We start from the raw sequence: 57,525 nt of genomic DNA, 5'->3' as shown, positions 1-57,525 counted from the left end.
CTTCGCCCATGGCGAGTTGAAGGCGGAAGGCTCCTCGGTTGCCGAAGGCATCGGGCAGGGACGCATCACCGCCAACCTCGAAGGTGCGCCCATCGATACGCAGTTTCGCATTTCCGACGAGGAGGGCCTCGAATGGGTGCGGCGCCTGCTCTCGGAAGAGGGGCTGTGCCTTGGGCTGTCCTCGGGCATCAACGTGGCGGGCGCGGTGGCGCTGGGCAAGCAGCTCGGCCCCGGCTCGCGCATCGCGACGATCCTGTGCGACACAGGTTTCCGCTACCTCTCCTCGCTCTACAATCCGGCGTGGCTTGAGAAGAAGGGGCTTCCGGTCTTCCCCTGGCTGCAAAGCTGAGGTAAACCGGAGCACATGGCAGGAAGGCTTCCGCCTCAGATGATCGAGCCCATCAAGACTCCGCAGCACTATGCGTCTCCGGGCGCCCGCGAACTGCGTGCGCAGGCTGTGCACCGCCTGCAAGTAGGGCTGTTCGGCCTGTGCGCGATGCTTCTGCTGGTCGGCCTTGCCAATATCATCATGGACCGCGCAAGGCTGGCCGACAGCGAAGATCCTATTCGCGAAGTCGTGGCTGCCGATTCCAAGCCGAAGAAGCAGGCTACCGATCCGCTGGCCGATATCGGTGTGGTCCCGGCATCCGAGCCGAGCCCGACGCCGAAGCCGACGGTCGCCACAACGCCGAATCCCCGTGACCTGGCCGATCCGCTGGCGCCCCGCCAGTAAGTCGCTCCTTGCCTGTCTGGCTCCGGTGCTGCTCGCTGCATGCGGGCAGGGCGGCGCCTCGCAGGCAGACAAGGGCGATGCATATACCCTGGGGCTGTACACCAGCCTGCCGATTGCCTGGAACGAGAGCGCTGACATCGGCAGCCTCCTGGCGTCCGACGGTCCGGTTCACTGGGCCTTGCCGGTCCTGAAGTCGCATGGGGAATTCGTTCCCCTCGATACGCTGGCGGCTTCTGACGGAACGTTGCCGTTGCCGCAGGACGCGACGCTGGTAATCGCACAGCCGCGCCCGCTATCGCCGCAGGAGAACGTCGCGCTAGATGACTGGGTGCGCGAGGGCGGGCATGTGCTGCTGCTGGCCGATCCGATGCTGACTGCGGACTCGGCGTTTGCGCCCGGCGATCCGCGCCGGCCGCAGGATATTGCCATGCTCTCGCCCATTCTGGCCCGATGGGGGCTTGAACTGGAGTTCGACGAGGCTCAGGAGGCGGGAGAGCACGCAGTCTCCGTTGATGGCGTTGCCTTGCCGGTGAACCTTTCGGGGCGTTTCCGCCTTTTGGGGAAATCCGGAGAGGGCGCTGCATCGGGGAAAGGTGGGGATGCAGTCGCGACCTGTTTCCTCGAGGCGGAAGGACTGCTGGCCGACTGCCAGTCGGGTCAGGGACGCGTCATTGCCGTGGCCGATGCGGCCTTTCTCGAAAACCCTTTGGATTCGAAGGGGGTAGCAGCAGGGAAGGCGGCGCTGGAAGACCTGCTCCATCGAACGAGAATGGGGATGTGAAGGGATCGGTCGGTCCAAAATGGGGATATTTTGGGATTGGCTGGAAATTCTAATTAGTCACTGAAATTAAAAGGGAAAATTCAGACCTCGTGATATGCGAATTCTGTAATGAACTGAAAGAGCGAACTGCAGGGTAATCGGTTTGGTGGATAAATTCCCATCTTTCCCCACATTTCCCTTTTATCCCTAAATTTCCCGTTATAAGAATACAGCCAATCGAAATGGCTGAGTCTCGCCGCGTCCCTTGTGTGGATGCGGAACCCTTCCGTGCGGGTCTGCGGCGGGGCGCGGGGTCGGTCGTTCTCGGGACGATGACCTAAGGGGTGAAACGGGGCGCATGGCTGGGCAGCCAGTATCTTATCACGGGCAGGGCTTCTCGCTTCTTCGCGACAAGAACCGCTTCGTGCTGCCGAGCTCGCTTCGCGCCAAGGTGCGTGAATCCAGCGGCAAGGACGTGCTGTGCCTCGCGAAGTTCCCCGACTGGAAGTGCCTTGTCGGCTTCGGTCTTTCGCGGATCGATGAGTTCGAGGCCGAACTGGACCGCGAGCAGGCGCGCGCCGATGCCGCCGGGCGCCCTTTCAACCGCGTGAAGCAGGCGATGGCTCTCTACACCTTCCAGGAAGTGCCTTTCGATGGCAGCGGCCGCTTCGTCATGCCCGACGGAATGGCGCGCCTCGCCAACATCGGCGACCAGGTCTACTTCCAGGGCGTCGGCAACGTCATCACGATCTGGAACCCCGAAGAACTCTACAAGGAATCCGAGGATCCCGTGCTCGAAGGCGCGATCGAGATCTGCCGCTCGATGGCCGAAGCCGAACTCGCCAAGGCCAAGAAGAAGTGAGCGGTGCTGGCATGCACGAGGGTTCGCCCCATATTCCCGTCCTGCTCGACGAGGTGGTCTCTGCGTTGGAGATCGAGCCCGGCGATGTCATGGTCGACGCGACGCTCGGTGCGGGCGGCTACACCCGCCGCCTGCTCGATGCCGGCGCGACGGTTCATGCTTTCGATCGCGATCCCGATGCGATTGCGGCGATTCGTGCCAATCCTTCGAAATGGCCTGAACTGGAGTGCGACCCGCCCCGTCTGGTTCTGCACCCCCGCCGTTTTTCGGAGATGGTCGAAAGCCTTGCCGAGATCGATGTCGACAAGGTCGACGGCGTGGTGATGGACATCGGCGTCTCGTCGATGCAGCTCGACCAGGCCGAGCGCGGCTTCGCCTTTGCGTCCGACGGTCCTCTCGACATGCGCATGAGCCAGGAAGGGCCGTCAGCTGCCGACTTCCTCAACGAGGCGGATGAAGCCGAGATCGCGGACGTGCTCTACCTTTATGGCGAAGAGCGCCAGTCGCGCCGCGTTGCCCGCGCGATCGTCGCTGCCCGGCCGCTGGAGACGACCGGGGAACTGGCGCGGGTGGTGCGCAAGGCGCTGGGCTACCGGCCCGGTGCGCCCAAGGATCCGGCGACGCGCAGCTTTCAGGCGATCCGCATCCACGTAAACGGCGAACTCGACGAGCTCGATGCGGGCCTGATGGGCGCGGAGACGGTGCTGCGTTCAGGTGGCCGTCTGGCGGTGGTCTCGTTTCACAGCCTCGAAGACCGCAAGGTCAAGCGCTTCCTGCGCGATGCCAGCGGTGCGGGGCAGACGACCTCACGGCACCTCCCGCAAGTCGCAGCCGACCATCCCGCGACCTTCACCTGCGTTTCCAAGGCGATCCGTCCCGGCGAAGCCGAACTCGCCGTGAACCCCCGTTCCCGCTCCGCAACCCTGCGCAGTGCGGTGCGTACCGATGCCCCGGCCCGAGATACCCACAGGAGTGCCGCATGAACCTGACAAGCGACCGTATTCGTTCGATTGGATGGGTCTCTGTGCTGCTGTTGTGCGGCGCGCTGACGATCGCGCTCATGCTGCGGGTCAACGCGGTGAAGAGCCAGGTCTACGACGCCGAAAAGCGCATCGTCTGGGTGCAGCAGGACATCGACTTCCTGCAGACCGAGTTCCAGACCCGCTCCAACCAGCAGGCGCTCAAGCAGCTCAACGATCTCGAGTTCGGGTACAAGGCCCCTGTTGCAGGTCAGTACATCGAAGGTGAGCGTCAGCTTGCCGCGCTCGGCAAGGCCGCTGGGCCCGGCGCTCCGCAGCCGATCCTGTTTGCCAATGCCGAAAAGGCAGATGCGCAAAGCTCCGGTTCTTCGCTTCTGGCGATGGTGTCTCCGATATCGGGCGCCACGGCGGCAGCCATGCCTGAAGCCGGTGCAAGGGAAAGCGAACAGAGCAAAGCCGAGCGCGAAGACCTGGCACGCGATGCCGACGCGCTCGGCAAGCGTCTGGCCCGGATCGAAGTGGCGGAGGCTGCGCAGTAGTGAACGCTCCGGCATTTGCGATAGGGTCGATCCCCATGACCGTCGCGACGGGGCGGTGCAAGCTGGTGAATATCCGGCAGCGCACGCTGCTGGTCGCCAAGTTGCGTACGCTTTGGGTGCTCGGCGTGTTCGTCCTCGTCGCGATCGGGGCATTCACGCGTATCGGCTATCTGGGCGCGACCGGGGCGACGACGCATCGCGGCGAGCTGGGTGCTTCGCTAGTGCCGGACCGCGGAGAGATCGTCGATCGCAACGGCGTCGCGCTGGCGCGTGACTTCCGCGTCTATTCGCTGTGGTTCAACCCCGAGGCGATGACCGAGGGGGCGCCGCTGATCCATTCGCCCGAGGAAATCGCCGACGGCCTGCTGCGCATCTTCCCCGATCTCGATCGGCGCGAAGTCTTGGAGCAGCTCGCGTCGGGCAAGCCGGGCTATCTTCGCCGCTCGATCCTGCCGGAAGAGGCGAACCGGGTGCACGCGCTGGGCGAGCCGGCGCTGGAATACCCCCGCGAGACGACGCGTTTCTACCCGCAGGGCTCCTTGGCCGCGCATGTGCTCGGCTACGTCGACAGCGACGGCAAGGGCCACATCGGCATGGAGCAGGTCTTCAACAAGCAGTTGACCGGCATGGACGGTCGCACCCATCCTTCGGTGCTCTCCATCGACTTCCGTGTTCAGAGTGCGCTGGAAGACGAACTGAGCAAGGCCATGACACTGAGCCAGGCCAAGGGCGCGGGCGGTGTCGTTCTCGACGTGGATACCGGCGAAGTGCTGGCTCTTGCGTCGCTGCCTTCGTTCGATCCCAACCATGTCCAGCCCGAAGACATGATGGTCAGCGATGCCGAGGCACGGCAGGGCGAAGTCCCGCGGGGCTTCAACCGCGTGACCAACCAGGTTTACGAACTGGGCTCCACCTTCAAGCCGATCACTGTGGCGGCTGCGCTCGATGCCGGCACGATCACCGATCTGGGGCGCCGCTGGCCGGCTACGCCGCTCCATGTCGGCCGGTTTACCATTCACGATGACCACAGCTACGGTTCGACGCTGAACGCACCGCAGGCGCTCATCCATTCCTCGAACATCGTAATGTCCGAGATTGCCGATGAGCTGGGGGGGGTACGCCTCAAGAAGACGATGGAATCGCTCGGGATGAACGAGCGTCCCTCGGTCGAGCTGCCCGCGCGCGGCTTTCCGATCTGGCCCACCGGCAAGTGGCCGCGGCTGCGCACCATGACGGTGTCGTACGGGCATGGCATTGCCGTGACCCCCATGCACCTTGCCTCGGCCTATGCCGCGCTGGTCAATGGCGGCATCTGGCGCCCGGCGACGCTGGAAAAGCTCGATCCGTCCGAAGTGCCTGCCGGTCGCCGCGTGTTCACGGCAGCGACGAGTGCGCGCATCCGCCAGTTACTGCGCATGATCGTGAAGTTCGGTACTGGACGGAAAGCGGCTGCTCCCGGCTTCCGCATCGGCGGCAAGACGGGGTCGGCCGAAAAACCGGGCGTGGGCGGCTACCGCCGGCATGCCCTGATCACGACCTTCGCCGCCGCCTTCCCGATGGATCGCCCGCGCTATGTGGTTGTCGCTATGATGGACGAGCCGCAGGGTACCCCGGCGACGTCCTACCAGCGCACGGCGGCATGGAATGCGGCGCCGGCCATCGGTCGCCTTGTTCCCCGCATCGGGCCGCTGCTCGGAATCATGCCTGACGAGACGCGCGATATCGATATTTCCGACCTCAAGCCGCTGATCCCGCAGGAAGTGAGCGAAGAATGAAGCTGTCCACTCTCTGTGCGGCCGCCGGGATCTCTTTCGACGGTCCGGACGCGAATGTGACCGGCTTTGCGATCGACCATCGCAAGGTCGCGCCGGGGACCGTGTTCGGTGCCTTTCGTGGCGCGCGCTTCAACGGTGAGGACTTCATTGCCGCCGCCATCGAAGCCGGTGCGGTCGCCGTGGTGGCAGTGCCCGAGGCGACGGTGAATGGTGCGTTGCACTTCGCCGACGCCGAACCGCGACGCCTGTTTGCCCAGCTGGCGGCTCCGTTCTTCACGCCGGTTCCCGAGACGCTCGTGGCGGTGACGGGGACCAACGGCAAGACTTCGACTGTCGAGCTGACCCGCCAGCTTTGGCGCATGGCTGGCCACCGCGCCGCCTCGATAGGGACGCTGGGCATCACCACCAGCGATGAAAGCGTCTCGACCGGCCTGACCACGCCCGACATCGCGACTTTCCTCGCCAACCTCACCGGCCTGGCACGCGAAGGCGTCACCCATGTCGCTTACGAGGCGTCGAGCCACGGGCTGTCGCAGTATCGCATCGAAGGCCCGCGGGTAGCCGCCGGAGCGTTCACCAACCTCAGCCGCGATCACCTCGACTATCACGCGACGATGGAAGACTACTTCGCCGCCAAGATGCGCCTTTTCGACGAGGTCGTTTCCGATGGCGGCGCGGCGGTGATCTGGGCCGACGATACATGGTCGGGCAAGGCGATTGCCCATGCCCGGTCGCGGGGCCTGAAGCTCTTTACGGTGGGTGAAAAGGGTGAGGGTATCAAGTTGCTCGGCCGCACGCCGGGTGGTCTGGGACAGAAGCTGGAGATCGAGCACGCCGGCAAGACGCGCACCATCGACCTGCCGCTCATCGGCGCTTATCAGGCCGCCAACGCGCTCGTGGCGGCGGGTCTCCTCCTGGCGACCGGCGGCGATGCCGATGCCACCTTCGATGCCATGAAGCGGCTGGTCACGGTGCGCGGGCGTCTTGAGCGTGCCGCAATTTCTTCGGTCGGCGCGCCGATTTATGTGGATTACGCGCATACCCCCGATGCGCTCGAAGCCGCGATTGCGGCACTACGTCCGCATGTGGCCGGGCGGCTGATCGTCGTGTTCGGCGCCGGCGGGGATCGCGACAGGGGCAAGCGCCCGGAAATGGGCCGTATGGCAAGCGAAGGGGCGGATATCGCCATCATCACCGATGACAATCCGCGTGGTGAGGATCCGGCAGCAATCCGCACGATGGTGCTCGATGGCATGACCGCAATGGCCGCCGAAGGCTGGGCGCGCGAGGTTGGCGACCGCCGCGAAGCCATCGGAGCTGCCATTGCCGAGGCCGGGGAAGGGGACATCGTCCTCATCGCCGGCAAGGGGCACGAACAGGGGCAGATTATCGGCAGTGGCGACAATGTCCGCGTGTTGCCGTTCGACGATGTTACCGTAGCCAGGGAAATGGCTGGCACGCTGGGAGGTAAGTGACGATGAACGCTCTGGCTCGCATTCTCGACTGGCCGGTTGAAGTCGAAGAGGAAGGCTCGCACGTCCTGTGGGATGCCATTGCAATTGCCCGTGCGGTAAAGGGCACGGCCAAAGCCGACTTCACCGTCACTGGCGTCGAGATCGACAGCCGCGACGTGCAGCCGGGCGACTTGTTCTTTGCCCTGAAGGGTGAAAGCACCGATGGTCACCGCTTCGTCGAGATGGCCTTCGCCAAGGGCGCGGCGGCGGTCGTCGTCGACCGGCCCGTCGATGGCCCGCACGTTCTCGTCAACGACACCATGGACGCGCTCGTCCGTCTCGGGGCTGCCGCCCGTGCCCGCACGCGCGGGCCGGTAATCGGTGTTACCGGTTCGGTGGGCAAGACCGGCGTCAAGGAAATGATCTTCACCGCACTCGACCGGGCTAGCCGCGGCGATGCGCACCGTTCGGTCAAGAGCTACAACAACCATGTCGGCGTGCCGCTGAGCCTCGCTCGTACACCGAGCCGTACGCGCTTTGCCGTCTTCGAGATGGGCATGAACCACGCGGGCGAAATAGCCGATCTTACCCGGCAGGTGCGCCCGCACGTCGCGGTGATCACGACGATTGCGCCCGCCCACATCGAGATGCTCGGCTCCGAAGAGGCGATCGCGGATGCCAAGGCTGAGATTTTCCAGGGGCTCGAGCCCGGCGGTTCAGCCGTCATCCCGGCCGATAGCGCGCATTTCGAGCGGCTGCGCGAAGCTGCACTCGCCTGCGGGGCGACTGTCGTCTCGTTCGGCAAGGCCGCCGATGCCGATGTGCGCCTGCTCGACACGGTTCCGGCCATCGGTGGCGGGTCGCTGATCACGGTCGACATGGGCGACCGCCGCGTTTGCTACACGATCGCCACGCCCGGTGAGCACCACGTAATCAATTCGCTGGCCGTCATGGCCGCGGTCCGCGCCGTGAAGGGCGATCTGGGCGCAGCCGGTGTCGCGCTTGCCGAAATGGGCGGCCTGCCCGGACGCGGCGCGCGGCTTGAAATCGACGTGCCCGGCGGCGAACCGGACGAGGATGACCTGCGCAAGGCGCTGCTGATCGACGAGAGCTACAACGCCAATCCCGCCTCGATGCGCGCGACGCTGGCGCAACTGGGCCGCACCCCGGCGCGGCGCCGGATCGCGGTGCTCGGCGCGATGAAGGAACTCGGCAGCCACGGCCCCGGATACCACGCGGCGCTCTCCGCTCCGCTCCGCGAAGCCCACGTCGACTATGTGATTCTGGTCGGCGAGGAGATGACCGCTCTGGCCGAGGAATTGGGGAAATCCGCCGCTTCGGAGCTTGGCAAAACGCCGCCCTTCGCCCATTGCACGAATGTGGGGGAAGCTGTCGATGCCTTGCGCGCATTCGGCCTTGAGCGGGACGATGCCATCCTGGTCAAAGGCTCGAATTCGGTAGGGCTTGCTTCTCTCGTGACGGCGCTAAGCAAGCAGGAAGGGTAGGGGAACACCCCGGCAAAATGCTGTATCTCATTGCAGAGTGGATGAATTACGAGGGTCTGGCCAACCTCTTTCGCTACCAGTCGTTCCGCTCCGGCGCGGCGCTGATGACGGCCTTGATCATCGGGCTCCTGATCGGTCCGAAGTTCATCAACATGTTGCGCGTACGCCAGGGCAAAGGACAGCCGATCCGGGAGGACGGCCCGCAATCGCACCTCGCCAAGCGCGGCACGCCGACGATGGGCGGGCTGATGATCCTGACGGCGCTGGTTCTGTCCATGCTGCTGTTCATGGACATGTCCAATCCGTTCGTCTGGGCTTGTGTCGCGGTGACGGTCGGCTTCGGCGCCATCGGCTTCATGGACGACTACGACAAGGTCTCGAAGAGCAGCCACAAGGGGCTGTCGGGCAAGGTGCGCCTGCTGCTCGAGTTCTTCGTGGCGGGCGTTGCCGCGTGGATCATCGTCAGCCAGCTCAATACGAACCTCTATGTGCCGTTCCTGTCGGGCCGCTATATACCGCTGGGGCCGGTCTACTACGTCTTTGCTGCCTTCGTGATCGTGGGCGCAGGCAATGCCGTGAACCTGACCGACGGGCTCGATGGTCTGGCGACGATGCCGGTGATCATTGCGGCCGGTACCTTCGCGATCATCTGCTACCTTGCAGGCCGCGTCGACTACGCCACCTACCTCGGCATCCCGCACGTGCCGCGTGCGGGTGAACTGGCGATCTTCTGTGCGGGGATCATGGGGGCGGGGCTTGCCTTCCTGTGGTTCAACGCGCCGCCTGCTGCGGTCTTCATGGGCGATACCGGCTCGCTTGCGCTCGGCGGCGCGCTGGGCGCGATTGCCGTCGCCGCGCACCACGAGATCGTGCTGGCCATTGTCGGCGGGCTCTTCGTGCTCGAGGCGGTGTCGGTGATTATCCAGGTCTTCTGGTTCAAGCGGACCGGACGCCGCGTGTTTCGCATGGCGCCGATCCATCACCACTTCGAACAGAAGGGCTGGAAGGAATCGACCGTCGTCATTCGTTTCTGGATCATCTCGATCGTTCTCGCGGTGATCGGCCTCTCCACCCTGAAGCTGCGATAGGAGTTCGCGGCGCGTGATCGTCTCTCCTGTCTTTGCCGGAAAGCGCTACGCGGTCCTTGGTCTGGCCCGATCGGGTCAGGCTGCGGTCGCGACGCTGGTTTCCAGCGGGGCGCACGTGATGGCGTGGGACAGCCGGGACGAACCGCGTCAGGGCCTGTGCGAGTGGGTCGATTGCGGCAAGGTGGACCTCGCGGACCCGGTGACTGCCGATCTCTCCGGCTACGACGGCATCGTCGTGTCGCCGGGCATCCCGATCAACCGCCATCCCATTGCGGAAGTGGGCAAGCAGGCGGGCGTGCCGGTGATCGGCGACATCGAACTGTTCGCGCTGGCCCGAGACAGCCTGCCAGCCCATCGCGTAGTGGGCATAACCGGAACCAACGGCAAGTCGACCACGACTTCGTTGGTGCACCATATCCTCACCGAGGCCGGTGTGCCGGCGCGGGTGGGCGGCAACATCGGTGTTCCGGTCCTGAGTGCGGATCCGCTCCCTGAAGGCGGCGTTTATGTGCTCGAACTGTCGAGCTACCAGATCGACCTGACCTACTCGCTCGACTGCGAGGTCACCGCGCTGCTGAACATCACGCCGGACCATCTCGACCGCTACGGCAGTTTCGAGGACTACGCCGCATCGAAGGGGCGGCTGTTCGAGATGCAGGGCAAGGATCATTGCGCCGTGTTCGGCATGAGCGACCGCGAAACGCGCTCGCTGGCCAGGATCGAGGCGGCGCGCCGCGAAACGGGTACGGTGCGTCTGGTTGATGGCAGCAATCTCGCGGAGATGCAGCGCGACTGGCCCTCGTTGCAGGGACCGCACAACCTCCAGAATGCCGCTGTGGCCGTCGCCATTGTCGAGGCGCTTGGGATTACGAAGGCGCAGTGGAAGAAGGCCCTGCGCAATTTCCGCGGTCTGCCGCATCGCATGGAGCGCGTGGCCGAGGCCGACGGGGTGGTCTACATCAACGACAGCAAAGCTACCAACCCGGCATCAGCCGCGCCGGCCATTGCCGCGTTTCCGCCCGATCCGAAGCCGCGCATCCACTGGATCGTCGGCGGTCTGCCCAAGGGCGACGACCTCGACGAGTGCGCGCCTTATTTCGGCAACATTGCGGCGGCCTATACCATCGGCGATGCCGGGCCGCGCTTTGCCGAGATCCTTTCGCCCCATACGCGCGTCTTCCGGTCGGAGATGATGGCCGAAGCGATCCGTCAGGCGATGACCGAGGCCAAGCCCGGTGATATCGTCATGCTCTCTCCCGCTTGCGCGAGCTTCGATCAGTTCCGCGATTTCGAGGCGCGAGGGCAGGCCTTCCGTCAGATCGTCGAGGCGCTGCTCGCGCCGGATGACGAACAGGAGGTGGAGGTCTGATGGCCAGCGTGGCCCATACCCACGGCTCCGTGGCAAGCCGCTACAACCGCAACCGGCGCGGCCGTCTGGCCGTGTGGTGGCAGGAAATCGATCGCGGGACGCTGATCCTCGTGCTGATCCTCATGGCGATCGGCGCGGTGGCGGTTGCGGCCAGTTCGCCTGCCAGCGCGAAGCGGCTTTCCACCGCAAACGAGAAGCTGCCGGGGCTCTACTTCTTCTACCTGCACATGCGTTGGCAGTTGCTGGGGCTCGGGGCCCTTTTCTGGGCATCGAGCCTTACCAAGGACAACGCGCGGCGTTTCGGCATCCTGCTCGGCGGGACCATGCTGGCCGCGCTGGTGCTGGTCCCGGTCATCGGTTCCGAAGTGAACGGTGCGCGGCGCTGGCTGCGCTTCGGTTTCTCGCTGCAGCCTTCGGAGTTTCTCAAGGCCGGCTATCCGATCCTGCTGGCGTGGATCCTCTCGTGGCGTGCGCGGGATCAGCAGATTCCGGTCGTCGCGATCTGCTTCGGCCTCATGGGCATGCTCGCCGTATTGCTGATGCTGCAACCCGACTTCGGCTCGACCATGCTGTTTTCGGGTACGTTCCTTGTGCTGATCCTGCTTTCGGGGATCGATGTGAAGCGGCTCGGTGCGTTCTTCGGGGTCGGCCTTGTCGGCATCGTCCTCATGTATTTCACCTATGACAACGGCCGGAACCGCATCGACAACTTCCTGTTCGGCGGCACCGCGTTCGACCAGGTGGACCTCGCCCAGCGCACTCTGCTCAACGGCGGTTGGACCGGGCTCGGCTTCTGGATGGGCTCGCGCAAGATGGCGCTGCCCGAAGCGCATACGGACTATATCTTTTCGGTGATCGGCGAGGAGTTCGGGCTGCTCGCCTGCATGGTCATCGTCATGCTCTATCTGGCGGTCCTGGTCCGTGTGATCCTGCGGCTGGTGGAAGAGGAAGACCTGTTCACAGTGCTGGCCGCTTCCGGCTTTGCCGCGCAGTTCGGTGGGCAGGCCTTCATCAACATTCTCGTCAACCTGCAGCTCTTCCCGTCGAAGGGCATGACTTTGCCGCTGATCAGCTATGGCGGTTCGTCCACTGTGGCGATGTGTCTGTGCATGGGGCTGCTGCTGGCGATCACGCGACGCAATCCGTTCATCCAGCGCGAGAAGTTTTCGCTACGCGCTATGGGAGACACGCAATGAGCCCGGTTTCGCGCCACTACGTTCTCGCGGCAGGCGGAACTGGCGGGCACCTTATTCCCGCCTTCGCGCTGGCCGCCGAACTCCACCAGCGCGGCCATCACGTCGCGCTGATCACCGACGAGCGCGGAGCGGCGATCCCGGGGAAGCCGGACTACCTCACCTCGCATATCCTGCCGCCGGGCCGAATCGCGGGCAAGAACCCGCTGGGCTGGCTCAAGGGGCTGCGCGGTATCCTGCAGGGCCGCTCGATGGCGCTGCGCCTGTTCGACAGCTTCAAGCCGACCGCAGTCGTCGGCTTTGGCGGCTATCCCGCCATGCCGACGATGCTCGCAGCGACGTCCGCCAAGCTGCCGATCGTCCTGCACGAACAGAACTCGGTGCTCGGCCGGGTCAATCGCTACTTCGCGGGCAAGGTCGACGCGATCGCTACCGCGTTCGAAGAAGTGGACCGGCTCGATCCCAAGCATGACGGCAAGGTCACGCTCGTCGGCAATCCGGTGCGCGACGAGGTGCTGGCTCTGCGCGATCAGCCTTTTCCGGAATTCGCCGAGGACAGCCTGTTCCGCATTCTCGTGACTGGCGGCAGCCAGGGTGCGCGCGTGCTTTCGCAGGTCATTCCCGAAGGGCTGGCCATGCTGCCGCCGACCTTGCGTTCGCGCCTGCAGGTGATCCAGCAGTGCCGTCCGGAAGACATTGACGCTGTGCGTCAACGCTATGCCGTGCACGGTATTCCCGCCGAGCTTGCGACTTATTTCGAGGACATGGCCGAGCGGCTCGCTTCGGCGCACCTGTTCATCGGCCGCGCAGGCGCCTCGACGATTGCCGAACTGACCGTGGTCGGCCGGCCTGCCATCCTGATCCCGCTGCCCTATGCGATGGACGATCACCAGTCTGCGAACACCCGCGAGATCGTCGCTTCGGGCGGTGCTCGCGTGATCCGTCAGCCGGCGGTGACGACCGAAGATCCCGAGCGCTATCGCGGCGATGGCAAGAATGCGCTGCTCAAGGAGCAGGAAGAGATCTTTCACAAGATGGCCAAAGATGTCTGCCTGCAGATACAGGCCATTGCCAAGAACCCGCAGACGCTGGGCAACGCTGCCCATGCCGCGTGGAACTGCGGCTATCCCAAGGCCGCGAGCGATCTCGCCGATCTGGTGGAAAGCTTTGGCGCGGCACCGATCATGGATGTGATCCGCATGGAAAAGACTGCCCCGGCTATGGGCGGCGAGGCGCTGGCGAAGGAACCGGCGCAGTGATCCTTGGACGAGCTCAGGATAAGCGCGCCTTCGTGCGCTGCGATATTCCTCCGCTCATGCTGAGCCTGTCGAAGCATGGAGTTCAGCGGTGAAGGGCGTCGGCACTGATATCGGCACGATCCACTTTGTCGGCATCGGCGGCATCGGCATGTCCGGCATTGCCGAGGTCATGCATAACCTGGGCTACTCGGTGCAGGGCTCGGACATCGCCGAGGGCTATGTCGTCGAAGGTCTGCGCGATCGCGGCATCAAGGTGATGATCGGCCATTCGGGCGAAAACGTGAACGGCGCGGCGGTCGTGGTTACCTCCACGGCGGTCAAGCGCGACAATCCTGAAGTCGTTTATGCGCTTGAAAACCGCATTCCCGTGGTGCGCCGCGCGGAAATGCTGGCCGAGCTCATGCGGCTCAAGAACACCGTCGCCGTGGCCGGCACGCACGGAAAGACGACGACCACCTCGATGATTGCCGCGCTGCTCGATGCCGGCGGGGTCGATCCCACGGTCATCAATGGCGGCATCATCAATGCCTATGGCTCCAATGCGCGCCTTGGCGAGAGCGACTGGATGGTCGTCGAGGCCGACGAGAGCGATGGGTCCTTCCTGCGGCTCGATGGCACGCTTGCCGTCGTCACCAACATCGATCCCGAACATCTCGATCACTACGGCTCGTTCGGCCGGGTGAAGGAAGCCTTTGTCGAGTTCATCGAGAACGTGCCGTTCTACGGCGCGGCGATGCTCTGCGTCGATCACCCGGAAGTGCAGGCGATCATTCCCAAGGTCCGCGACCGCCGTGTCGTGACCTATGGCTTCTCCGCGCAGGCGGACATTCGCGGCGAGAACGTCACGCCGATCCCCGGCGGCAACCGCTTCGATGTGGCACTGCGCCAGCGCGACGGCTCGTTCCGCCGGATCGAGGGCATCGAACTGCCGATGCCCGGCCGTCACAACGTGCAGAACGCGCTGGCCGCGGTCGGCGTCGCGGTGGAAATGGGCTGCCCCGAGGAGATCATTCAGACCGGCTTCGCCAAGTTCGGCGGCGTGAAGCGCCGCTTCACCAAGGTCGGAGAAGTCGCGCTGGATGGTGGCTCGGTGACGATCATCGACGATTATGGCCATCACCCGGTGGAAATCCGCGCCGTGCTCGCTGCCGCGCGCGAAGGCGTGAAGGGGCGCGTGGTCGCCGTCGTCCAGCCGCACCGCTATACCCGCCTGCGCGATCACATGGAGGACTTCCAGGGTGCCTTCAACGATGCCGACGTCGTCTTTGCAACGCCGGTTTATGCCGCTGGCGAACAACCCATCGAAGGCGTTGATAGCTACGCCATGGTCGAGGGCCTGAAGTCGCGCGGCCACCGCTCGGCGCAGGTCATTTCCGGCCCGGATGAACTGGCCGATCGTCTGGCCGAGACACTGCAGCCCGACGACATGGTCGTGTGCCTCGGCGCCGGCGACATCACCAAGTGGGCCGCAGGCCTCGCCGCTGCCATCAAGGCGCGGAGGGCCGTGTGAGCGCGCAGGCCGTTCTCCCCGCAGTTTCCGGCAAGCTGACGCCGAATGCGCCACTGGCGCCGCTCGTCTGGTTCAAGTCGGGCGGGACCGCGGAATGGCTGTTCGAGCCCAAGGATGTGGCGGACCTGCGGCAGTTCCTTCGCGAGCTCGATCCGTCCGTTCCGGTCATGGCGCTGGGGCTCGGTTCCAACATGATCGTGCGCGATGGCGGCGTGCCGGGCGTGGTCGTACGTCTGGGCAAGCCTTTTGCCAAAGTGGACAAGGTCGCCGATCTCACGCTCGCATGCGGCGGCGGGGCCTCGGGTATTCTCGTGTCCTCGACCGCGCGGGACAACGGCATTGCCGGCGTCGAATTCCTGCGCTCGATCCCCGGCACGGTCGGCGGGTTCGTGCGGATGAATGGCGGTGCCTATGGCGGTGAGGTCAAGGACATCCTGATCGACTGCGACGTGGTGCTGCGCGACGGATCGCTGGTGACGCTGCAGAACGCCGACCTCGGCTATACCTATCGCCATTCGGAATTGCCCGAAGGTGCCATTGTCGTGGCCGCGCGCTTCAAGGGGCGCCCCGGCGAGCCGGCAGCCATTCAGGCCGAGATGGACCGCATTTCCGCCAGCCGCGAGGCCTCGCAGCCGCTTCGCAGCAAGACCGGCGGTTCGACCTTCAAGAACCCGGAAGGCCACAAGGCCTGGGAACTGGTCGACAAGGCCGGATGCCGTGGTCTCCAGATGGGCGGCGCGCAGGTTTCGGAAAAGCACACCAACTTCCTCATCAACACCGGCGAGGCCACCAGCGCGGACATCGAAGCGCTCGGCGAGGAAGTGCGCCGCCGGGTGAAGGATAGCGCGGGCATTGCGCTTGAGTGGGAAATTCAGCGGGTGGGGCGGCCATGAGCCCTGCATCACCCCGTTCGTGTCGAGCGAAGTCGAGACACGCAAGAGCCCACGTGTCTCGACTTCGCTCGACACGAACGGAGAGTATTGATTGATGTCGTTGCCCAAGCTCCACGTTGCGGTCCTGATGGGCGGCTGGTCGAACGAACGGCCGGTCTCGCTGATGAGCGGGGAGGGCGTTGCCAAGGCTCTGGAGAGCAAGGGCCACAAGGTCACGCGCATCGATATGGACCGCGATGTCGCGATCAGGCTGGCCGAGACGAAGCCGGATGTCGTGTTCAATGCCCTTCACGGCGCGCCGGGCGAGGATGGCACGGTGCAGGGCATGATGGACCTGATGGGCCTCACGTACACGCACTCGGGCCTCGCTACCTCGGTGATCGCCATCGACAAGGAACTGACCAAGCAGGCGCTGGTGCCGCATGGCATTCCGATGCCGGGCGGGCGCATTGTCGCGAGCGAGGAAATCTACGAGCGTGATCCGCTGCCGCGCCCCTATGTGCTCAAGCCTGTGAACGAGGGATCCTCGGTCGGCGTCGCCATAGTCACCGACGAGGGCAATTACGGCAACCCTATCGCGCGCGATGCCAAGGGCCCTTGGCAGGAGTTCGATCACCTTCTGGCCGAACCGTACATTCGCGGGCGCGAGTTGACGACGGCGGTCATCGGCGATCGCGCGCTGCTGGTCACCGAACTCAAGCCCAAGTCCGGCTTTTACGACTTCGATTCCAAGTACACCGACGGAATGACCGAACACGTCTGCCCGGCGGAGGTCCCCGATGAGATCACGCAGGCCTGCAAGGATCTGGCCCTGCGTGCGCACCAGTTGCTCGGCTGCAAGGGGACCAGCCGTTCGGATTTCCGCTGGGATGACACGCAAGGCGTGGAAGGGCTTTTCCTGCTCGAAACCAATACCCAGCCGGGCATGACGCCGCTCAGCCTCGTGCCCGAGCAGGCCAAGGCCTGCGGCATGGACTATCCCGATCTGGTCGAGGCGATCATCGCCGAGGCACTGGCTGACGCCGAGAAGCGGAAGGGGGCCAAATGAGCACGACGATCCGGCGCAAGGCGAAGACGGCGCGCAAGTCGGCCGCTGCGCAGGGCAACAAGGCCAAGGTGCGGACGGCCAGGGCGCGTACCGGTTCGGCTGTCGACATGGCTATGGGCTGGCTGCCGTTCTCCGAAGAGCAGCTGCACCGTATCTTCCTCTTCGCCATTCTGGGCGGCGCGGCTGTCCTTGCATGGGTTGTGGCCTCGATGGCGGGACTGCCGACCATGGCCGAGATGCAGTTTGCCCAGGTCGCGTCCGATGCCGGCTTCGAAGTGAAGCGCGTCGAAGTGCGCGGTGTGAAGAACATCAACGAGCTCAAGGTCTACGAAAAGGCGCTGGCCGAGCGTGACCGGTCGATGACCATGGTGGACCTGGACGGGCTGCGCAGCGAATTGCTCGAGCTCTCGTGGGTCAAGGATGCGCGGGTCTCGCGGCAACTGCCCGATACGCTGGTGATCGACATCGTCGAGCGCAAGCCCAGCGCTGTGCTGCGCAAGGCCGACCACTTCGTGCTGATCGACAAGTCCGGGCATGAGCTCGAAACCGTCAGCCGCAAGAATGCGCAGGGCAAGCTGATCGTGTCCGGCCCCGGTGCAGGACAGCAGGTCGTCGCGCTCTCGCAACTGCTGGAGGCTGCTCCCGCGCTCAAGCCGCGCGTGGCGGAAGCGGAGTGGATCGGGAACCGCCGCTGGAACCTCACGTTCCAGACGGGACAGGTGCTGGCGCTGCCGGAAGGCGGGCGTGAAGCGGCCAGTTCACTGGTGACTTTCGCCCGGCTGGATGGCACCAATCGGCTGCTTGGCGGCAAGGTTACCGCTTTCGACATGCGGGCGAAGGACCGGATCTATCTTCGCGTGCCCGATGAAGAGGGCAAGGAACTGGCCCTGAAAGCCGGAGCGGTTCCGCATACGGCTCAGGCGGGAGACTAGGAATGGCGGCCCCAAGAATCGCGCGTGTCTTCGGCGCGGTGAATATCGGATCGTTCCGCATTTCCGCGATTGTCGCGGGGATCAACGAGCTGGGCGACATGGTCGTGCTGGGCTCGGGCCACCGCGCGAGCCAGGGCATCAAGCGCGGCTATGTGACCGACATCGCCGCCGCCACTTATGCCGTGCGCGATGCCATCGATCGGGCCGAGAAGATGGCCGACACCGCCGTTCAGAAAGTCTGGATCGGCTGCTCGGGGGCGGGGCTGGCGAGCCGCATCGACCAGTTCGATGCCGAGATCGGTGGCCGTAGGATCGAACAGGAAGACATCGACCAGTTGCTGCTGTCCGCCCGCGACGTGATCCAGCCCGATGGCCGCATGGTCCTGCACGCCCAGCCGGCCCAGTACCGCCTCGATGGCGCCCATGGGGTCAGCAATCCGCGCGGCCTGCATGCCGAGCGGCTGGGTGTTGATATTCACGTCGTACTGGCGGACGGGGCGCCCATTCGCAATCTCACCGAAGCGGTCCAGAGCGCGCATCTCGAAGTCGAGGCCGTCGTCGGCTCGCCCATTGCGGCCGGGCAGGCCTGCCTCTCGCCCGAGGAGCGCGATCTGGGTGTGGCGCTGGTTGAATTCGGTGCGGAAGTCACCAACGTTGCGATCTACGAGCAAGGCCTGCTCAAGGACATGATCGCGATTCCCATGGGCTCGGCGGACTTGACCGATGCGGTCGCCTCGGCCTTCGGCATCCGCTGCTATCAGGCCGAGCGCCTGAAGTGCGTCAACGGCTCGGCGATCGCCAGCCCGCACGATCATCGCGAGATGATCCCGGTAAACGCGCCGGGCGAGGAGGAAACCGGCCCTCTCGCAAGGCATGCGGACGAGAAGAACCGCATTCCGCGCGCCGAACTTATTGGCGTCATCACCGGCCATCTCGGCGTGGTGATGGAAGAGGTGAACAAGGCGCTCAAGACGATGCGCTTTACCGGCCAGCGCGGGAAGCAGATCGTCTTTACCGGCGGTGGTGCGGAACTCGTGGGGCTTGCCGACTATGCGCAGGCGGCGCTTGGCAAGCCGGTGCGCATAGGCCGCGTGCCGCACTTGTCAGGGCTGGCCGAAGCCCACGTGAAGCCGGGCTTTTCGACCCTTGCCGGGCTGGTACTTTATGCGGCGGCGGATCCTGTCGACATTCGCGCGATGGGCCGCAACACGCAAAGAACGATCAAGTTGGGCGGCTTTGGAATGGTCGGCCGTGTCTATCACGCGTTGAAGGAATACTTTTGAACTCAGGAATTGCCCGAATTGATGACCCGGCGAACCGTGCCTGTACTGCGGTCGGAAGGCCGCTGGTCCCCGCGAGTTGGCGGTTTTCGTTGTGGACAAAGGTTTACCATGCTTTGCCTCGACGAGTCGAAGCGTGCAATCAGACTGATCAAAGAAATGTCTTCGCGCGCTCGAGCGCCAGGAGAGCAAAATGAGCATTAATATCGGACCGCCGGCGATCGACGAACTGCGTCCCCGGATTGTCGTGATCGGCGTGGGTGGCGCCGGCGGCAATGCCATCGCCAACATGATCGAAGCGCAGATCGAGGGTGTCGACTTCGTCGTCACCAACACCGATGCGCAGGCGCTGAACAATTCCATCGCGGAAACGCGCGTGCAGCTCGGTCCGGATATCACGCAGGGCCTCGGCGCAGGTTCGCGTCCCGAAGTCGGCCGGGCTGCTGCCGAAGAGACGCTCGAAGAGATCGACCGCCTGCTTGATGGCGTGCACATGGTCTTCATCGCGGCAGGCATGGGCGGCGGCACCGGCACCGGTGCGGCGCCGATCATCGCCGAAGCCGCGCGCGCCAAGGGTGTGCTGACGGTCGGCGTGGTAACCAAGCCGTTCCTTTTCGAAGGCACGCGGCGCATGCGCGCTGCCGAAGCGGGTATCGAAGAGCTGCAGAAGCATGTCGATACGCTCATCGTCATTCCGAACCAGAACCTGTTCCTCGTCGCTAAGGCGGAGACGACCTTCAAGGAAGCCTTCCAGCTCGCCGACGAAGTGCTGCAGCAGGGCGTGCGCTCGATCACCGACCTCATGGTCATGCCGGGCCTGATTAACCTCGACTTTGCCGACGTTCGTTCGGTCATGGGCGAGATGGGCAAGGCGATGATGGGCACGGGTGAGGGCGAAGGTCCCAACCGTGCGCTCGAAGCCGCCGAACGCGCCATTGCCAACCCGCTGCTCGACGGCGTGTCTATGCAGGGCGCCAAGGGCGTGATCATCTCGATCATCGGCGGCGACGATATGAAGCTGCTCGAAGTGGACGAGGCCGCGAATCACATCCGCGAACTGGTCGACAAGGACGCCAACATCATCTGGGGTTCGGCTTTCAATCCCAACCTGCAGGGTCAGATCCGGGTTTCGGTGGTCGCCACCGGTATAGAGCAGACTGCCGAAATGGCCGAAGAGGCTTCGCGTCCGCTTAATCTGGGCGCTTCGCGCGGCCCGGTCCGTCCGGCTGTGCCGACGTCCGAGCCTGCCCCGGCGCCCAGCGTTTCCGAAACCGCACCGGCTCCCGCGCCTGTCGTGCCGGAAACGCCCCAGGCAGAGCCGATGCCGGCCGCTTCTTCTGTTCCGGAACCCTATGAACCTGCCGCCGAGCTTGAGCTTGGCGCCGGCGATGAGCTGGATGATGGAGAAAACACCGGTTCGACCTCATCGAGCAGCTACGCCAGCCTGACCGGCGTTGGCGGGGTTCGCAAGGAACCGCTCGATCTGGGACTGGAAGAAGAAGCGCCGGCCGCCGCCGCGCCGCGTCCACAGGGCAAGCAGGACGAACTGCTGCTCGGCGAAGGTCAGGCAGCATCTCCGCAGCCGCGTCAGGATAGCCAGGCGGCGCGTCCCAAGCCCGCAGCCGGGGGCGGAAGCACCCTGTTCGAACGCATGACGAGTCTCTCCCGTCCCAAGCCGGCCGCTAGCGAGGCTCCGGCTGACGACGATGAGGACGAAGACAGCAGTTCGATCAGCATCCCGCGCTTTCTCGGCAGGCAGAACAACCAGTAATCGGGCAGAGCCGGAGCGCGTTGTCGTGCCAGGGAGGCGTTCTGCCTCCCTTTCCCGGCCTGTTCGCATGAGGTTCATCGAACCCGTTGCACGGCATCAGTGCCGCGCGTCGGGGCGGTGACGATATGAACAAGCGGGCGCAAGTCCCGTATCAGGCAAGGGTTTCTCTGATCTTGCGGGTGGAAAAGAGGTTCTTGAAGGCGGTGACGCTGGCGGCGGTCAGCGGCTCGGTGGTTTTGTCCGGAACCGTTTTTGCGCAGAGCGCTCCCGTCGTTTCGCAGCCGGTCGTTCAGGCGCTACCTTCGCAGGATACCCAGAATCTCAATGAAGCGCTGGCCCGGCTCGGGCGCGATCCACGCGACGTGGATGCTCTCATTGCAGCAGGCGATGCGGCACGCGGTCTTGGAGACATGGAAGCGGCCGTCGGTTTCTACCGCCGCGCAGAAGCGATTTCCCCTGACGATGGCCGTGTGAAGGCCGGGCTTGGCCGGACGTTCGTTTTGAAAGGCGATCCGGTCAGCGCAATCCCGCTTTTTGAAGCCGCCGAAAAGGCGGGCGCGGATACCGATGAGATCGCAGCCGATCGGGGCCTGGCCTATGATCTGGTCGGCGATAACGTCACGGCTCAGCGTTATTACTCTGCCGCGCTGGCATCGAAAGACACCGACGAACTGCGTTTGCGGCTGGCCATCAGTCAGGCCATTGGCGGGGATCAGGAGGCCGCTGAGGCGACCTTGATGCCCTTGCTGCGCAAGCAGGACAAACCGGCCTGGCGCACACGCGCCTTTGCGCTGGCCATCGATGGCCAGACCAAGGAGGCCGTCAATATCACCGAGACCATCCTGCCGCCGCAACTGGCCGAGAACGTCGCGCCTTATCTGCGCTACATGCCGCGGCTCACCAAGGCACAGCAGGCTGCAGCCGCTGATCTGGGTCGTTTCCCCCGTGCATCTGAAATCGGTCGTGATGATCCACGCATTGCTGCGTACTCGCCCCGGCGCGTTGCTACTGCGGATAGTGCACTAGTCCCGAGGGGGGAGCCGCTCGACGGCAACCGCAGTCGCAAGACCGCCCGGTCGGCTGACAAAGCAGCGAAAAAGACGACCAGCCGCGCTGACAGCGCGCGCAAGACGCGCGTTGCCGCCGCGGATCCCGACCGCGTAGCGCCGCCCGAGCCCAAGCCCACGATTGAAAGCACCGGGGAACTGCCTCCCCTGCGCAACAGTCAGGAAGCCACTCCTACTCCCACTCCCACGTCGGCGCCAACCCCACCCCCAACTCCTGCCGTGCGCCAGCCCGTGCAGGCAGCAGCGCCAGCCGTATCCAAGCCGGCTGCTGCTGTGGCGGCGGCCCCGACGTCCGCTCCCGCCGCGAAGGCAGCGGCGCCCGGTTTCGATCTGGCGAGTCTGCCCTCGGCACGGTCGCCGCAACCAGCGCAACCTTCCGCGCCTCCGCCGCCGGTACAGCCATCGCTTACCGAGGTCTTCGCCGATCTTGGCAAGCCCGTCGAGAAGGCGGCGCCTGCGTCCGGGGCTGTCGACATTCGAAGCATCGAGCCGGCGAAGCCCGAACCGAAGGTCGAGGAAAAGCCCAAGCCGAAGAAGCCTGCACCGCCGGCGCATCCCAGCCGTATCTGGGTGCAGATCGGTATCGGTCGTAACACGGATGCCATCGCGTTCGACTGGCGTCGCTACACCAGGCAGGCTCCCGAGCTGTTCAAGGGGCGCAAGGCGCACATCACCGAAATGGGCCGCACCCATCGCATCCTTGCTGGCCCGTTCGATAGCCGGAAGGCCGCGAACGAGTTCGTGCAGGATCTCCGAAAAGAGGGCATCGAGGGCGCACTGCCCTGGACCAGTCCCGCCGGTCAGGTCGTGGACGTACTCTCCGTCGACTGACGGACTAACCGCCCCGAATTCGCGGCGAAAATCAGCATTGTTTTGATACAGTCTTAAGAACCGGTTAGCCTTATCCACACGCTGTAAACAGGCTTGTGCAGTTTTGCGCAGGTGATCGAGTCCGCTGCATTGTGCTCCCCCGTCCGGACAAAGCATCCATGCAATTGCAATAGCGGAGGGTTTGTGTCGGAATTTATGAGGACCGTGCAGGACGATATCGATCGCGACGATGAGGCAGCTCCGGTGGAGATGCTCGCGTCCCTGTTCGAGGCGCGCGGCTGGCCCTTCGAATTCACGAGCGAAGACGAGATCTCCGCGGAAGTGAAGGGGGCCTGGGCCACCTATCAGGTTCAGGCGGTGTGGCGTGCGGAGGATCGCGTGCTGCAGCTTCTCTGCCTGCCGGACATCCGCATCAACGATGTCAAGCGCGCGGCCGTCTACGAGGCGCTGGCGCTCATCAATGAGCAGATCTGGCTGGGGCACTTCGACGTCTGGTCGAACGGCGGTGTCGTTCTTTACCGTTACGGCCTGATGCTGGGCGAAGAGGGACTGCTGGGGCCGGGGCAGGCCCAGATGGTTGTCGAGGCCGCGCTTGAGGAGTGCGACCGCTTCTATCCCGTGTTCCAGTTTATCCTGTGGGGTGACAAGAGCCCGGCCGAGGCGCTGGCCGCAGCGATGGTGGACGCTGCCGGGGAAGCCTGATGCGCCCCGGCCTTGGCAGCGTGGCGGTGCTGGCCTAAGCCGTCGCCATGAACAGATTTCAGAATATCCTGCTCGTTGGCTGCGGCAACATGGCCGGTGCGATGCTCACTGGCTGGCTCGCCGGCGGCATTCCCGCTTCCCGGTTCACGGTAGTCGATCCCCACCGTTCCGAAGTGCCTGAGGGCGTTACGTTGCTGCGCGATCTTCCCGATGGTCGCTTCGATGCCGTGATGATCGGGGTGAAGCCCCAGGGCCTCGATGAGGTAGCGCCGGCGGTTGCCGCGCTGGTCGGGCGAGAAACCGCGCTGTTCTCCATCCTTGCCGGGGTGGAATTCGACAGTCTGGCCCAGCGCTTTCCCGATGCCGGGGCTATCGTGCGGGTCATGCCCAATCTCGCGGCGGCAGTCGGCAAGTCTCCCATTGCGCTGGATTCGCGCGGGCTCGATGAAACCGGGCGTGCCGCAGTCACGGCATTGATGGAGCCGCTCGGAACGCCGGAATGGCTGGCGAACGAGACGCTTTTCGACGCGGTCACTGCGCTGGCAGGCTGCGGGCCCGCGTTCGTCTATCGTTTTATCCAGTCGCTTGCCGCCGGAGCCGTCGCGCTCGGCCTCGACGAGGATCAGTCGCAGCGCCTTGCCCTGGCGATGGTGGAGGGGGCCGCGCAGCTGGCTTCGGAGCAGGCCCGCGCGACGCCTCCCGTTTCGCCGGGAGAGCTGGCCGATCGCGTGGCGAGCCCCGGAGGTTCGACCCGTGCCGGGCTGAATATTCTCGACGAAGGTTCGGCTCTGGCCGACGTCATTGCCGAGGCCATGACGGCTTCTCGCGATCGTAATGCGGAAATGGCGGCAGAGGCGCGAAAGCGCTGAGCACAGCTCTTACACTTTGTCACAAATACCTCGCACCGGTTTTTCTTGAATCTTTAACCGGCCGCGCCGATATTGGGACTGTGCGGGGCCGCGTTGTGCGGAAAACCCCGCGAAAGGGAGTTTGAAATGGCGAATTGGAACGACCCCCAGTCCCGACAGGGCTTTGGTGCGTCGCCCAGCCTGGACGGACGTGCGGATGGCCGGGCCTCGTATGACATGGGGCTGCGTCGGCACATGTTGTCGATTTACAACTACATGGCTTCCGGTGTGCTCCTTTCGGGCATCGTGGCAATGTTGTTTGCGAATTCCGGCATGGCCATGCAGATGATCGCCTCGCCGGTGCGCTGGCTGGTCATGCTGGCGCCGCTCGGGTTCGTGTTTGCGATCAGCGGCGGTGCAAACCGCTTCCAGGAATCGACCCTCAAGATGCTCTACTGGGGCTTCTGTGTGGTCATGGGCCTGTCGCTTTCGACGATCTTCCTGGTCTTCACCGCAAGCTCCATTGCAACGACCTTCTTCGCGACGGCGGCGGCTTTCGCCGGTCTCAGCCTCTATGGCTACACGACGAAGAAGGATCTCTCGGGCTTCGGTACCTTCCTGATCATGGGTCTCGTGGGTATCCTCGTGGCCATGCTGATCAATCTGTTTGTCGGTTCGACCGTGCTGCAGCTGGCGATTTCGGTTCTCGGCGTCCTGATCTTCGCAGGCCTCACCGCTTACGATACCCAGATGCTGAAGAATCAGTACTACCACCTGCGTGGCACCGAGTTCGTCGGCAAGGCCGTGATCCTCGGCGCGCTCAGCCTCTATCTGGACTTCATCAACATGTTCCAGTTCCTGCTGAGCTTCCTCGGCCAGCGTAACTGAGGCATCTAGGGGTTCATACCGCACCTTGGTGCTGGAAATCCCCGGTACAGACTCGACTGATATAGATGCCCGGTGCGTTTCGTCGCACCGGGCATTTTCTTTGGCGCGCGACAGCGCTAGATATTCGCGCCTGTGATGGAGAGACAACGGGTGGAATTCGAGAAGTTCAAATCTACCGGCCGCAGGCTGCCTCTGGTGGCGGTGGCTGCCGTAGCCATGACGCTTGCGGCGCTTTCCGGGTGTACGCCGCCACCACCGCCGCCGCCGCCGGCACCGCCGCCGGTTGTGGTCGTTCCGCCGATGCCGGCACCGCCGGCCGGCGCGCCGCTTGATATGACGATCCCGCCGATCGACGCGAATGGTCAGCGCCATACCGTCAACACGGGGATATCGACGTCGCAGGCCGTCTGGAACCTGCGGTCTGCGTACAACGTTGCCGCGCTCAACTGCGTCGAGCCGGAGTACGCACCGATCCTGGACGGCTACAAGCGCTTCCTCGGCGTCTACGACAAGCAGCTCGACGCCGCCAACAAGGAAATCGACTCCAGCTTCCGGGCCGGGAATAGCGCCCGTGCCGCCTTGCGTGCTCGCGAGACCTATCAGACGCAGGTCTACAATTTCTTTGCGCTGCCGCCGGTGACTTCGGGTTTCTGCGATGCAGCCATGGAACTCACTACAGAGTTGCAGACGGTCGATCCCAGCCAGTTCAATACCTTCGCCTTCGGGGGGCTTGCGAAGATGGAAGCGCCGTTCAAGTCGTTCTATAATGCCTACGAGCAGTACAAGGCGGACCTCGCTGCATGGCAATCGCGCTATGGCGGGGGGATGATCACGGTGCGGCCGACTTTCGACCAGCAGGTTGAACAGCAGGCAAGCAATCCTCAGTCCTATTCGCAGTAACGCGGCGCGGGGCCAGAATCTCGGCGCCGCGCGCAATTTTGCTCTTTCATGGCGCAGTTGCTTTCGCTAAAGGGGCGCTCCCGTTGCGCCAAGTGCCGTGCGCGGGATCTTACTGGAACGGGGCCGTAGCTCAGATGGGAGAGCGCGTCGTTCGCAATGACGAGGTCAGGGGTTCGATCCCCCTCGGCTCCACCAGTAATTGATATTCACGCTGACCGGCCGCACATTGTTGCGGCCGTTCGCATTTTGGGCGGACATGACTACGCCTCTGACAGCCGCCGGATAACCGACACATGCATTTTCTCGATCAAGCCAAAATCTATATCCGCTCGGGCGCCGGTGGTCCGGGGGCGGTTTCGTTCCGGCGCGAGAAGTACGTGGAGTACGGCGGGCCGGACGGCGGCAATGGCGGCAAGGGCGCCGATATCATCTTCGAGGCCGTTGCGGGCCTCAACACGCTGATCGACTTCCGCTACACCCAGCACTTCAAGGCGCCACGAGGCGGCCATGGCATGGGCAAGAACCGCAATGGTGCGGCGGGCAAGGACCTTGTCATCAGGGTTCCCGTCGGCACGCAGATCATTTCGGACGAGGACGGCGAAACCGTTCTGGCCGATCTCACGGAAGCCGGCCAGCGCATCACCCTGCTCGAAGGCGGCATGGGCGGGCGCGGCAATGCCAGCTACAAGACCAGCACCAACCGCGCCCCGCGCCAGCACCAGCCGGGCATCCCGGCCGAGGAGATGTGGGTCTGGCTGCGGCTGAAGCTCTTGGCCGACGTCGGCCTCGTCGGCATGCCCAACGCGGGCAAGTCCACGTTCATCAACAAGCTTTCCAACACCAAGGCCAAGGTCGGCGACTACGCCTTCACCACTTTGCGCCCCCAACTGGGTGTGGTGCATCACAAGGGCCGCGAATTCGTGCTTGCGGATATTCCGGGCCTCATTGCGGGTGCTGCGGATGGCGCGGGTATTGGCGACCGGTTTCTCGGCCACATCGAGCGTTGCCGTGTCCTCGTTCATCTGATCGATATTTCCAGCACTGATCCGGTCGAGGCGATGCAGGTCGTCGAAGAGGAACTGGAAGCCTACGGTCACGAACTTGAGGGCAAGCCGCGTCTCGTCGCACTCAACAAGATCGACCTCGTCGATGACGAACTGGCCGGCGAATATGCCAAGGAACTGCTGAAGGCCGGCGCCGAGGAAGTGTTCCCGATCTCCGGCGCGACCGGGAAGGGGCTTTCCAAGCTGCTTGACGCCGTGATCGAGTATCTGCCCGCCGCAACCGTGACCGAACGCCCGGAAGGCGAGCAGGAAGAACTGAACGAGAAGCCCTGGTCACCGCTCTGATGCGCGAGGGGGATCTATCCCCCATCCGTTCAGGAAACCCGATGACTTGCGCGCGCAATTGCACACATGAGCTTTCCTGAGCGCGGCATTTCTCCTAGAGGGTGGCGCTTCCATGACCATCGCCACGCTTTCCGATCTCGCCGAACAGGCCCAGTGCCCGCTCCTTGTCATCAAGGTCGGATCGGCGCTGCTCGTCGGCAAGGAAGGGGTTCGGCGCGAATGGCTGACCGGACTGGTTGATGAGATCGCCGAAGCGCGCACACGCGGGCAGCAGGTTATCGTCGTGTCTTCCGGAGCGATTGCGCTGGGCGCGGCGACGCTGCGGCTGGAGAAGGGCGGACGCGGTTCGCTTGCCGATGCCCAAGCGGCCGCTGCCGTGGGGCAGATCGCACTGTCAGGGCTCTGGACCGATCTGCTGGGCAGTCATGGCCTCACTGCCGCGCAGATACTGCTGACGCTTGAGGACCTCGAAGATCGGCGCCGCTATCTCAACGTGACGGCCACGCTCAACCGGCTGCTCGATGCCGGGGCCGTGCCGGTGATCAACGAGAACGACTCGGTCGCCACCAACGAAATCCGCTTCGGCGATAATGACCGTCTGGCCGCCCGCGTCGCGCAGGCGGCGAAGGCGAGCGTGGTGCTGCTGCTTTCCGACATCGACGGCTTGTATGACCGGCATCCCAGGGAATCCGGTGCGCAGATGGTGCCGCTGGTCGAGGGCATCACCCCGCAGATCAAGGCCATGGCCAGCGCGGAATCGAATTCCGGCATGGGCTCGGGCGGGATGGTGTCCAAGCTGCAGGCAGCCGAGATTGCCGAACTCGCGGGCATCTGTCTCGTCATCGGCAACGGTCAGCATGATCGTCCGGTGGCGCGTATCCTCGAACAGGGGATCGGCACGCTGTTCCTGCCGCGCCGCAAGGCCGGTGCGCGCAAGGCATGGCTGGGCGGCCGCTTGCGCCTCAAGGGCAGTCTTGTCGTCGATGCGGGTGCTGCAGCGGCCTTGCAGCGCGGATCGAGCCTCCTCGCCAAGGGGATGACGGCGGTGGAAGGCGTGTTCGAGCGCGGCGACCCGGTGGCCATCGTCGATGGCGACGGGCGCGTTCTCGCGCATGGCCTGTCCGAATATGACGCGAGCGAATGCGCGGCGATTACCGGCCTGCACTCGAACGAACAGGCGGACGTGCTCGGTTACGCGCCGCGCTCCGCCGTCGTGCATCGCGATCAGATGGTGCTTAAGTGATAAAGACGGACCAACCGACCATTGCGCTGACCGGGGCTACGGGCTTCGTCGGACAAGCGGTGCTCGAGCAGGCTCTGGGGCAGGGCTATGCCGTGCGGGCGCTGACCCGGCGCGATCAGCCGGACCGCACTAACGTGGAGTGGGTGCGCGGCGACCTCGCCGATACGGCGGCGCTTTCCGAGCTGACGCGCGGGGTGGAAGCGACGATCCATGTTGCCGGGGTCGTTAACGCGCCCGATCAGGCCGGTTTCGAGGCGGCGAATGTCACAGGCACCCTGAACGTGATCGAGACGGTGGTGGCCAAGTGCATCCCCCGCTTCGTCAATGTGTCCTCGCTTTCCGCCCGCGAGCCGAAGCTGTCCGATTACGGGGCTTCCAAGGCGCGGGCCGAGAAGCTGCTCAAGGCGAGCCCGCTGGACTGGACCATCGTGCGGCCGCCCGCGATCTACGGGCCGCGCGACAAGGAGATGCTGGAGCTGTTTCGCGCCGCGCGCTGGGGTGTGATTCCCACGCCGCGCGAAGGACGGGCGTCGATGATCCACGTCGATGATCTCTCGCGTCTGCTGGTTGCGCTGGTGCGTGGCGGGGAAGAAGTTTCGGGCCGGATCTTCGAGCCGGACGACGGCAAGCCCCAGGGCTGGACGCACTACGAGATGGCGCGTGCCATCGGCTGGGCCATGGGCAAGCGGCCCAAGGTGCTTGGCTTGTCGCGCAAGGCCATGGAGCGGGCCGCCAAGGTCGACAGGTTCTTTCGGGGCACCAAGGCCAAGATGACACTGGATCGTGCGGCATACTTCAGTCACCCCGACTGGGTGGTTTCGCCGGAGGCGGCTGTGCCGTCCTCGCTCTGGACGCCGCAAATCGAGACGCGACAGGGCCTGAAAGCGACGGCCCAATGGTATCGCGACAACAAGTGGCTGTGAGCGAAAAGGCATTTCGGCGATGAACCGCCTGCTCGCGCGGCTGAACATCGATCCTTACCTGCTGCTGCTTCTGGGTACGGTGGGGCTCGCTTCTGTGCTGCCGGCACGCGGCATCTGGGCTGACATCGCGAGCGGTATGGCCGATGTCGGCATTGCCCTGCTGTTCTTCCTGCACGGCGCCAAGCTTTCGCGTGAGGCGATCATCGATGGGGCGCGGGCATGGAAGCTCCACCTCACGACAATGGGGCTGACTTTCGTGCTTTTCCCGATCGTCGGGCTGGGCGTTCAGGCGATTCCGGGGCTCGATCCCTCGCTGGCGACAGGCGTTCTGTTTCTGACGTTGCTGCCATCGACCGTGCAATCCTCGATCGCCTTCACAGCAATTGCCGGAGGTAACGTAGCCGCAGCCGTGTGCAGCGCTTCGTTTTCCAATCTTGCGGGCATTTTCCTGACGCCGGTGCTGACGGCCGTGCTGATCACCGGAAAGCAGGGGGGCTTCTCCACCGATCCGGTGATCGCGATCTCGGTGCAATTGCTGCTGCCGTTCCTCGCGGGGCACTTCCTGCGGCCCGTGATCGGCGGCTTCGTGACCCGGCACAAGCAGGTACTCGGCTATGTCGACAGGGGCTCGATCCTGCTCGTCGTCTATACCGCCTTCGGGGCAGCCGTCCTCGAAGGCTTGTGGAGCCGGGTGACGCTTGGCGAGCTGGGGCTGATCGCAGCGCTGTCGCTGGCGATCCTCGCCATCGTCATGGTGGCGGCCACGCTGATCGGCCGGGCCATGGGCTTTTCGCGGGAGGACCGCATCGTCCTGTTGTTTTGCGGTTCGAAAAAAAGTCTGGCGACAGGCGTCCCGCTGGCCGGCGTGCTTTTTGCGCAGGCTCAGGTCGGCGCGATCATCCTGCCGCTGATGTTCTTTCACCAGATCCAGCTGATGGTCTGCGCGGTGCTCGCGCGGCGCTTTGCGGCTCAGGTCGAGGCTGCGGCCTAGCGCTTTCCAGCGGGCTCAACCTGCCGCAAGGCCCATTCGGCGAGCTGACGCACTTCGCGGTGTCCTCCACGCAGGCCCAGCGTGGCCTCGAAGCCCATGAGGTGGGACACCCATGTCAGCGCCATGATCAGCCCCAAGGGACTGTCCGGGGCGCCTTCCGGCAGGGCCATCTCCGAGGCTGGCACCAACCGTTCGACTTCCATGGCGCGCAGGACTTCACCGAAGGCCACCGTTTCGCGGCGGATCGCTTCGTTGTGGTTGGATAGCGCCAGGTATTCCATGGTGAGCGCCGCGTCGAAGGGATCGGCGAAGCACTGCCAGAGCGCGTGCAGGGGGCGTTCGGCCGCCATGGCTTCCTCCACCCGCGCGCGCATCTGCTCGGTGCGGCGGCGGTAGGCGGCCAGCAGCAGGTCATCCATTGTCGCGAAGTAGTAGTAGACCGTCTGCTGGTTGATCCCGGCCCGCTCGGCCACGCGGCGCGAGGTGACGGCGGCATAGCCTTCCTCGCGCATCACGGCTTCGGTTGCATCGAGCAGGGCGGCATGGGTCGCGGAATTGCGCGAGCCCATCCGGCGCTTGGGAGCAGTGGCGGTCGTCATGCGGGCTCCGGTACGCGAGCCGGAGCCGGATCGAAAGCGATGGGCAGCGATTTAATGCCCCACACACCGGCAAAGCTGCGCCACTGCGCGGGCGAGGTATGGCGCGGGTTGGTTAGCCGCTGCGCGATCAGGTGGGTGCCTTCCTCGACATTGGCCTGCGCGAGGAACTGGCCGAGGCAGATGTGCATGCCGCGACCGAAGGCGAGGGGGGCAGTGCGGTCCGGTCGCGCCGGATCGAAGCGCAGGGGCTCCGCGAAGAGCGTCGGATCGCGTCCCGATATGCCCAGAGGAAACAGCAGCATGGTGTTGGCCGAGATCGTCACGCCTGCCCACGTCACGTCGCGGGTGGTGAAGCGGTAGGTATTCGAAGGGCTGGTATGGCGCAGCTGCTCGCGCACTACCTGCCGGCAGAAGTCCTTGTCCTGTGCGCAGCGCTGCCACATGTCGGGATGGTCGATCATCGTGTTCATGAGCAGCGTGAGCAGGTTCTTCGAGGTGTCGTAACCCGCGCCGAAAAGGAACACGAGCATCTGGCGCAGTTCCTTGTCGGAAAGCTCCCCGCGCGTGTTGGCGGCGATGAGATCGTCCAGCAGGTCGCCTTTCCCGGCGTCCGGGCCGCGTTCCTCGATCAGGTCGTCCACGAAGCGCCAGAGGACCTGGTAGGCCTCTTCGATCTGCGGCATGTCCTCCACGATCATGTTGAAGCTGGTGCCTTGCACTTCGAGCGAGGAGATGATCGCGGGCAGCTTGCTCACGTCTCCGCCGATCAGGGCGAACATGACCCGAACCGGGAAATTGGCCGCAAATTCTGCGAAGTCGAACGCTTCCTTCGGCGCCCATTCGTCGAGCAGCGCGGAGATCGTCTCGATCATCACCGGGCGCATGCGCTTGACGTTGTTGGGACCGAAGGCGCCGCTTACCGATCCGCGCAGACGCTGGTGGTCCGGGCCTTCGCGCACGAGCATCATTTCCTGCGCGAAGTCGCCCCAACCGGTGCCCTCAGCGCCCATGATGGACACGATCTCTCCGCCCGGCATCTTCAGGGCATCGTCCATGCGCATGATCTCGTCGATGGCGCGGTAGGACGTGAGCACGGGGCCGATGGCGCTCATGGCGAGCCAGGGATGTTTTGCACGGGCCTTTTCGAGCCACGGCGTAGGATCGGCCGCGAACTCGGGCGTGTCGATCGGCAGCAGAAATAGGTCCAGATCTTCGATGCGTTGGGCTGTCATGGTGCTTCTCTCCCGAAACGTCCTCATCGCGGCCGTCGCCTTTGGAGACTCACCGCATTTGCCAGTCGCGTTATTAGCATAACTATGCGGACGTCAAATCTCTGGCGCGATTTTTGGGATTTATTGGGCGACAAGATGGGGGCAGCGCCAGTAGACTTATCTGAAATTTTCCGAGGTTCTGGCAACCTGCGGCTTGGAAAATGCCTCAGGGCATCTGCTTATATCGGGGAAGCCCGTTCTTCAGACAGTGGTCCTAATGTGACACGGCGTAAGAAGCCTTCGGAGCTTCGATCCCAGGTCGCATCAGGAAGGTAAAATCGATGTCGTTCAAGTCCGCACAGGGTGTCAGTTGGTTGCGCCGTCAATCGATTGCGCGTCGGCTTGGTCTGCAGTCCATGGCCGCGGTCATTGTTGCCTTGTGTGTGGTTGTCACTGCCGTCGCAGGTTCGATGCTGACCTTCCACATGATGAGTCTCAAGGAGCAGACCTCGCAGCAGGCGCTTTATGCCGCGCTGCTGGAAAAGGACTTCGCCTCGCTCGAGCGCGACGTGTTCCGCCACGCCGTTTACGGCACGCCTGAAACGCAGGAAGGCTGGCAGAGCAACGCCACCGACTTCGGGACATCGATCAAGGATACGCGTGAACACGTTGACGCTCAGGAGCTTGGTCAGGTCGACGTCGTTAGCGCCAACGCTAAGCAATATGTCGCGGCCGTGCAGGATGCTTTCGCCAACGGCAGCGCCGATCAGGCGGCTCTGGATAATCTCTCGTCCATCGGCGATGAAGTCGACAACAGCATCGAAAAGATCCGCGATCCGGTGATCGCTCGCGCCGAGGAAATCACCGGCGCTCAGGATGCGCTTGCCAAGTGGGTGATGATCGTCACCGTCGGCCTTGCCGCTGCAGCCGGTCTGGTCTCGTACCTTCTGGCCCGTGCCATTCGCAACAGCATCGGCGACGAACTGGACTCGCTGCGCAGCGCCATCGGTTCGATCGAGGCCGGCCGCTTCGATGAGCACATCGACAATCTCGACCGTCAGGATGAGGTGGGGGAACTCGCTCGGGCTGCCGAACGCCTACGCGATGCGCTGCGCTCGAAGGAAGAGGGCGATGCCGAAGCGCGCGAAATGATCGATCTGGTCGGCGACCGCCTGCGGGCCATGGCCGGAGGCGATCTTACTGTCGAACTGCCGCGTCTTGGTGCCGCCTATCGTCAGCTCGAAAAGGACTTCAACGCCACTGCGGCCCGTCTGCGCGACGCCATGGGATCGGTTTCCCGTTCCACACAGGCGATCCGTACCGGCTCGCTGGAAATCAGCCAGGCATCGAATGATCTCGCCCAGCGTACCGAGCAGCATGCCAGCGAACTGGGCCATACGGCCTCGTCGGTAAGCTCGCTGAGCCAGGCTCTGCAGGAAACCGCACAGAGCGCAGCCGATGCCCATCGCAGTGTGGATGCGGCCGTATCCGAAGCGCGTCGCGGCGGTGAGGTGGTGAGCCAGGCGGTTATCGCCATGGAGCAGATCGAAAAGTCCACCGGCGAGATCGGCCAGATCATTGCCGTCATCGACTCGATTGCCTTCCAGACCAACCTGCTCGCCCTGAACGCAGGCGTCGAGGCGGCCCGTGCCGGCGACGCCGGCAAGGGCTTCGCGGTCGTCGCCAACGAGGTTCGCGGCCTTGCCCAGCGTTCCGCCGAAGCGGCCAAGGACATCCGTGCCCTGATCGAGACGAGCTCCGGGCAAGTCGAATCGGGTGTGGACATGGTGCGCAAGACGGGTCAGGCGCTGACCACTATCATCGAACGCATCGACCTCGCCACCGAAGTGGTGACCCGCATCAACGCGGCGTCTTCCGAGCAGGCGAGCAACCTGCGCGATACCAACGACACGATCGCAAAGATGGACGTCGTAACCCAGCAGAATGCCGCGATGGTCGAGGAAGCCACTGCCGCCGCCCGCAGCCTTGCAAGCGAAGCCGATACGCTTGCCGCTCTGGTGGGGGGCTTCAGGATCGGTAGCGAGTCTGTCGTCGCCTTTACACCGGCGCAATCCGTACCGAAGCGTCCGGCGCACGCCCCTCGTCCCAAAGCCCTTCCCGTTCAATCTGGCAATGCCGCGGTTCAGATTGTCGACAACGCCGATTGGTCGGAGTTCTGATCGAAAACCTCGGTTCAAGCGATTGAGTTTGGTGCAGTGCCCCGGTCGGTCCGTCTGGACTGGTCGGGGTTTTGCTTTTTCTCGCCACGGCGATCCCCCTCCTCTGGCTCAATAAGATAGTCTGTACTATCAAATGGGCTGAAACTGATTCTCGCGGAAAAGACGGCGTGCGACCGTCACCGGGGAAGAGAAGGAGAGGACGGCATGCAGAACCTGGACGGACTGGGCTATCGGGGCAAGACGGTGGTCGTTACCGGTGGCTCATCGGGCATGGGCGAGCAGGTCGCCCGCATTCTCCGCGAACTGGGTGCGAAAGTGCACATCGTCGATATTCGCGAACCGAAAGTGGCCTGCGAAAGCTTCCATCAGGTCGACCTCGCCGACTTTCCGGCAGTGCGCGCGGTGGTGGACGCGCTCTCGAAGCTGGCGCCGATCGACTTCCTGTTCCCGTGTGCTGGCCTGCCTCCCACGGTGAAGGGGCCGCTGTACTGCATGCAGGTGAACTACATCGGCACGCGGCACTTCGTCGAATGTCTGCTGCCTTCGCTGCGCGACGGCGCGGGCATTGCGCTGATCTCGTCCGACGCGACGCTCGGCTGGCAGAAGAACCTCGCGCAGAGCCTCGAAATGCTCGCGATCTCCGATCCCGACGAGGCACTGGCGTGGTGCGAGGCCGATCCCGAAACGCGCGTGCGCGACGGCTACACGACGTCCAAGGAAATGCTGGTGGTCTGGGTGCAGAACGCGGCGGTGAAGCTCGGCAACGAACGGCGCATCCGTCTCAACGCCATCGGCCCGTGCCCGACCAAGACTGCGTTCATGGAGGAGCAGGGGCAGCACTTGCCCGCAGGGTTCCTAGATGCCTGGCCCTATCCCTCGCTCGGCCGCATGGCGACGGCGGAGGAGCAGGCATGGCCGCTGGTGCTGCTGAACTCGCCGCTCAATGCCGCAGTGACCGGCGCGTTCCTCCTCACCGATCAGGGTTTTGCCAGCGGCGTCTATACCGGCGCGATCGATCCCTCGTTCATGACGGGGGGCAAGTGAGGCGATGGAGATCGAACCCACTATCCTGACGTACCTGACCGATCTGGAAGGCGCGGTTGCCAACCTGAAGGACACCTGGCGGCCGGACGATCCGGAATACCGGGCGGATGTCTATCGCCAGACGATGACGAGCCTGTCCTACGCCTATTTCATGTACTTCCACGCCGATGCCGAGCATCCCGACTGGGCGCCGCTGTGGAACCCGGTCTACACGCTCCAGCCCAACCCGGACGACATCTACGTGCAGTCGCCGATCCGGGGCGATCTGACCTACCGCGTCTCGGGCAATCGCGGGACCTGCAAGATCCTCTCATTCACGTCGCAAAAGGCGCTTTCGGGCACCGTGGACGAACTGCCGCGCCCGGGCGGGCACAACGAGCTGGACACCAACGACATCGGCATTGGGCTGGGCGAGGATTTTTCCATCGTGTTCAGCGCCGAACGGCCCAGGGGATACGATAGCCACTGGGCGCCGATCGATCCCGAGGCGCGCGGCATGTTCACCCGCTATCGCATGTACGACTGGCACAGTGAGGTGGACCCGGTGCTGTCGATAGAATGCCTCGATCCCGTACCGCCCAAGCCGCGCCTCTCGCCCGAGGAAATCCTGCACCGCATCGGCGAGATGGCCAAGTTTCCGGCGAGAAAGACCAAGCTCTACTACGCGATGCAGAACGGGGTGAAGGAGCGCGTCGGCTTCAACGTGTTCGAGCCGCTGCGCATGCCCGGCGCTCTGGTAAAGCAGACCTACTGGCCCGCCGTATTCCAGCTCGAGGACGACGAGGCGCTGATCATAGAGACCGAGATTCCCGAGCGGGCGCCGTACTGGAACATCCAGCTCAACGATCCCTACTTCAACGCGCTCGAATACGTCTATCGCCTCAGCAGCACCAACGGGGCGATGGCCACGCTGTCGAGTGACGGGAAGTATCGCGGCGTGATCGCACTGACCGACCCCGGGGTGCCCAACTGGCTCGATCCGGCCGGCTATAGGGAAGGCGGCATCTATGGCCGCTGGTACGATTGCGACAGCGAGCCGCTCCCGACGATCACACGTGTGAAACTGGCCGACCTGCGCCAGCACTTGCCCGAGGAGACGCCGATGGTGACGCCCCGGCAGCGCGCAGAGGAAATCCGCCGCCGCGTGGTCGCCTGTCAGCGCAGGAGGCGGTGGTGAGAGTGGCCGCCGGAAGATCCTCCCTGTCGCGAAGCGATGGGCCCCGCCACCACCGGCGAAGCTGGTGGTGGCGGGGCCTTTACCCCTCCGTCATCCGCTGCGCGAATGCCAGCTCCCCATTCCCTGCGGGAACAGGGAGGATTGGGAAAGTGAGCAACCAATTATGGACCTGACCTACGATCCACCCGGTGCTTTTCGCCATGCGATCGACCAGTTGCATGAGGTTGTCTCCGCCGAAACCGGCCTGACCGATTTCGGACCCGATGACTACCTGCCGGGCCTCAAGGTGCTGCTCCAGTCCATGGACTACGACCCGCACTTCTCCGAAACCGGGAGGCGGGTGGCATGGGGGATGGTCGTCGGAGTGCTCCGGGGCCGGGCACAGGCCTATGCCTCGATGAAGGCCAATCCCGGCTTCGATTCAGCGCCGATCCTTGCGCCCGTGGTCATCACCGGCGTTCCGCGCACGGGTACCACCGCGCTGCACCGGCTGCTGGCTGTCGATCAGCGCTTTCAGGGACTGCAGACCTGGCTGCTCGACAGCCCCATGCCGCGCCCGCCCATCGAGAGCTGGGGAGACTATCCCGAATTCCGCAAGACGGTCGAGCAACTCGAAGCGCAATATGCAGCCGCGCCCGATGCCAAGGCGGCGCACTACCGCGCGGCAGAGGAAGTGCACGAGTGCTGCATGGTGCTGCGCCAGTCGTTTGTCTCGAACCTGTGGTCCTGCGGCTGGTCGGCTGCGACGTATGACGCGTGGTGGCAATGTCAGCCCGAAGATGCCGCCTATCGGCACTATGCGAAGTGCGTCCAGCTAATCGGGATGAACGATCCGGACAAGCGCTGGCTGCTCAAGAACCCGGGGCATATCGAGCATCTTGACCTGCTCTTCGCGGTATTTCCCGATGCCCGGGTGATCCAGACGCACCGCGATCCGGCCAAGGCCGTGCCCAGCCTCGTCTCGCTGCTGATGAACCTTAACACCATTATGGAGGGCGACCGGCCGCAGCAGCGCGCGGAGAACCTGCTCCAGCGCGAAGTCGCCAAATGGGCCAATGCGGTGCGCAAGGCGGAAAAGGTGCGCGAGAAGCATCCCGGACAAGTGCTCGACGTGGTCCACGCCGATTTCCACGCGCGCCCGATGGAGACGGTCGAGGCGATCTACCGCTTCATCGGCATGGACATATCCGAGGAGACGCGCGCCGCGCTGGCACGGCGGATCGAGGAGAAGCCTGAGTTGCAGCATGGCGTGCACCGCTATTCGATTACCGATTTCGGGATGAGCGAAGAGCAAGCGCGCGCGCCGTTCGGAGACTACATCGAGCGTTACGATCTGGTGGAACGGCGAACGGCATGAACGTGCAAAACTTCGTCATTGCGAGCGTAGCGAAGCAATCCAGGGCGGTCTCGCGCAGCTCTGGAATGCCGCGTCGGCTGCGCCTCCTCGCAATGACGATGAGGGAGAACGGGATATGAAAGCGGCAATCTATCCGGGTGAGGGCAAGCCCATCGTCATCGAGGACATCGCCGATCCCGTGCCCGGTCCCGGGGACCTGCTGATCCGCGTCGATCGCTGCGGGATCTGCGGCACCGACCTGTCGATGACCAAGGGCGGGCAATGGGATTACGGAAAGGGCGTTCAGTTCGGCCACGAATACGCGGGCGAGATCATGGAGGTCGGCAGCGGCGTTTCCGGCTGGAAGGTGGGCGAGCGGATCGCGGTGCTGCCTTCGGTGGCCTGCGGGACCTGCCCGTCCTGCACGGCGCATGGCAACAACGTGCTGTGCGGAAACAGCCCCGGTTCAGCGATGGTCGGCTTCGCGGAATTGGCCAAGGTGCCCGCCAGCGTGGCGACGCGCCTGCCGCAGACGCTGTCGCTGGCGGACGGGGCGCTGATCGAGCCGATGGCGATCAGCCTCTACGGGACGAAGATGGCGCATATCCAGCCGGGGGACAGCGTCGTCGTGCTCGGCGGGGGCACCGTCGCGCTCTATGCGATCTACTGGGCGCGGCGGCTGGGGGCAGGGCGGATCGTCGCCATGTCGCGCTCCTCGCGCCGCAAGGATCTGTGCCTGGAAATGGGCGCCGATGCCTTCGTGGCTTTCGGAGACAACGAGATCGGCGATGTGCAGGAAGTGCTCGGCGGGGCGCCGCAAGTCGTGCTCGAATGCGTCGGGGCGGAAGGTATGCTGATGAAGGCGGTGATGCACGCGGCGCAGTTCGGGCGGATCATCTCGCTGGGCTTCTGCACATCGCCCGATCCGGTGATTCCGGGCATGGCCAGCTACAAGTGCGTCTCGATGCAGTTCGCGGTGGGCTATTCGATGAAGGAGTTTATCTACATCGCCGAACAGCTCGATCGCGACCGCATTCGCGGCGCTGGAACGCCCGATCCCAAGGCCATTGTCAGCGACAATGTCGGCCTGATGGACACGCCGGCCATGTTCGAAACCTTGCGCGGCCCCAATAATGAGACGAAGGTCCACGTGCTTTGCACCTGACGGAGGGGACTATGGGAGGGGAAGCGCACGAAAAAGGGCTGGCGTTATTCGCTGAAGTCTACGGCGAAGACATGGCCCGCACCACGCGTGAACACATGCAGTCGAATGTCGCGTTCGGCGCGAAGCAGATCGACTGGACGATAGACTTTGCCTTTGGCGAGGTATGGACGCGTGATGGGCTCGACCGCAAGATGCGCAGTTGTGCGGTGCTGGGTATGCTCATCGCGTGTCGCGCGCATGACGAGATCGTCTACCATACGCGCATGGGCATGAAGAACGGCCTTTCGCGCGTGGAGCTGGAAGAGATCTTCTATTCGGCGATTCCCTACGTGGGGTTCCCTGCCGCGCAGGCTGCCAAGAAGGCCATGCTCGAAGCTTTTGCCCAGATCGATGCCGAGGCGGCGAAGCCATAGGGCCGTAGGTCTGGGAAACGCTTGCCGCCATGAGCAGAATGGTAAGGCAGGCATGTATACCTTGGCCGTGCACGCGATGTTCCCGGAGAGTTACATATGATCCTCAGTAGATCATAAATATCTTCTTCAGTTCCGGTTTTCCGCCAACCTGTGGCAGGAAAGATACGGGAATAGACGTCTGTCTATTTGTATACGAAGTTTCGTGTTTTTGCATTGACGAACAATTATTCGTCGATGTAATTCGAAACTGAAAAACATTCGTTTCGATTCCGAATAATGCGGTGCGAAACAGCCGCTGGGGGCGGCGAGAATATTGGGTAACCATGGGAGGGAATGCATGAAATTACACCACAGGACGATTCTGCTCACCGCAAGCGCGCTCAGCGGGTTTGCGGCTGCGCCGGCGATGGGGCAATCAGCGGATCAGGGCAGCGCCAACGACATCATCGTCACCGCACAGCGCATTGAACAGCGCCTGCAGGACGTGCCGGTTTCGGTCACAGTCTTCAGTCAGGAGACGATCGACAACAATGCCGTGAGCAACATCAAGGATCTGGCGCAGTACACACCGGGTCTGCAGGTCAACAACCGCTACGGCGCGGACAGCACCAACTTCTCGATCCGCGGCTTTACACAAGAACAGCGCACGACCGCGACGGTGGGCGTGTACTTTGCCGACGTGGTGGCGCCGCGCGGTTCGGGCGCGTCTTTCGGCGGTGACGGTGCCGGTCCGGGAGCGCTGTTCGACTTGCAGAACGTGCAGGTTCTAAAGGGCCCGCAGGGCACCCTGTTCGGCCGCAACTCGACCGGCGGCGCCGTTCTGCTCGTCCCCAAGAAGCCGACCGACGCACTGGAAGGCTATGTCGAGGGCACGGTAGGCGATTATGACCTGTTCGGCGTTCAAGCCGTCCTCAACATCCCGCTGGCCGATACTTTCAAGGTCCGTCTTGGCGGCGAGCACAAGCAACGCGACGGGTATCTCAGGAACATCGGCAACCTTGGCGATGGCCGTTACGGCAACAAGGGAATGGGTAATCTCGATTACTGGACGTTCCGTGCCAGCATCGTGGCGGACCTGACGCCCGACCTCGAAAACTACACGGTCGCAACTTACACCAAGTCGAAGAGCAACGGCACGATCCCGAAGATCATCGAAGCGTTTGCCGGTGTCAACGCATCGGGAATTCCCTTCGGCGACATGGCCGTATCCCAGATGGCGCGTGAGGCGGCATACGATCCCTGGACCGTGTCCAACCGCCTGCCGGATTCGCAATCGACCATCGAGCAATGGCAGATCATCAACAAGACCACTTGGCAGGCTAGCGACAACATCACCGTCAAGGGCATCCTTTCTTATGGTGAGTTCCGCGGCAAGACCAATCTGGACCTGTTCGGGAACTACTTCCTCAACCCGAACGTGCCGTCCGGGACCGAGACTTCCGGCAGCCAGGTTACCGGCTTTGCCTTCACCCACATCAATCCCTACACGGGCCTTACCAACGCCCAGTCGACTTTTGTCGGCGAACTGCAGGTGCAGGGCGTTTCGACTGACGGTCGCCTCAACTGGCAGGTCGGTGCCTATTCCGAGATCAGCGATCCACTCGGTAAATCTGGCGTGCAGACGGCGACGTTTTCGGCCTGTAACGACATCGATTCCTACGATTGCCCCTTCACCGTCCTGCCGAACTACTTCGCGCCGGGCGTGAACGGCTTTTTCTCGTTCGGGTCGATCAATGGCCAGCTGTCTTCCACCAAGTTCGAGGACTATGCGGTTTACGGGCAGGCCAGCTATGACATCACCGATCAACTGAAGTTCACCGCAGGCCTGCGCTACACGTGGGACAAGCAGACCACCGACGTTCAGCAACTGCGCCCGAACCTTGCCGGCGGTTACTATACTTGCGGCGCGCCGATCGGCGTCTCCAATACGTCCGGGACGACCGTGACGTCGGCGACCAGGTTCCCGATCAGCACGATCTACGATGGCTGTCATGACATCCAGAGCAAGTCGTCCAAGGCGCCCACCTGGCTGATCGGCCTCGATTACAAGCCGATGCAGGACCTGCTGATTTACGCCAAATGGACCCGCGGCTACCGTCAGGGCGGCCTGTCGATCTTCAGCCCGGACACGACGCAGCCCTACGATCAGGAAAAGGTCAACACCTACGAAATCGGTCTCAAGTCCAGCTGGCACGGCGTGATCCCCGGCAGCTTCAATATCTCGGGCTTCTACAATGACTTCACCAACCAGCAGCTGCTGCTGGGTGTGCAGGATCTGATCGCCAACGCCGATGGCACGCCGACTGCGCCGCCGAGCGCCTCGATCGTGAACTCGGGCTCGTCCACGCTGCAGGGCTTCGAAGCCGAACTCAACCTTCGGCCGTTCGAGGGCATGCGCATCAGCGCCGCCTACGGCTACCTGAAGACCAAGATCAAGGAACTGACTGCTCCGACTTTCGCGCCGGGATCCCCGTATGACACGGTGACCCTCCCGAATGTTGGCGATCCGATCCCGAACGCGCAGCCGCACAAGCTGACGCTTTCCGCCAACTACACGCTGCCGCTACCGGAATCGGTGGGCGCAATCACTTTCGGCGGTACTTGGATCTATACCGGGAAGTTCCGCTCGGTTGCGGATAGCTGCCCGACGGCGACGACGCCGGGTTGTCCCACCTTGCGGGATTCGTCGGGCACGCCCTACGTCCTGACCAACCCCGGCGCGGGCATCGTTCCGAGCACTAACGTCCTCAACCTCAACCTGAACTGGAACAACGTCGGCGGCATGCCGGTCGATGCTACGCTGTTCGTGACCAACGTCACCAAGGAGGTCGTCTATCTCAACATCAACGAGAACACATCTCGCGGCTTCCGTTCAGCGTTGCTGGGCGAACCGCGTATGTGGGGTCTTCGTCTGAAGTATCGCTTCGGCCAATAACGCCGCGAATTGCTATCCTGAGATGAAGGCGGGCTCCGGTTTTTCCGGGGCCCGCTTTTTTTGTTTCAGCCTGGCAGATTTGAAAACCAAGCGCTTGCTACATTTTTCACGCATGGCTATCGTCACGCTTCGAATGAAGGCGGCGACCGACCGCGCAGAGAATGATGGGGAGACACAGGAATGTTCGCGACGCAGGTGTTCAAGGGCGTGCGGGTGCTGGAGTTGGCACAGTTCGTTTTCGTGCCCGCGGCCGGGGCGATCCTGGCGGATCTCGGCGCGGATGTGATCAAGATCGAGATGCCCGAAGGCGATCCCTACCGGCGGTTGAAAATCACCGATGGACGCCAGACCAAGTCGGCGAACCTCGCGATGGAACTGAACAACCGCAACAAGCGCTCGATCGCCATCGACCTCAAGAGCGACGAGGGGCGCGAGCTGTTTCTGCAGCTGGTCGAGACGGCGGACGTCTTCCTCACGTCGATCCGTCCGGGCGCGCTCAAGCGGTTGGGGCTCACGCTCGACGTGTTGCGCGAGAGGAACCCGCGGCTGATCTACGCCCATGGCAACGGTCTGGGGTTCCGCGGCGAGCAGGCCGATCGGGCAGGCTATGATGCCTCATGCTTCTGGGCGCGCGGCGGGTTCGCCCACATGCTCTCGACGCCCGGCCAGCGTCCGACGCGGCCACGGCCGGCGCTCGGCGATCATGCGGGGGCGATGAACGTGGCGTTCGGTATGGCATCGGCGCTGTTTCATCGTGAGCGCACCGGCGAGCCGACGACCGTGGAGATATCGCTGCTCTCATCGGCGATGTGGATCCTCTCCGCCGATGTCACGATGGGAGCTGCGCTCAGCGACGAGCAGCTGGCGAAGCTGGCCAATCCCGGCCGCCATGCCCTGACAAGCGCCTACGAGACGGCGGACGGTCGCTTCCTGCAGCTGATGTTCCTCGATCCTGAGCGCTACTGGCCCGAATTGTGCCGCCGGACGGGAAGGGAGGACATGCTGGAGGATGTGCGTTTCGCCACTGTCGAAAGCCGCGTCGAACATGGAGAGGCGTTGCTCACTGCGCTCGACGAGGCCTTTGCATCGCGCACTCTCGATGAATGGCGAGCGGTATTCGCCGACTGGGATGCGCCCTGGGAAGTCATCCAGAACCTGCGCGAACTGGTCACCGATCCGCAGGCGGAGGCCAACGACGTGCTGTTCGATGTCACTGTTGAGGACGGGACGCCGGTGACCATCGTATCGGGCCCGGTATCCTTCGATGGCAGCCCGCTTCCGCCGGAGCCGAAATGTGCCCCGACCATGGGCCGGGACACAGCGGAACTTTTGCGCGAAATCGGGCTATCGGATGAGGCTATCGCCGATTGCGCCGGGCGCGGCGTCGTGACCGGCGTTGCCTGAACGCGCTCAGGCGCGGGCGGGGGATACCGTTCCGCGGCATTCGCCGAAGCCGATTGAAACCGCACCGTCCGCCGTGAAGTGGCCGGCCAGAGAGAGCTCGTCTCCGTCTTCAAGGAAGGTGCGGGTTTCGCCGGTGGGAAGCTCCACCGGCTCCTTGCCGTTGCGGGTGATCTCCATCAGGCTGCCCTGAGAGCCGTTCTTGGGACCGGAAATCGTGCCGCTGCCGAGCAGGTCGCCGGTCTGCATCTGGCAGCCGTTGGAAGCGTGGTGCGTCACCATCTGCGCGATAGTCCAGTACATGTTGCTGGCCGCCCCATGGCTCAGGCGAAGCGGCTCCATGCCCTTCTCCCGCATCGCCGCGCTGCTCAGAAAGACATCGAGCTCCAGCGACAGCGCGCCCTTGCTCTGGTCGGTCTCGTCCCACAGGTAGGGCAGCGGCTTCGGATCGCCTTCAGGACGGGCAGGCTGAGCGCGGCGGAACGGGGCCAGCGCTTCCATGGTCACGATCCAAGGCGACACAGTGGAAAGGAAGTTCTTGGCGAGGAAGGGGCCCAGCGGCTGGTATTCCCACGCCTGGATATCGCGCGCGGACCAGTCGTTGAGCAGAGTGATTCCGGCGACGTGATCGAGGGCCTCGGCGATGGGGATCGGCGAACCGAGATCGTTGCCGGTGGCCATCCAAACGCCCAGTTCCAGCTCGTAGTCGAGCTTGGCAACGGGCCCGAACGAGGGGGCATCGGCAGTCGGAGCCTTGGTCTGGCCCTGCGGCCGGATGACGTCCGCGCCGGTGGCCCGGATGGTCGAGGCGCGGCCGTGATAGCCGATGGGCACGTGTTTGTAGTTCGGGAGCAGCGGATTGTCGGGCCGGAACAGGCTGCCGATGTTGGTGGCATGATGAATGCCCACGTAGAAGTCGGTGTAGTCGCCGACATGCGCAGGCAGGTGCATCTCCGCCTCGCGCATCGGCACGAGCAGCGACTCCACCTGCGCCTTCTCTGCGGCCCCTTCGGAAAGCAGCGCTGAAACGCGTTTGCGCAGGGCACGGCGCGGGCCGGTACCGAGCGCGAGCATCGGGTTGAGCGTGGCACCGTTTGCAGCGCTGGCCGCTGCCAGAGCTTCACCGTCCAGCAGGCCGGAGAGGGCCAGCGCGCTCAGGTCGAGGATCATGTCGCCGATGGCCATGCCGCCGCGCGGAGAATCACCATCGCGTGAAAACACGCCCAGCGGCAGGTTCTGAATCGGGAAATCGGCATGCCCGTTGGCGCTCTCGACCCAGGATTTGCGGGCCGGATCGTGGGTTTCGTCGATCATCATGGGGGCAACCTCTTATATCTATCCTTGCGAACGCGGCGTTCCTACAGGGAGAAAACCGCCGGGTCACGGGGCGGTTCCTTTGTTAACTTGCCCAAGTCAATCAGTTGCAGCTAATCAAATGTCTATGACAGACACTACACCGTCGCAAGGCAAGGCCTCTCGTCCCAAGGTCAAGCCGACAATCGCACGCATCCGGGTCGCCGCACGCAAGGTGTTTTACACCAAGGGCTTTTTCCCCGCTTCGGTCGAGGAAATCGCGGAAAAAGCCGGCGTCAGCCGCGCGACAGTCTACCTCTATTACCGCAGCAAGGATGAAATGCTGCTCGACCTGATGCGGCAGGATCTGGAGTATCAGCTTGAGATCTATGCCGAACTGGTGACGGTTAAGCGCCTGAGCCTGTCGTCGGTGCGCAAGTGGATCGTGCGGCTGCGCGGGGAGCAGGAAGAGCGGCGCAATTCGCTCAACCTGTTCTGGGCCGGTGCCAACCTGCAGACCGACATTCTCGATCCGGTCTATCGCCATCACGACAACATTATCGCCACGCTTGGCCGACGTTTTCCGGGTTTTGACCTTGATGCCCTCCCGCGCGACGAACGCGAACCGCAACGGATCAAGTGCTACATGATGCTGTTCATGATCGAGGGCACAACCGTGCAGATTACCGAGGGCGGCCCCGGTCCCAACGTGAAGATGGCGATCGATCATCTCGCGCGCACGCTGCTGCATTTCCTGCAGCACGGGGAAGTGATGACTTCGCCTCCGGAATAGGCGTTCCACGTTAAAATCTTGAAGGCTTGCCTCCTACCCCGCATGAGGGTCGGGAGGAGGGAATGTCATTGAAACCACCATATGAAGACGCCGTCGTCGTCGTGACCGGCGCATCGACGGGCCTTGGCCGCGCCATAGCCGTCGGCGCCGCCGATCAGGGCGCTAAAGCAGTCGTAATCAACTACGCCAGCAGCGAGCAGGAAGCCGAGGAAACCGCAAGGCAAGTGCGGGCGCTTGGCGCGGACGCCGTCGTCGTCCAGGGCGATGTTGCCGAGGACGCCGATTGCGTGTCGATTGCCGCTGCAGCAGCACGTTTTGGCCGGATCGATGCGCTGTTCTGCAACGCGGGCAAGACGACGCGGCCTGCCCACGCGCATCAACTCGACAAGCTTTCCGGCGACGATTTCCTCGACGTCTATCGCGTCAACGTGGTCGGTACTTTTCAGACGATCCGCGCCTGCCGTGAACTGCTGGAACGGTCCGAACGCGCGGCGATCGTGGCCACGTCGTCCGTTGCCGGGGTGACGGGTAACGGGTCTTCAATCGCCTATTCCGCATCCAAGGCCGCGCTCAACACGATGGTTCTCACACTGGCGCGCGGATTGGCGCCCAGGATACGGATCAACGCCGTGGGACCTGGGTTCATGGACACGGTCTGGTTCGACAAGCTGGGGCCGCACCGCGACAAGATCCGTGCGTCCGTCATCGAGCGCACTCCGCTGCAGGTCGCCTCCACCCCGGAGGACATTGCGGGCACTGTCCTGTTCCTCGGCTGCGAGGCCTCGTGCCGCGTGACCGGCGAGACCTTGATTGCGGACGCCGGTTTGCGAATGACAGGCGGCTAAGTCTCTTCGCTTGGCTCTGCGAATTCGGGAGCCAATTCGATGGCGTCCGACAGGCGTACTCCATCGAGCAGGTCGGCCGTGGCATCGCGCACTTTCAGCATCAGGGCGCGGGTGCGGCAGTCCTTTTCCTCGACGCAGTTCTTGCACTTTTCATGCGCGAAGCGGCTGGCGCAGGGCACCAGCGCAAGCGATCCGCGCATTATGCGGATAAGGTCGCCATACGTGATGTCTATCGGCGAAATCGCCAGCCAGTAGCCTCCGTCCTTGCCCCGCTGGGAGTCGACGATTCCGAAGCGGGACAGCTCGGAAAGGATAACGGTCAGGAACTTTGCCGGAATGTTCTGCGCTTCGGCGATTTCCGCCAGCGGGACGGGCCCCTCGCCATACTTGTCCGCCAGGTGCTGCAGGGCCCGGATGGCATAGCGGATTTTCTGCGAAAGCATGGCAGGGGCAGACTCGCGGCAGGAGTATCGCCCTTGCCAATGCTCCTATCGTTGCAGCACCGTCAAGCGCAGGAACGCCATTCTCAAGCGATCTGGTAGATTCTTTCGATATTGGCTTCGTCTGCCTTGTGTCCGGGCTTTTCCTTGCCCGCGATCGTGGTGCGGTGCATCACGCGGCCTTCGTCGGTATAGGGCACCACGCGGTGCATCACGCCCTGGTTGTTCCAGATCACCAGATCGCCTTCATTCCATTTGTGCGTGTAGACGAAGTCGGGCTGGGCGGCCCACTGCTGCAGGCGAGTGAGCAGGGCGCGGCCGTGCGGGCCGGGCATGCCGACGATACCGTCCGCATGGGTGCCGAGCAGCAGCGACTTGCGCCCGTCCTCATGCGTCCAGACGAGCGGCTGTTCCATGACGGCGGCCATGGCCTTGTAGCGCGCGCGGCGTTCCTCGCTGGGGTGGCCGTGGACCGGACGAACCGCGGCTTCGACACAGTGCACGACGGTGAGATCTTCGATTTCTCGCTTCTCGTCCTCGGGCAGCTTGTCCCAGGCGGCGTAGAGGTTGGCGAACTCGGTGGCACCGCCGCTTGCCGAGAGCTTGCGGGCCGAGAGAACCGTGGCCTTGGGCAGCGGCTGGTCGATGGTGATGCCGTCGATGTGCCAGAAAAACGTGCCGAGCACGTAATCGGGCTCTGAATTGAGCTTGCGATCCAGTGTGATCTTGTAGACGTCTGCCGTATCCGCATCGGAGCCCGGCACCTGCCGGGTGAAGTTCACGCGGTCACCCAGCTTGTCGGTGAAGGCGAGCTGCATCTCATCGGATACGTTGATCTCCGGGAAGACCAGAACGCCGCGCTTCTCCAGCTCGGCGCGGACGGTCTCGATTGTTTCATCGTCGAGGAGATGGTCGGGCGAGACATGGATGATGCCGCCAATCAGCGGCTTGGCGGCTTCGACGGTGATGGACATGATGTAGGCTCCTCTCCCAAGGATTATGCTGTACAGGTGTACAGACTGCGCGCGCAGGCGTGGCTTGTCCATCGGATAATTGCGAAACGGCATCGCGCGAGCGCGAAGCGGCTATTCGCCTGGCTCGTAATCCCAACCGTGGGTTTCGGTCATGGTGAAAGGGACTGGCTGTCCTGCCCGATCGCGTGCCGGCTTGAAGCGAAAGCGATCGGTGATGCGTTCGCAGGTTTGGCGGTCGAATTCGGGGAAGCCGCTCGACTGCAATACGCGGCACTGGCTCACGCGGCCATCCACGCCGATCCGATAGCGCAATCGGATTACCCCGCCGTGATCGCGCCGCAAGGCCTTCGGAATCTCCCGATAGTGCAGCTTGCCCGAGGTCTGACGCGGATATGCGGAGAGATCGCCGCGGCCGGAGCCGTTCCCTGATCCTTGACCTCCGTTTCCTCCGCCGCCTGTGCCATTGCCTGAGCCGCCCGATCCTTGACCGGGACCATCGATATTGGCAGCGCCCTGGTTGGAAGCTGACCCCGTCCCCGCTTTCGGCGCTACGGGGACAGGGGGAGGCGCAACAAGCGGCGGTCGTTTCGGTGGAGGCTGGACGATCTGTGCGGGTTCGTTCTCGCGCGAGGGTGGGGCAGGGGCGTTCTGCGGTGCGCCTGCCTCGGCCGGAGGTGGTTGCGGCGTGGGTGTCGGGGAAGGGGGCGTGTTGCGCGTGGGCAGTATGGCTTCGAGCGCTCTTTGCGGAGCCTCGATACCGGGTGCGAACGAGAGACCCAGCACCAGCGCCACCACGCCGCCTGCCACTATGGCAGCGGAGGCTACCGCAGAAAACGCTCGTCTTTTGCCGGGTGTTTGCACGTCTCAAGCCTTTTTCGCTTGTCGTGCAAACGGATGGCCAAGGCCCCGGTTTCCCGGATCAGCCTTTGAACAGTCCCTTGAGCCAGTTGAGTAGACGAGTGACCAACGATGGGTTGGTCGGAGCGGTCGATGTTTCCGCCCCTGACGCAGCCATCCCGCCGGGTCCGGTCTGCGCTTCGATCCGGCCTTTCAGTTCTTCGGCAAAGCCTTTTGCGAACTTGGGCAGGACGGGGCCGCCCATGGCTTCCCACATCGGCGCCATCGGGCCGGACCCGCGCACCTGCACGGCAAGGTCCACTTGCGTCTGCCCGTCAGGCGTGACGGAGGCTTCGTAGGAGCCACCGCCCTCCACCGGGTCGCCCTGCAGCTTGAAGGTGAAATCGACCTGTTCCGGCCCGGCCCAGCGATCGACGTGCACGGCGACTTTCACCGTGCGAACCATCGCGCCGACACCGATCTTGAGGATCCAGAGCGAATTGTCTTCATCCTCGATTTCGCAGGACTGATAGCCGGGCATGATCTCGGCCCAGCGCTCGACATCCTTGGCATAGGCCCAGGTCGCGTCGATGGGCGCCGCAATGGTGACGGTCTGCCTTGTCTCGATCAAAGCGCCAGCCTTTCCGCTTCCTTCGCCAGCAGATCGCTGGGCTGTCCGGCTGCGTGCTTTGCGGCGAGCCAGCCATAAGTCATGCCGCGCGCATTGGAGATGCCCGATTGCATGACCGCTCCCGTTTCCATCCGCGCCATCGAGTTGCCGGCGACGTAGAGGCCGGGAATGGGCTCGTCGTTCCAGTCCAGCGCGCGGCCGTGTTCGTCGGCGAGGATGCCTGTCGAGGGGATGCCCGAGCCGCCGATGCGCTTCAGTTCGACGGCGTAGAACGGTCCCTGCTCCAGCGGGCCGAGCACCGGGTTGGGCTTGTTGTTCTTGTCTCCGCACATCCAGAAGCTCCACGGCTGCTCGCCGCGCCCGAAGGCCGGATCGCGGCCTTGCCGCGCCCCTTCGTTGAAGGCCGCAACGGTTTGCTCCAGCGCTGCTGCGTCCACGCCCAGCTTGCCTGCGAGTTCGCCCAGCGTGTCGGCGATGCAGCCCAGCCCTTCCGGCCAGTCCATGCCCGGCAGGATCGAACCGATCGGGTACTTCGCGCGCGCCTGACTGTCGAAGATCATGAAGCACGGCATGTTGGGATGGGATTGGGTCAGGCCGTCGATCTGGTCGATCTTGTAGTAGAAGGAGCGGTAGAAAGCCTCGTTGCCGAAGCGCTCTCCCGCCTTGTTGACGACGATGATGTGCGGCTGGCCGATGATCTGCAGCGCGCTGCGCCACATCGGATAGCCCTCGGGGTCCTCCTCACCGGGTGAGATGAAGCCGAGGGAGGTAACGTCCGGCACGCGCGCGGTGCGGGCGCCCAGCGGGCCTGTCAGCCGGAAGTTCGCCCCGTCCACGGTCGAGATCGTCACGATGGTGCCGAGTTCGAGTTGCTGGCCGATGGTCTTGTTGTAGTCCTGTCGGCGCTCGTAGCTCGATACCGCTACCAGCACGCCCTTGCGCGCGCGGATGTTGATGTCCTTGCCATCCTTCTGCGCGCGCACGCCGGTGACGCGCGACCCGTCTGCGTAGATCTCCACCACACTCGTGCCGGTCTTCATCTCCACGCCGTGATCGAGCGCGCCTTTGACAAAGTAGGCGGCCAATCCGCAGCCGAGGCAGCGCTCGTCGTTCGCGAGCCGCTGCGCCATCTTCGCGAAGTCCCAGTGCATCATGTTGGCAACGCCGCCGCCTTCGTCGATGTCGGCGTGGGTCATGCCATAGGGCATTTGCGACAGGCGGGTTTTTTCCGCCCAGTCGCCAAGCGATTGGCCGGGGAAGGGCTCAACCTCGAGCATGCGGCCTTCAGGCACGCCGTCGTTGCTGACCTGATAGTAATAGTCCGGGCAACCGCGGATCGGCATCATCTTGAGCCCGATCTTGTCCTCGAACCAGGAAAGCGCGGCGGGTGCGTGGGCAGTGAAGTTGAGGATCGCCGCATCGCTGCCATAGTCTATCGACAGGCGCTTCAGATAACGAAACCCGCTTTCGACGCTGTCTTCCACGCCGATCTCGGCGGCATGGCGGTTGCCTGCGACCCAGACCTCTCCCATGGAAAGGGCTGTGACGCCGCCAACCTGATCGGCCTTTTCCAGCACCATCGCCTCAAGGCCCATTTCGCGTGCAGTGATAGCGGCCGAAAGGCCGCCGATTCCCGATCCGACAGACACGAAATCGGTTTCAGCATCCCAGATTTCGGGCTCGTTCTTCAGCATTCCGGCATCCTCTGTCCCATGCGCTCTTGGCGGTCGTATCCGCGTGCAAGGCGGATTCGGTTCCTGATAGCCTTATTTAAACACCATCGGCGTTTCAATATGTTTTCCGCGCTATCGCTGACTTAGGCAAGCTATAATCGCAAATCCCGCAAATGTTGGAAATTATAAAGCGCCTCAGTGGTTTTAAATATCCCGGTGCGCGGACAAAGGCGTGGTTTTCGTCATCCTTGTTTGCCTCGGCGGCGCAGGGCGCGAAACCTTCCTAGGAACCAAGAGGCGCCCGGTCCGTTATCCAAATCAACACAGACAAACGGAGAAGAAAACATGACTCTTCTGCTCATTTTGCTGGTCGGTGGTATTATCGGCTGGCTCGCTTCGATCCTTATGCGCACCGATGCTCAGCAGGGTATTCTGCTTAATATTGTCGTCGGTGTTGTCGGTGCATTGATTGCCGGCATTATTGTCAATCCGCTTATTGGCGGTGCGCCGATTACCAGTGGTTCTTTCGATATTCTGTCGCTCTTCACTTCGTTCCTGGGCGCAGTCATTCTTCTGGCGATCGTCAACCTGTTTCGTCGCGGCTCGGTTCGCTGATCCCGCGCCGAAAGGTGATCCACGGAAGGTTTGCGTGTCCTTCTCCTAAAACGCGCATATTTCTAAACAGGGAAAGGAATCTCGCCATGAAAGCCATCACCATGCCGCGCCTCGCCATGCTTGCAGCTGCTGCCGGTGCACTCGGACTCGCCGCATGCAACGACCCGGCGGACGATGCCATCGAGCAGCGTGCCGATGCTGTCGAAGATGCATCCGACGCTGCCGCCGACGCGATCAACGATCAGGCAGACGAGCTGGACGGTGCCGCAGAGGATGCCATGGAAGACAAGGCGGATGCCGTGGACGCGGCCGGTGAAGCCAAGGCCGAAGCCCTCGAAGAAAAGGCCGAAAAGGTCGAAGATCAGAACTGATCTTGTTGTTCCGGCCCTTCCTACACCCCCTTGCGGGAAGGGCCGGCAACCGGGGAGAGGATGGCGGGAACTCCGCCATCCTTTTTCGTGTTGTTGGTAGTGAGAGAGGCTGCGCCGCACCCCGGTCTCGTTCAGATTTCTGAAAGCCGAAATCAAAATGCCACTTTTGAACGCTTGAATTGTGGGACCGGAGAACAGACATACGGCGCACGTCTAAAGGCACGTAGGGGGCTCCGCGCCTCGTTCAGTGCCATCCTCAAGCGTTCGTAAACCAGAACAGGAACTTTGCCATGACCATTGCCCTGATGCCGCTTCCTTACGCGCAGGACGCGCTTGAACCGCACATTTCGAGCAAGACCCTCGAAATTCACCATGGCGCGCACCACAAGACCTACGTCGACAAGCTGAACGCTGCCATCGAAGGCACCGAGAATGCGGGCAAGTCGGTCGAGGAACTGGTGAAGTCGTCGTCGGGCGGTCTCTTCAACAACGCTGCGCAGACCTACAATCACGGTTTCTACTGGCAGTCGCTCTCGGGCGAGAAGACCGCGCCGAGCGAAAGCCTCGCGGCCGCCATCAAGAACGATTTCGGTTCGATGGATGCGCTGCTTGAAGCGCTCAGCAACGAAGCGATCAATCACTTCGCCAGCGGCTGGGCCTGGCTGGTCGTCGACGGCGGCAAGCTCAAGGTCATCTCGACCCATGACGCCGGTACGGCCATCACTTCCGACGTCAACCCGCTGCTGACCGTCGATGTGTGGGAGCACGCCTATTACATCGACCAGATGAATAAGCGCCCGGCCTACGTGAAGGCTGTGCTTGAAAACCTCCTCAACTGGAAGTTCGCTTCGGACAACTTTGACCGCGGCACGCCCTGGACCTACCCGGCCTGAGGTCTCTTCCGGTAGACCGGACATAAGGCCCCCGCTTCCCGGACGGAAGCGGGGGTTTTCTTTTGCCGGAAACCGCTGTTCCATCGCGCTATTGTGCAACTGCGAACAAACTGCCAACCAGCCTTTGGGACCTGGAACGGGGGTAGTTCGTGAATCGCGTATTGACGCTCAGCCTTGTCGTGGGAAGCACCATCATCGGTCTGATGGGGACGGACCTCATCCTGCCGGCGGTCCCGCAGCTGCCTGAGGCGCTGGGCGGTGATCCCGCGCTGGCCCAGCTGGTGTTGGCGGCCTACATCGGCGGAGCCTGCGCCGGTTTGCTTGCTTTCGGCGCGCTCGGTGATCGCGTCTCCACCAATCGTCTTTTCATCGGGTCGCTGACGTTGGCAGCGCTGCTCTCCTTTGCCTGTAGCCGTGCGCCCTCGATTGAGGCCTTGATCGGCTTGCGTGCGGTTCAGGGCATGGTGGTCTCCGGGCCGGCGGTCTTCGCGCCGGGGATCGTCAAGGCCTTGTTCGACGAGCGTGGTGCCATGGCGGCGATCGGTGTTCTCGGCAGCATCGAGGCGCTGGGGCCGGCGCTGGCACCGATTGCCGGCGTGGCACTGCTGGCTTTCGGCGGCTGGGAACTCAACTTCGAAGTCATGGCTGGTGTTGCCGGCATGGTGGCGCTGCTCCTGCTGGTGTCAGGCGGGGTTCCCCAAGTCAGCCGGCGCGGGGTGGGCAGCTTTACGGCATTGCTGCGCGATCCGGTGTTCATGCGTTATGCCATGAGCCAGGCTCTGGTGCTGGGCGGTCTGCTTGTCTTCGTCTTCGGTATGCCCACCGTCTTCGTTCGCGTGAACGGGGGGAGTCTTACCGATTTCATCGTGATGCAGGTTTGCGGCGTTACGACGTTCATCATCGCTGCTAATTCGGCGACGAAGGCGGTCGACCGCTTTGGTGCGGAACGCGTGATTGCGACGGGTACCTGGGTCGCGGCTGCCGGTGCGGCAGGACAGTTTCTCTATGCCTTGTCCGGGGGCACTTCGGTTCTGGTGATCACCGCGCTGTTCATCCCGGTGAACTCAGGTCTGGGCCTGCGCGGGCCACCGGGGTTCTTCCGGGCCATTCTCGCATCGCATGGAGACGATGCCCGGGGCAGCGGACTCGTTATCCTGTTCCTGCTGGCCACTTCGGCTATCGGCACCGCGCTCGTTTCCCCCTGGATCGAAAAGGGCACGATACTTCTCGCCGGCATGGCGCTAGCGTTCCACCTTGCGGCGGGGGCGTGTCTGCTTATGCTTCCCAAGCTCGGCGCGACCGATCCGAGCGTCTGACGACGAGGTTCGCCGCCAATCTCGATCAGCCTACGTGTTTGGCCAGAAGCTCGGGTTCGGCATTGAGCTGTTTTGCCAGATCGGCGCGTGCTCTGGCGACGCGGCTCTTCATCGTGCCGATAGGGCATCCTGCGATCTCGGCGGCTTCCTCATAACTGAAGCCCGATGCACCTACGAGCAGCACCGCTTCACGCCGTTCGGGTGCGAGATCCTGCAGCGCGGTTTCCATATCGCCCAGGTGCAGGGGACCTTCCTGATCGGCATCCATTACCAGCATGCGTTCGGCGACGCCTTCGTCGAGGTTGGTCTGGCGCTTGTTGCGGCGCAGTTCGGACAGGTAGTGGTTGCGCAGGATGGCGAAGGTCCAAGCGCGCATGTTCGTGCCGGGCTGGTAGCGCTCCCGCGCTGTCCACGCCTTGATGGCAGCTTCCTGCACCAGATCGTCGGCGAAGTCCGCTCGTCCCGACAGGCCCCGTGCAAAAGCGCGCAGGTGCGGGAGAACGGCCATCAGTTCCTTGCGAAACGCCTCATCTGCCGGCGTTGGCTTGATCCGGTCAGGCATCGTCGCTGTCATCCAGCTTCTTCAGGAGATCCTGAAAGCTGTCCGGCAGCGGCTCTTCTACAACAGAGTTATAGAGCTTTCTCAATCCCGAGGCCCAGCCGGGCTCGCCGTCGCCAGGCGACGTGCGGACGTCGGGCCGAAGGCCCTGCACATTCCCGGAATGCTTCCGTCCATTGGGTTGATTCAACACAAGCTCCCTTTCGTCGCCAATTCTTGCTGAGAGACCGCAATGTGGTCAAGCCCTTAGGCCCATCGACACATCATGGGGTGCTTCCGTGCAGCAAGGCATACAATCGTTCGTCGAGATTGGAACAATTCACCGGCTGCAAGGTTCCCCTGATTGTAAAGAGTTGCCATAGAGGTGCCGTGACGTTCGGGGCGCCGGTCGATTGGTTCAGGAGAACGATGGGTGTGGGGTGATTGACCAGGCTCTGCTTGACAGGGTTCAGAAACAGGCGTGGTTTCACAAATACCCGCGCGGCTGGCCCTTCCTGCTTTTTCTTATTGCCAGCATTACGACAGCCGTTTCCGTCATGGCCATCGAACGGGCGGACCGGCAGACGCGTCAGGTCGAACTCGATCGCAACCTGACCGAAACCGCTTCCGCGCTGCAGCGACGGATCACGGAGAATATTGCCTTGCTGCGGGCCGGCGCGGCCCTGTTCGCGACGCAGGATGAAGTTTCCGAAGCCCAGTTCGCCGAATTCGCGGACGATCTTCAGGGTGACGGCAAACTGTACGGGTCGCTGGGTATGGGCTGGGCGCCGCTGGTACCGGTCGACAAGCTGGCCGAGCTCGAAGTGGCCATCCATGACGAAGGTCGTCCGGATTTCGTGACCTATCCGCGCCCGGAACCCGATGCGGACTACGCGACTCCGATCGTCTATCTGCAGCCGGGTTCACCTGACAATCGCCGGGCCATTTCGTACAACATGTTTTCTGATCCGGTGCGCCGGGCAGCCATGGAAAAGGCCATCGAACTCGGACGGCCGGTGGCCTCGGGCAAGGTGCACCTGGTGCAGGATCGTCACCAGGCCGACGCAGCAGGCTTCCTGATCTATATGCCGGTGACGAATAATTCCGGCCGGCGTCGGCAGGTCAAGGGCTTCGTTTACAGTCCCTTTCAGGCGGAACGGTTTCTGAATTCGGCAAGCGAGCTCTATCGCAACAACGGCATCGAAGTGGCCATCTATGACGACCACGTTGCGCCGGAAACCCTGCTGGCGGAACGCCGTGTGGAAGGCGTCACCGGAACGACCATGGAACGGCGTATCGACGTCGGCAATCACTCCTGGGTGGTGGAGGTCAGTGACAAGAAGGCCGGTGTCCTGTCCGCGCTGGCACGGATTACGCTGTTCTTCGGGACAATCGCCTCGTTGATGGTCATGGCTATTGGCCGGCTCATTACCCGCCGTTCGGCGGAAGACCGGCGGGTTCTGGAATGGCTCACGAGGCAGGCCTCCATTCGCAACTCTCTGACGCGTGAACTCAACCATCGTGTGAAGAATACACTCGCCAATGTCCTGTCGATCGCGGCCCTGACCCGGCGTCGAGCCACGGATATCGAAGACTTCACGGAAAGCCTGACAGCGCGCATCCGTGCACTCTCGGCGACGCATGATCTTCTCTCGCAATCGGATTGGGGCAATGCCGCGATCGGCGACATCGTGCGATCGGAGCTTGCACCATACATGGAAGGCAATGAAAGCCATGTCAAAATGTCCGGGCCCAATATCAAGCTGGCACCGAACGATGCCATGTCGCTGGGCCTCGCAATCCATGAACTCGCGACGAATGCCGCAAAGTACGGTGCGCTGAGCACGATCGAAGGGCGTATCCACGTGAACTGGGAACTCTTGTCTCCCGAGTGCGCTGAAATCCGCTGGAAGGAAGAGGGCGGTCCGCCGGTAAGCCAACCGCAAAAGCGGGGATTCGGGCGCGACCTCATAGAGAAGATCGTCGTGCACGAACTCAAATCCGAAGTGGACTTGCAGTTCAATCCGGGGGGCGTGGAATGCTCTTTGAAAGTGCCGGTGCGGGCCGCGCGGGAATTCAGTCTCAGGGCGGAAAAGATGCCGAAGCCCGGCATGGGATGATGAAGATTCTTCGCAAGCCGCCGTACTAGAGA

General features: G+C 63.4%; 53 protein-coding genes and 1 tRNA gene (1 of these 54 cut by a window edge). 44 read left to right on the top strand and 10 right to left on the bottom strand.

What is annotated here, in order from left to right; genetic code table 11:
• The 29 genes from IEX64_RS11360 to IEX64_RS11220 all read left to right on the top strand — a co-directional run.
• Positions 1-349: the 3' end of a cysteine synthase A gene (locus tag IEX64_RS11360; protein WP_188819779.1), read on the top strand. It extends 650 nt beyond the left edge of the window; only the last 349 of its 999 coding nucleotides appear in the window; the start codon falls outside the window, past its left edge; it ends in the stop codon at positions 347-349.
• 39 nt (positions 350-388) lie between these two features.
• Positions 389-733 carry a hypothetical protein gene (locus IEX64_RS11355; protein WP_188819778.1) on the top strand — a complete coding sequence of 115 codons (345 nt, stop codon included), beginning with the start codon at positions 389-391 and terminating at the stop codon, positions 731-733.
• Entirely contained in the window at positions 699-1,514 is an 816-nt protein-coding gene (locus IEX64_RS11350) for a DUF4350 domain-containing protein (RefSeq protein WP_229710205.1), read from the top strand. Before IEX64_RS11355 ends, IEX64_RS11350 begins: the two co-directional genes overlap by 35 nt.
• Before the next feature lie 337 nt (positions 1,515-1,851).
• Positions 1,852-2,355 carry a division/cell wall cluster transcriptional repressor MraZ gene (locus IEX64_RS11345; protein WP_188819777.1) on the top strand — a complete coding sequence of 168 codons (504 nt, stop codon included), beginning with the start codon at positions 1,852-1,854 and terminating at the stop codon, positions 2,353-2,355.
• An 11-nt stretch (positions 2,356-2,366) separates the two neighbouring features.
• Entirely contained in the window at positions 2,367-3,338 is a 972-nt protein-coding gene (gene rsmH, locus IEX64_RS11340; RefSeq protein ID WP_188819776.1) for a 16S rRNA (cytosine(1402)-N(4))-methyltransferase RsmH, read from the top strand.
• Positions 3,335-3,874 carry a hypothetical protein gene (locus IEX64_RS11335; protein ID WP_188819775.1) on the top strand — a complete coding sequence of 180 codons (540 nt, stop codon included), beginning with the start codon at positions 3,335-3,337 and terminating at the stop codon, positions 3,872-3,874. Before rsmH ends, IEX64_RS11335 begins: the two co-directional genes overlap by 4 nt.
• Before the next feature lie 35 nt (positions 3,875-3,909).
• Positions 3,910-5,649: a peptidoglycan D,D-transpeptidase FtsI family protein gene (locus IEX64_RS11330; protein ID WP_188819774.1), complete on the top strand. Its 1,740-nt coding sequence runs from the start codon at positions 3,910-3,912 to the stop codon at positions 5,647-5,649.
• The gene (locus IEX64_RS11325; protein WP_188819773.1) at positions 5,646-7,124 is read left to right on the top strand and encodes a UDP-N-acetylmuramoyl-L-alanyl-D-glutamate--2,6-diaminopimelate ligase; all 1,479 of its coding nucleotides are present in this window, start codon (positions 5,646-5,648) and stop codon (positions 7,122-7,124) included. The genes IEX64_RS11330 and IEX64_RS11325 overlap by 4 nt, the downstream gene beginning before the upstream one ends.
• 2 nt (positions 7,125-7,126) lie before the next feature.
• Positions 7,127-8,608 (top strand): UDP-N-acetylmuramoyl-tripeptide--D-alanyl-D-alanine ligase, encoded by a 1,482-nt coding sequence (locus tag IEX64_RS11320; RefSeq protein WP_188819772.1) that lies wholly within the window; start codon positions 7,127-7,129, stop codon positions 8,606-8,608.
• Positions 8,609-8,625: 17 nt separating this feature from the next.
• Positions 8,626-9,696 carry a phospho-N-acetylmuramoyl-pentapeptide-transferase gene (gene mraY / locus IEX64_RS11315; protein ID WP_188819771.1) on the top strand — a complete coding sequence of 357 codons (1,071 nt, stop codon included), beginning with the start codon at positions 8,626-8,628 and terminating at the stop codon, positions 9,694-9,696.
• A gap of 13 nt (positions 9,697-9,709) precedes the next feature.
• Positions 9,710-11,065 (top strand): UDP-N-acetylmuramoyl-L-alanine--D-glutamate ligase, encoded by a 1,356-nt coding sequence (gene murD / locus IEX64_RS11310; protein ID WP_188819770.1) that lies wholly within the window; start codon positions 9,710-9,712, stop codon positions 11,063-11,065.
• Positions 11,065-12,261, top strand: coding sequence for an FtsW/RodA/SpoVE family cell cycle protein (locus IEX64_RS11305; RefSeq protein WP_188819769.1), 1,197 nt, complete (start codon positions 11,065-11,067; stop codon positions 12,259-12,261). The genes murD and IEX64_RS11305 overlap by 1 nt, the downstream gene beginning before the upstream one ends.
• The gene (gene murG, locus IEX64_RS11300; RefSeq protein WP_188819768.1) at positions 12,258-13,517 is read left to right on the top strand and encodes an undecaprenyldiphospho-muramoylpentapeptide beta-N-acetylglucosaminyltransferase; all 1,260 of its coding nucleotides are present in this window, start codon (positions 12,258-12,260) and stop codon (positions 13,515-13,517) included. The genes IEX64_RS11305 and murG overlap by 4 nt, the downstream gene beginning before the upstream one ends.
• A gap of 88 nt (positions 13,518-13,605) precedes the next feature.
• Positions 13,606-15,027, top strand: coding sequence for a UDP-N-acetylmuramate--L-alanine ligase (gene murC / locus IEX64_RS11295; protein WP_188819767.1), 1,422 nt, complete (start codon positions 13,606-13,608; stop codon positions 15,025-15,027).
• Positions 15,024-15,920 (top strand): UDP-N-acetylmuramate dehydrogenase, encoded by an 897-nt coding sequence (gene murB, locus IEX64_RS11290; RefSeq protein ID WP_188819766.1) that lies wholly within the window; start codon positions 15,024-15,026, stop codon positions 15,918-15,920. Before murC ends, murB begins: the two co-directional genes overlap by 4 nt.
• 94 nt (positions 15,921-16,014) lie before the next feature.
• Positions 16,015-16,968, top strand: coding sequence for a D-alanine--D-alanine ligase (locus IEX64_RS11285; RefSeq protein WP_188819765.1), 954 nt, complete (start codon positions 16,015-16,017; stop codon positions 16,966-16,968).
• Complete coding sequence (locus IEX64_RS11280) at positions 16,965-17,900, top strand: cell division protein FtsQ/DivIB (protein WP_188819764.1); 936 nt, start codon at positions 16,965-16,967, stop codon at positions 17,898-17,900. The genes IEX64_RS11285 and IEX64_RS11280 overlap by 4 nt, the downstream gene beginning before the upstream one ends.
• 2 nt (positions 17,901-17,902) lie before the next feature.
• The gene (gene ftsA / locus IEX64_RS11275) at positions 17,903-19,183 is read left to right on the top strand and encodes a cell division protein FtsA (RefSeq protein WP_188819763.1); all 1,281 of its coding nucleotides are present in this window, start codon (positions 17,903-17,905) and stop codon (positions 19,181-19,183) included.
• Between the two features lie 190 nt (positions 19,184-19,373).
• A complete protein-coding gene (gene ftsZ, locus IEX64_RS11270; protein ID WP_188819762.1) occupies positions 19,374-20,951 on the top strand; it encodes a cell division protein FtsZ in 1,578 nt (525 codons plus the stop codon).
• A gap of 203 nt (positions 20,952-21,154) precedes the next feature.
• The gene (locus IEX64_RS11265) at positions 21,155-22,849 is read left to right on the top strand and encodes a tetratricopeptide repeat protein (RefSeq protein ID WP_229710209.1); all 1,695 of its coding nucleotides are present in this window, start codon (positions 21,155-21,157) and stop codon (positions 22,847-22,849) included.
• A gap of 195 nt (positions 22,850-23,044) precedes the next feature.
• Positions 23,045-23,551, top strand: coding sequence for a type III secretion system chaperone family protein (locus IEX64_RS11260; protein WP_188819840.1), 507 nt, complete (start codon positions 23,045-23,047; stop codon positions 23,549-23,551).
• A gap of 47 nt (positions 23,552-23,598) precedes the next feature.
• Positions 23,599-24,420, top strand: coding sequence for a pyrroline-5-carboxylate reductase family protein (locus IEX64_RS11255; protein WP_188819760.1), 822 nt, complete (start codon positions 23,599-23,601; stop codon positions 24,418-24,420).
• Positions 24,421-24,546: 126 nt separating this feature from the next.
• Positions 24,547-25,287, top strand: a complete 741-nt coding sequence (locus tag IEX64_RS11250; protein ID WP_188819759.1) for a Bax inhibitor-1/YccA family protein — start codon at positions 24,547-24,549, stop codon at positions 25,285-25,287.
• A gap of 150 nt (positions 25,288-25,437) precedes the next feature.
• Entirely contained in the window at positions 25,438-26,187 is a 750-nt protein-coding gene (locus tag IEX64_RS11245) for a hypothetical protein (protein WP_229710204.1), read from the top strand.
• A gap of 119 nt (positions 26,188-26,306) precedes the next feature.
• Positions 26,307-26,382 (top strand) — tRNA-Ala (locus IEX64_RS11240).
• Positions 26,383-26,480: 98 nt separating this feature from the next.
• Positions 26,481-27,536: a GTPase ObgE gene (obgE, locus tag IEX64_RS11235; RefSeq protein WP_188819758.1), complete on the top strand. Its 1,056-nt coding sequence runs from the start codon at positions 26,481-26,483 to the stop codon at positions 27,534-27,536.
• A 112-nt stretch (positions 27,537-27,648) separates the two neighbouring features.
• Positions 27,649-28,779: a glutamate 5-kinase gene (gene proB, locus IEX64_RS11230; RefSeq protein ID WP_188819757.1), complete on the top strand. Its 1,131-nt coding sequence runs from the start codon at positions 27,649-27,651 to the stop codon at positions 28,777-28,779.
• The gene (locus IEX64_RS11225) at positions 28,776-29,702 is read left to right on the top strand and encodes an NAD-dependent epimerase/dehydratase family protein (RefSeq protein WP_188819756.1); all 927 of its coding nucleotides are present in this window, start codon (positions 28,776-28,778) and stop codon (positions 29,700-29,702) included. Before proB ends, IEX64_RS11225 begins: the two co-directional genes overlap by 4 nt.
• 19 nt (positions 29,703-29,721) lie before the next feature.
• Complete coding sequence (locus IEX64_RS11220) at positions 29,722-30,693, top strand: bile acid:sodium symporter family protein (RefSeq protein WP_188819755.1); 972 nt, start codon at positions 29,722-29,724, stop codon at positions 30,691-30,693.
• On the opposite strand, the gene IEX64_RS11215 is transcribed toward IEX64_RS11220, so the two are convergent.
• Together IEX64_RS11215 and IEX64_RS11210 are read right to left on the bottom strand one after the other, a co-directional pair.
• On the bottom strand, positions 30,690-31,292 hold the full coding sequence (locus IEX64_RS11215) for a TetR/AcrR family transcriptional regulator (protein ID WP_188819754.1): 603 nt from the start codon (positions 31,290-31,292) through the stop codon (positions 30,690-30,692). The genes IEX64_RS11220 and IEX64_RS11215 overlap by 4 nt on opposite strands.
• Positions 31,289-32,524, bottom strand: coding sequence for a cytochrome P450 (locus IEX64_RS11210; protein WP_188819753.1), 1,236 nt, complete (start codon positions 32,522-32,524; stop codon positions 31,289-31,291). Before IEX64_RS11210 ends, IEX64_RS11215 begins: the two co-directional genes overlap by 4 nt.
• Before the next feature lie 320 nt (positions 32,525-32,844).
• Between IEX64_RS11210 and IEX64_RS11205 the strand changes: the two genes are divergently transcribed.
• From IEX64_RS11205 to IEX64_RS11170, 8 genes are all read left to right on the top strand, one after another.
• The gene (locus IEX64_RS11205; RefSeq protein WP_188819752.1) at positions 32,845-34,683 is read left to right on the top strand and encodes a methyl-accepting chemotaxis protein; all 1,839 of its coding nucleotides are present in this window, start codon (positions 32,845-32,847) and stop codon (positions 34,681-34,683) included.
• 204 nt (positions 34,684-34,887) lie between these two features.
• Positions 34,888-35,727, top strand: a complete 840-nt coding sequence (locus tag IEX64_RS11200) for an SDR family oxidoreductase (protein ID WP_188819751.1) — start codon at positions 34,888-34,890, stop codon at positions 35,725-35,727.
• Positions 35,728-35,731: 4 nt separating this feature from the next.
• Complete coding sequence (locus IEX64_RS11195) at positions 35,732-36,904, top strand: hypothetical protein (RefSeq protein ID WP_188819750.1); 1,173 nt, start codon at positions 35,732-35,734, stop codon at positions 36,902-36,904.
• Positions 36,905-37,067: 163 nt separating this feature from the next.
• On the top strand, positions 37,068-38,261 hold the full coding sequence (locus IEX64_RS11190; protein WP_188819749.1) for a sulfotransferase family protein: 1,194 nt from the start codon (positions 37,068-37,070) through the stop codon (positions 38,259-38,261).
• Between the two features lie 115 nt (positions 38,262-38,376).
• Positions 38,377-39,405, top strand: coding sequence for an alcohol dehydrogenase catalytic domain-containing protein (locus IEX64_RS11185; protein WP_188819748.1), 1,029 nt, complete (start codon positions 38,377-38,379; stop codon positions 39,403-39,405).
• An 11-nt stretch (positions 39,406-39,416) separates the two neighbouring features.
• Positions 39,417-39,818, top strand: a complete 402-nt coding sequence (locus tag IEX64_RS11180; RefSeq protein ID WP_188819747.1) for a carboxymuconolactone decarboxylase family protein — start codon at positions 39,417-39,419, stop codon at positions 39,816-39,818.
• Between the two features lie 337 nt (positions 39,819-40,155).
• Positions 40,156-42,753 carry a TonB-dependent receptor gene (locus tag IEX64_RS11175; RefSeq protein ID WP_188819746.1) on the top strand — a complete coding sequence of 866 codons (2,598 nt, stop codon included), beginning with the start codon at positions 40,156-40,158 and terminating at the stop codon, positions 42,751-42,753.
• A gap of 180 nt (positions 42,754-42,933) precedes the next feature.
• The gene (locus IEX64_RS11170) at positions 42,934-44,157 is read left to right on the top strand and encodes a CaiB/BaiF CoA transferase family protein (RefSeq protein WP_188819745.1); all 1,224 of its coding nucleotides are present in this window, start codon (positions 42,934-42,936) and stop codon (positions 44,155-44,157) included.
• A 6-nt stretch (positions 44,158-44,163) separates the two neighbouring features.
• On the opposite strand, the gene fahA is transcribed toward IEX64_RS11170, so the two are convergent.
• On the bottom strand, positions 44,164-45,471 hold the full coding sequence (gene fahA, locus IEX64_RS11165) for a fumarylacetoacetase (RefSeq protein ID WP_188819744.1): 1,308 nt from the start codon (positions 45,469-45,471) through the stop codon (positions 44,164-44,166).
• A 124-nt stretch (positions 45,472-45,595) separates the two neighbouring features.
• Here fahA and IEX64_RS11160 point away from each other — a divergent pair, with 124 nt between their 5' ends.
• Together IEX64_RS11160 and IEX64_RS11155 are read left to right on the top strand one after the other, a co-directional pair.
• Positions 45,596-46,240, top strand: a complete 645-nt coding sequence (locus IEX64_RS11160; RefSeq protein WP_188819743.1) for a TetR/AcrR family transcriptional regulator — start codon at positions 45,596-45,598, stop codon at positions 46,238-46,240.
• A 68-nt stretch (positions 46,241-46,308) separates the two neighbouring features.
• Complete coding sequence (locus IEX64_RS11155; protein WP_229710203.1) at positions 46,309-47,085, top strand: SDR family NAD(P)-dependent oxidoreductase; 777 nt, start codon at positions 46,309-46,311, stop codon at positions 47,083-47,085.
• Here the strand turns inward: IEX64_RS11155 and IEX64_RS11150 are convergent.
• The 5 genes from IEX64_RS11150 to IEX64_RS11130 all read right to left on the bottom strand — a co-directional run bounded on the left by IEX64_RS11150 (position 47,082) and on the right by IEX64_RS11130 (position 51,661).
• Complete coding sequence (locus IEX64_RS11150; RefSeq protein ID WP_188819741.1) at positions 47,082-47,528, bottom strand: RrF2 family transcriptional regulator; 447 nt, start codon at positions 47,526-47,528, stop codon at positions 47,082-47,084. The two genes, IEX64_RS11155 and IEX64_RS11150, sit on opposite strands and share 4 nt — an antisense overlap.
• A gap of 83 nt (positions 47,529-47,611) precedes the next feature.
• Entirely contained in the window at positions 47,612-48,499 is an 888-nt protein-coding gene (locus IEX64_RS11145; protein ID WP_188819740.1) for a TauD/TfdA dioxygenase family protein, read from the bottom strand.
• A gap of 111 nt (positions 48,500-48,610) precedes the next feature.
• Positions 48,611-48,841 (bottom strand): energy transducer TonB, encoded by a 231-nt coding sequence (locus IEX64_RS24425; protein WP_229710202.1) that lies wholly within the window; start codon positions 48,839-48,841, stop codon positions 48,611-48,613.
• A 577-nt stretch (positions 48,842-49,418) separates the two neighbouring features.
• Positions 49,419-49,967, bottom strand: coding sequence for an SRPBCC family protein (locus IEX64_RS11135; protein ID WP_188819738.1), 549 nt, complete (start codon positions 49,965-49,967; stop codon positions 49,419-49,421).
• Positions 49,964-51,661, bottom strand: coding sequence for an FAD-binding protein (locus IEX64_RS11130; protein ID WP_188819737.1), 1,698 nt, complete (start codon positions 51,659-51,661; stop codon positions 49,964-49,966). The genes IEX64_RS11135 and IEX64_RS11130 overlap by 4 nt, the downstream gene beginning before the upstream one ends.
• A 324-nt stretch (positions 51,662-51,985) precedes the next feature.
• On the opposite strand from IEX64_RS11130, the gene IEX64_RS11125 reads away from it, so the two are divergent.
• The 4 genes from IEX64_RS11125 (at position 51,986) to IEX64_RS11110 (ending at position 54,835) form a co-directional block, all read left to right on the top strand.
• The gene (locus IEX64_RS11125; RefSeq protein ID WP_188819736.1) at positions 51,986-52,255 is read left to right on the top strand and encodes a GlsB/YeaQ/YmgE family stress response membrane protein; all 270 of its coding nucleotides are present in this window, start codon (positions 51,986-51,988) and stop codon (positions 52,253-52,255) included.
• 86 nt (positions 52,256-52,341) lie between these two features.
• Positions 52,342-52,626: a hypothetical protein gene (locus IEX64_RS11120; RefSeq protein ID WP_188819735.1), complete on the top strand. Its 285-nt coding sequence runs from the start codon at positions 52,342-52,344 to the stop codon at positions 52,624-52,626.
• A 290-nt stretch (positions 52,627-52,916) separates the two neighbouring features.
• Positions 52,917-53,519: a superoxide dismutase gene (locus IEX64_RS11115; RefSeq protein ID WP_188819734.1), complete on the top strand. Its 603-nt coding sequence runs from the start codon at positions 52,917-52,919 to the stop codon at positions 53,517-53,519.
• Positions 53,520-53,668: 149 nt separating this feature from the next.
• On the top strand, positions 53,669-54,835 hold the full coding sequence (locus IEX64_RS11110; RefSeq protein WP_188819733.1) for an MFS transporter: 1,167 nt from the start codon (positions 53,669-53,671) through the stop codon (positions 54,833-54,835).
• Positions 54,836-54,860: 25 nt separating this feature from the next.
• Here IEX64_RS11110 and IEX64_RS11105 read toward each other — a convergent pair whose 3' ends face one another.
• Positions 54,861-55,397, bottom strand: a complete 537-nt coding sequence (locus tag IEX64_RS11105; RefSeq protein ID WP_188819837.1) for a sigma-70 family RNA polymerase sigma factor — start codon at positions 55,395-55,397, stop codon at positions 54,861-54,863.
• Positions 55,390-55,584, bottom strand: coding sequence for a NepR family anti-sigma factor (locus IEX64_RS11100; RefSeq protein ID WP_308422600.1), 195 nt, complete (start codon positions 55,582-55,584; stop codon positions 55,390-55,392). The genes IEX64_RS11105 and IEX64_RS11100 overlap by 8 nt, the downstream gene beginning before the upstream one ends.
• Before the next feature lie 229 nt (positions 55,585-55,813).
• Here IEX64_RS11100 and IEX64_RS11095 point away from each other — a divergent pair, with 229 nt between their 5' ends.
• Positions 55,814-57,493: a CHASE domain-containing protein gene (locus IEX64_RS11095; RefSeq protein WP_188819732.1), complete on the top strand. Its 1,680-nt coding sequence runs from the start codon at positions 55,814-55,816 to the stop codon at positions 57,491-57,493.
• The last annotated feature ends 32 nt before the right edge of the window (positions 57,494-57,525 follow it).

It is taken from the genome of Novosphingobium indicum (genome assembly GCF_014645195.1).
Taxonomy (GTDB): Bacteria; Pseudomonadota; Alphaproteobacteria; order Sphingomonadales; family Sphingomonadaceae; genus Novosphingobium; species Novosphingobium indicum.
This window is presented reverse-complemented; position numbering and strand designations above follow the sequence as displayed.

Excerpts from the sequence above, each read along its gene's own strand:
- IEX64_RS11160 (WP_188819743.1), top strand. The coding sequence starts at position 45,596 with ATGACAGACACTACACCGTCGCAAGGCAAGGCCTCTCGTCCCAAGGTC.
- IEX64_RS11205 (WP_188819752.1), top strand. The coding sequence starts at position 32,845 with ATGTCGTTCAAGTCCGCACAGGGTGTCAGTTGGTTGCGCCGTCAATCG.
- IEX64_RS11325 (WP_188819773.1), top strand. The coding sequence starts at position 5,646 with ATGAAGCTGTCCACTCTCTGTGCGGCCGCCGGGATCTCTTTCGACGGT.
- IEX64_RS11150 (WP_188819741.1), bottom strand. The coding sequence starts at position 47,528 with ATGCTTTCGCAGAAAATCCGCTATGCCATCCGGGCCCTGCAGCACCTG.
- IEX64_RS11115 (WP_188819734.1), top strand. The coding sequence starts at position 52,917 with ATGACCATTGCCCTGATGCCGCTTCCTTACGCGCAGGACGCGCTTGAA.
- IEX64_RS11130 (WP_188819737.1), bottom strand. The coding sequence starts at position 51,661 with ATGCTGAAGAACGAGCCCGAAATCTGGGATGCTGAAACCGATTTCGTG.
- rsmH (WP_188819776.1), top strand. The coding sequence starts at position 2,367 with ATGCACGAGGGTTCGCCCCATATTCCCGTCCTGCTCGACGAGGTGGTC.
- IEX64_RS11185 (WP_188819748.1), top strand. The coding sequence starts at position 38,377 with ATGAAAGCGGCAATCTATCCGGGTGAGGGCAAGCCCATCGTCATCGAG.
- IEX64_RS11125 (WP_188819736.1), top strand. The coding sequence starts at position 51,986 with ATGACTCTTCTGCTCATTTTGCTGGTCGGTGGTATTATCGGCTGGCTC.
- IEX64_RS11305 (WP_188819769.1), top strand. The coding sequence starts at position 11,065 with ATGGCCAGCGTGGCCCATACCCACGGCTCCGTGGCAAGCCGCTACAAC.
- IEX64_RS11200 (WP_188819751.1), top strand. The coding sequence starts at position 34,888 with ATGCAGAACCTGGACGGACTGGGCTATCGGGGCAAGACGGTGGTCGTT.
- IEX64_RS11260 (WP_188819840.1), top strand. The coding sequence starts at position 23,045 with ATGAGGACCGTGCAGGACGATATCGATCGCGACGATGAGGCAGCTCCG.
- IEX64_RS11320 (WP_188819772.1), top strand. The coding sequence starts at position 7,127 with ATGAACGCTCTGGCTCGCATTCTCGACTGGCCGGTTGAAGTCGAAGAG.
- IEX64_RS11180 (WP_188819747.1), top strand. The coding sequence starts at position 39,417 with ATGGGAGGGGAAGCGCACGAAAAAGGGCTGGCGTTATTCGCTGAAGTC.
- obgE (WP_188819758.1), top strand. The coding sequence starts at position 26,481 with ATGCATTTTCTCGATCAAGCCAAAATCTATATCCGCTCGGGCGCCGGT.
- IEX64_RS11145 (WP_188819740.1), bottom strand. The coding sequence starts at position 48,499 with ATGTCCATCACCGTCGAAGCCGCCAAGCCGCTGATTGGCGGCATCATC.
- IEX64_RS11215 (WP_188819754.1), bottom strand. The coding sequence starts at position 31,292 with ATGACGACCGCCACTGCTCCCAAGCGCCGGATGGGCTCGCGCAATTCC.
- IEX64_RS11190 (WP_188819749.1), top strand. The coding sequence starts at position 37,068 with ATGGACCTGACCTACGATCCACCCGGTGCTTTTCGCCATGCGATCGAC.
- IEX64_RS11210 (WP_188819753.1), bottom strand. The coding sequence starts at position 32,524 with ATGACAGCCCAACGCATCGAAGATCTGGACCTATTTCTGCTGCCGATC.
- IEX64_RS11250 (WP_188819759.1), top strand. The coding sequence starts at position 24,547 with ATGGCGAATTGGAACGACCCCCAGTCCCGACAGGGCTTTGGTGCGTCG.
- IEX64_RS11255 (WP_188819760.1), top strand. The coding sequence starts at position 23,599 with ATGAACAGATTTCAGAATATCCTGCTCGTTGGCTGCGGCAACATGGCC.
- fahA (WP_188819744.1), bottom strand. The coding sequence starts at position 45,471 with ATGATGATCGACGAAACCCACGATCCGGCCCGCAAATCCTGGGTCGAG.
- murG (WP_188819768.1), top strand. The coding sequence starts at position 12,258 with ATGAGCCCGGTTTCGCGCCACTACGTTCTCGCGGCAGGCGGAACTGGC.
- IEX64_RS11355 (WP_188819778.1), top strand. The coding sequence starts at position 389 with ATGATCGAGCCCATCAAGACTCCGCAGCACTATGCGTCTCCGGGCGCC.
- IEX64_RS11335 (WP_188819775.1), top strand. The coding sequence starts at position 3,335 with ATGAACCTGACAAGCGACCGTATTCGTTCGATTGGATGGGTCTCTGTG.
- IEX64_RS11220 (WP_188819755.1), top strand. The coding sequence starts at position 29,722 with ATGAACCGCCTGCTCGCGCGGCTGAACATCGATCCTTACCTGCTGCTG.
- proB (WP_188819757.1), top strand. The coding sequence starts at position 27,649 with ATGACCATCGCCACGCTTTCCGATCTCGCCGAACAGGCCCAGTGCCCG.
- IEX64_RS11280 (WP_188819764.1), top strand. The coding sequence starts at position 16,965 with ATGAGCACGACGATCCGGCGCAAGGCGAAGACGGCGCGCAAGTCGGCC.
- IEX64_RS11330 (WP_188819774.1), top strand. The coding sequence starts at position 3,910 with ATGACCGTCGCGACGGGGCGGTGCAAGCTGGTGAATATCCGGCAGCGC.
- mraY (WP_188819771.1), top strand. The coding sequence starts at position 8,626 with ATGCTGTATCTCATTGCAGAGTGGATGAATTACGAGGGTCTGGCCAAC.
- ftsZ (WP_188819762.1), top strand. The coding sequence starts at position 19,374 with ATGAGCATTAATATCGGACCGCCGGCGATCGACGAACTGCGTCCCCGG.
- IEX64_RS11195 (WP_188819750.1), top strand. The coding sequence starts at position 35,732 with ATGGAGATCGAACCCACTATCCTGACGTACCTGACCGATCTGGAAGGC.
- ftsA (WP_188819763.1), top strand. The coding sequence starts at position 17,903 with ATGGCGGCCCCAAGAATCGCGCGTGTCTTCGGCGCGGTGAATATCGGA.
- IEX64_RS11170 (WP_188819745.1), top strand. The coding sequence starts at position 42,934 with ATGTTCGCGACGCAGGTGTTCAAGGGCGTGCGGGTGCTGGAGTTGGCA.
- IEX64_RS11345 (WP_188819777.1), top strand. The coding sequence starts at position 1,852 with ATGGCTGGGCAGCCAGTATCTTATCACGGGCAGGGCTTCTCGCTTCTT.
- IEX64_RS11285 (WP_188819765.1), top strand. The coding sequence starts at position 16,015 with ATGTCGTTGCCCAAGCTCCACGTTGCGGTCCTGATGGGCGGCTGGTCG.
- IEX64_RS11105 (WP_188819837.1), bottom strand. The coding sequence starts at position 55,397 with ATGCCTGACCGGATCAAGCCAACGCCGGCAGATGAGGCGTTTCGCAAG.
- IEX64_RS11175 (WP_188819746.1), top strand. The coding sequence starts at position 40,156 with ATGAAATTACACCACAGGACGATTCTGCTCACCGCAAGCGCGCTCAGC.
- IEX64_RS11120 (WP_188819735.1), top strand. The coding sequence starts at position 52,342 with ATGAAAGCCATCACCATGCCGCGCCTCGCCATGCTTGCAGCTGCTGCC.